The sequence below is a fragment of the Modicisalibacter coralii genome (assembly GCF_004117855.1).
GTDB lineage: Bacteria > Pseudomonadota > Gammaproteobacteria > Pseudomonadales > Halomonadaceae > Modicisalibacter > Modicisalibacter coralii.
Genome location: NZ_QWBW01000029.1, coordinates 1 through 55816 on the forward strand (window position 1 = coordinate 1; position 55816 = coordinate 55816).

At 68.3% G+C, this 55816-nt stretch carries 53 protein-coding genes (1 of these 53 cut by a window edge); 24 read left to right on the forward strand and 29 right to left on the reverse strand.

Annotation, left to right across the window (positions count from 1 at the left end):
• From D0901_RS15385 to D0901_RS15425, 9 genes are all read left to right on the forward strand, one after another.
• Positions 1-262: transposase domain-containing protein (locus tag D0901_RS15385; protein ID WP_162500866.1), on the forward strand; the 262-nt coding region annotated here is incomplete at its 5' end.
• Between the two features lie 73 nt (positions 263-335).
• Complete coding sequence (locus D0901_RS15390) at positions 336-1616, forward strand: BCCT family transporter (protein ID WP_233440445.1); 1281 nt, start codon at positions 336-338, stop codon at positions 1614-1616.
• Between the two features lie 2 nt (positions 1617-1618).
• On the forward strand, positions 1619-3643 hold the full coding sequence (locus D0901_RS15395) for a CocE/NonD family hydrolase (protein ID WP_129141195.1): 2025 nt from the start codon (positions 1619-1621) through the stop codon (positions 3641-3643).
• A gap of 109 nt (positions 3644-3752) precedes the next feature.
• Complete coding sequence (locus D0901_RS15400) at positions 3753-4658, forward strand: LysR substrate-binding domain-containing protein (protein ID WP_129141196.1); 906 nt, start codon at positions 3753-3755, stop codon at positions 4656-4658.
• Between the two features lie 117 nt (positions 4659-4775).
• A complete protein-coding gene (locus tag D0901_RS15405; RefSeq protein ID WP_129141197.1) occupies positions 4776-6113 on the forward strand; it encodes a deoxyguanosinetriphosphate triphosphohydrolase in 1338 nt (445 codons plus the stop codon).
• 193 nt (positions 6114-6306) lie between these two features.
• A complete protein-coding gene (locus D0901_RS15410) occupies positions 6307-7464 on the forward strand; it encodes a permease (protein WP_129141198.1) in 1158 nt (385 codons plus the stop codon).
• Positions 7461-8243: a ribonuclease T2 family protein gene (locus tag D0901_RS15415; protein ID WP_129141199.1), complete on the forward strand. Its 783-nt coding sequence runs from the start codon at positions 7461-7463 to the stop codon at positions 8241-8243. The genes D0901_RS15410 and D0901_RS15415 overlap by 4 nt, the downstream gene beginning before the upstream one ends.
• A gap of 64 nt (positions 8244-8307) precedes the next feature.
• Positions 8308-9936: a sodium:solute symporter family protein gene (locus D0901_RS15420; RefSeq protein WP_129141200.1), complete on the forward strand. Its 1629-nt coding sequence runs from the start codon at positions 8308-8310 to the stop codon at positions 9934-9936.
• Positions 9929-10423 carry a hypothetical protein gene (locus D0901_RS15425; protein WP_129141201.1) on the forward strand — a complete coding sequence of 165 codons (495 nt, stop codon included), beginning with the start codon at positions 9929-9931 and terminating at the stop codon, positions 10421-10423. Before D0901_RS15420 ends, D0901_RS15425 begins: the two co-directional genes overlap by 8 nt.
• Here the strand turns inward: D0901_RS15425 and D0901_RS15430 are convergent.
• Together D0901_RS15430 and D0901_RS15435 are read right to left on the reverse strand one after the other, a co-directional pair.
• The gene (locus tag D0901_RS15430) at positions 10420-11331 is read right to left on the reverse strand and encodes a nuclease-related domain-containing protein (RefSeq protein WP_129141202.1); all 912 of its coding nucleotides are present in this window, start codon (positions 11329-11331) and stop codon (positions 10420-10422) included. The genes D0901_RS15425 and D0901_RS15430 overlap by 4 nt on opposite strands.
• 98 nt (positions 11332-11429) lie before the next feature.
• Complete coding sequence (locus D0901_RS15435) at positions 11430-12491, reverse strand: sensor domain-containing diguanylate cyclase (RefSeq protein WP_129141203.1); 1062 nt, start codon at positions 12489-12491, stop codon at positions 11430-11432.
• Between the two features lie 86 nt (positions 12492-12577).
• On the opposite strand from D0901_RS15435, the gene D0901_RS15440 reads away from it, so the two are divergent.
• Complete coding sequence (locus tag D0901_RS15440; RefSeq protein ID WP_129141204.1) at positions 12578-13462, forward strand: NAD-dependent protein deacetylase; 885 nt, start codon at positions 12578-12580, stop codon at positions 13460-13462.
• A 91-nt stretch (positions 13463-13553) separates the two neighbouring features.
• Positions 13554-14213 (forward strand): hypothetical protein, encoded by a 660-nt coding sequence (locus tag D0901_RS15445; RefSeq protein WP_129141205.1) that lies wholly within the window; start codon positions 13554-13556, stop codon positions 14211-14213.
• Positions 14214-14300: 87 nt separating this feature from the next.
• Here the strand turns inward: D0901_RS15445 and D0901_RS15450 are convergent, their stop codons facing one another.
• The 14 genes from D0901_RS15450 to D0901_RS15515 all read right to left on the reverse strand — a co-directional run bounded on the left by D0901_RS15450 (position 14301) and on the right by D0901_RS15515 (position 28924).
• A complete protein-coding gene (locus D0901_RS15450; protein ID WP_129141206.1) occupies positions 14301-15293 on the reverse strand; it encodes an aldo/keto reductase in 993 nt (330 codons plus the stop codon).
• A 104-nt stretch (positions 15294-15397) separates the two neighbouring features.
• Positions 15398-15826 carry a YbaY family lipoprotein gene (locus D0901_RS15455; RefSeq protein WP_129141207.1) on the reverse strand — a complete coding sequence of 143 codons (429 nt, stop codon included), beginning with the start codon at positions 15824-15826 and terminating at the stop codon, positions 15398-15400.
• Positions 15827-15873: 47 nt separating this feature from the next.
• Positions 15874-16248: a translation initiation factor Sui1 gene (locus D0901_RS15460; protein WP_129141208.1), complete on the reverse strand. Its 375-nt coding sequence runs from the start codon at positions 16246-16248 to the stop codon at positions 15874-15876.
• A 91-nt stretch (positions 16249-16339) separates the two neighbouring features.
• A complete protein-coding gene (locus D0901_RS15465; RefSeq protein WP_129141209.1) occupies positions 16340-17029 on the reverse strand; it encodes an HAD family hydrolase in 690 nt (229 codons plus the stop codon).
• Between the two features lie 240 nt (positions 17030-17269).
• Positions 17270-18577 (reverse strand): TRAP transporter large permease, encoded by a 1308-nt coding sequence (locus D0901_RS15470; RefSeq protein WP_129141210.1) that lies wholly within the window; start codon positions 18575-18577, stop codon positions 17270-17272.
• Positions 18574-19158, reverse strand: coding sequence for a TRAP transporter small permease (locus D0901_RS15475; RefSeq protein ID WP_129141211.1), 585 nt, complete (start codon positions 19156-19158; stop codon positions 18574-18576). The genes D0901_RS15470 and D0901_RS15475 overlap by 4 nt, the downstream gene beginning before the upstream one ends.
• Positions 19159-19213: 55 nt before the next feature.
• Complete coding sequence (locus D0901_RS15480; protein WP_129141212.1) at positions 19214-20230, reverse strand: TRAP transporter substrate-binding protein; 1017 nt, start codon at positions 20228-20230, stop codon at positions 19214-19216.
• 40 nt (positions 20231-20270) lie between these two features.
• Complete coding sequence (locus tag D0901_RS15485) at positions 20271-21353, reverse strand: LacI family DNA-binding transcriptional regulator (RefSeq protein ID WP_129141213.1); 1083 nt, start codon at positions 21351-21353, stop codon at positions 20271-20273.
• 162 nt (positions 21354-21515) lie between these two features.
• Positions 21516-22670: a GGDEF domain-containing protein gene (locus D0901_RS15490; protein WP_162500885.1), complete on the reverse strand. Its 1155-nt coding sequence runs from the start codon at positions 22668-22670 to the stop codon at positions 21516-21518.
• A 172-nt stretch (positions 22671-22842) separates the two neighbouring features.
• Positions 22843-23829, reverse strand: coding sequence for a 2-hydroxyacid dehydrogenase (locus D0901_RS15495; RefSeq protein ID WP_129141215.1), 987 nt, complete (start codon positions 23827-23829; stop codon positions 22843-22845).
• 33 nt (positions 23830-23862) lie between these two features.
• A complete protein-coding gene (locus D0901_RS15500) occupies positions 23863-24831 on the reverse strand; it encodes a sugar kinase (RefSeq protein ID WP_129141216.1) in 969 nt (322 codons plus the stop codon).
• Positions 24828-25913, reverse strand: a complete 1086-nt coding sequence (locus D0901_RS15505; RefSeq protein WP_129141217.1) for a LacI family DNA-binding transcriptional regulator — start codon at positions 25911-25913, stop codon at positions 24828-24830. The genes D0901_RS15500 and D0901_RS15505 overlap by 4 nt, the downstream gene beginning before the upstream one ends.
• A gap of 514 nt (positions 25914-26427) precedes the next feature.
• Positions 26428-27483, reverse strand: coding sequence for an aldo/keto reductase (locus D0901_RS15510; protein ID WP_129141218.1), 1056 nt, complete (start codon positions 27481-27483; stop codon positions 26428-26430).
• A gap of 61 nt (positions 27484-27544) precedes the next feature.
• Complete coding sequence (locus D0901_RS15515) at positions 27545-28924, reverse strand: NAD-dependent succinate-semialdehyde dehydrogenase (protein ID WP_162500886.1); 1380 nt, start codon at positions 28922-28924, stop codon at positions 27545-27547.
• 164 nt (positions 28925-29088) lie between these two features.
• Between D0901_RS15515 and D0901_RS15520 the strand changes: the two genes are divergently transcribed.
• Complete coding sequence (locus tag D0901_RS15520) at positions 29089-30177, forward strand: right-handed parallel beta-helix repeat-containing protein (protein ID WP_203234883.1); 1089 nt, start codon at positions 29089-29091, stop codon at positions 30175-30177.
• An 8-nt stretch (positions 30178-30185) separates the two neighbouring features.
• On the opposite strand, the gene D0901_RS15525 is transcribed toward D0901_RS15520, so the two are convergent.
• Positions 30186-30560 carry a hypothetical protein gene (locus D0901_RS15525; protein ID WP_129141220.1) on the reverse strand — a complete coding sequence of 125 codons (375 nt, stop codon included), beginning with the start codon at positions 30558-30560 and terminating at the stop codon, positions 30186-30188.
• A gap of 245 nt (positions 30561-30805) precedes the next feature.
• Between D0901_RS15525 and D0901_RS15530 the strand changes: the two genes are divergently transcribed.
• Positions 30806-31105 carry a DUF4235 domain-containing protein gene (locus tag D0901_RS15530; RefSeq protein WP_129141221.1) on the forward strand — a complete coding sequence of 100 codons (300 nt, stop codon included), beginning with the start codon at positions 30806-30808 and terminating at the stop codon, positions 31103-31105.
• Positions 31106-31160: 55 nt separating this feature from the next.
• Here D0901_RS15530 and D0901_RS15535 read toward each other — a convergent pair whose 3' ends face one another.
• Entirely contained in the window at positions 31161-32540 is a 1380-nt protein-coding gene (locus D0901_RS15535) for an SLC13 family permease (RefSeq protein ID WP_129141222.1), read from the reverse strand.
• A 232-nt stretch (positions 32541-32772) separates the two neighbouring features.
• Between D0901_RS15535 and D0901_RS15540 the strand changes: the two genes are divergently transcribed.
• Positions 32773-34191 carry an FAD-binding oxidoreductase gene (locus tag D0901_RS15540; protein ID WP_129141223.1) on the forward strand — a complete coding sequence of 473 codons (1419 nt, stop codon included), beginning with the start codon at positions 32773-32775 and terminating at the stop codon, positions 34189-34191.
• Positions 34192-34238: 47 nt separating this feature from the next.
• On the opposite strand, the gene D0901_RS15545 is transcribed toward D0901_RS15540, so the two are convergent.
• Positions 34239-35711, reverse strand: a complete 1473-nt coding sequence (locus D0901_RS15545) for an alanine/glycine:cation symporter family protein (RefSeq protein ID WP_129141224.1) — start codon at positions 35709-35711, stop codon at positions 34239-34241.
• A 160-nt stretch (positions 35712-35871) separates the two neighbouring features.
• Here D0901_RS15545 and D0901_RS15550 point away from each other — a divergent pair, with 160 nt between their 5' ends.
• Positions 35872-36690 carry a helix-turn-helix transcriptional regulator gene (locus tag D0901_RS15550; protein WP_129141225.1) on the forward strand — a complete coding sequence of 273 codons (819 nt, stop codon included), beginning with the start codon at positions 35872-35874 and terminating at the stop codon, positions 36688-36690.
• A gap of 37 nt (positions 36691-36727) precedes the next feature.
• On the opposite strand, the gene D0901_RS15555 is transcribed toward D0901_RS15550, so the two are convergent.
• The 6 genes from D0901_RS15555 to D0901_RS15580 all read right to left on the reverse strand — a co-directional run bounded on the left by D0901_RS15555 (position 36728) and on the right by D0901_RS15580 (position 42741).
• The gene (locus D0901_RS15555; protein ID WP_129141226.1) at positions 36728-37621 is read right to left on the reverse strand and encodes a DMT family transporter; all 894 of its coding nucleotides are present in this window, start codon (positions 37619-37621) and stop codon (positions 36728-36730) included.
• Between the two features lie 70 nt (positions 37622-37691).
• Entirely contained in the window at positions 37692-37994 is a 303-nt protein-coding gene (locus D0901_RS15560; protein WP_129141227.1) for a hypothetical protein, read from the reverse strand.
• Positions 37995-38107: 113 nt separating this feature from the next.
• Complete coding sequence (gene fba, locus D0901_RS15565; protein WP_129141228.1) at positions 38108-39172, reverse strand: class II fructose-bisphosphate aldolase; 1065 nt, start codon at positions 39170-39172, stop codon at positions 38108-38110.
• A gap of 77 nt (positions 39173-39249) precedes the next feature.
• Positions 39250-40413: a phosphoglycerate kinase gene (locus D0901_RS15570; protein ID WP_129141229.1), complete on the reverse strand. Its 1164-nt coding sequence runs from the start codon at positions 40411-40413 to the stop codon at positions 39250-39252.
• Positions 40414-40510: 97 nt separating this feature from the next.
• The gene (locus D0901_RS15575; RefSeq protein ID WP_129141230.1) at positions 40511-41533 is read right to left on the reverse strand and encodes a type I glyceraldehyde-3-phosphate dehydrogenase; all 1023 of its coding nucleotides are present in this window, start codon (positions 41531-41533) and stop codon (positions 40511-40513) included.
• A gap of 230 nt (positions 41534-41763) precedes the next feature.
• Positions 41764-42741, reverse strand: a complete 978-nt coding sequence (locus D0901_RS15580; RefSeq protein ID WP_129141231.1) for an MDR family oxidoreductase — start codon at positions 42739-42741, stop codon at positions 41764-41766.
• A gap of 178 nt (positions 42742-42919) precedes the next feature.
• Between D0901_RS15580 and D0901_RS15585 the strand changes: the two genes are divergently transcribed.
• From D0901_RS15585 to D0901_RS15605, 5 genes are all read left to right on the forward strand, one after another.
• On the forward strand, positions 42920-43288 hold the full coding sequence (locus D0901_RS15585; RefSeq protein WP_129141232.1) for a diacylglycerol kinase: 369 nt from the start codon (positions 42920-42922) through the stop codon (positions 43286-43288).
• A gap of 250 nt (positions 43289-43538) precedes the next feature.
• Positions 43539-44195 (forward strand): adenylate kinase, encoded by a 657-nt coding sequence (gene adk / locus D0901_RS15590; RefSeq protein WP_129141233.1) that lies wholly within the window; start codon positions 43539-43541, stop codon positions 44193-44195.
• Positions 44196-44332: 137 nt separating this feature from the next.
• Positions 44333-45028: a tRNA (adenosine(37)-N6)-threonylcarbamoyltransferase complex dimerization subunit type 1 TsaB gene (gene tsaB, locus D0901_RS15595; protein ID WP_129141234.1), complete on the forward strand. Its 696-nt coding sequence runs from the start codon at positions 44333-44335 to the stop codon at positions 45026-45028.
• A gap of 227 nt (positions 45029-45255) precedes the next feature.
• Positions 45256-46071, forward strand: coding sequence for an undecaprenyl-diphosphate phosphatase (locus D0901_RS15600; protein ID WP_129141235.1), 816 nt, complete (start codon positions 45256-45258; stop codon positions 46069-46071).
• 2 nt (positions 46072-46073) lie between these two features.
• The gene (locus tag D0901_RS15605; RefSeq protein WP_233440446.1) at positions 46074-46829 is read left to right on the forward strand and encodes a class I SAM-dependent methyltransferase; all 756 of its coding nucleotides are present in this window, start codon (positions 46074-46076) and stop codon (positions 46827-46829) included.
• Here the strand turns inward: D0901_RS15605 and plsB are convergent.
• A complete protein-coding gene (plsB, locus tag D0901_RS15610) occupies positions 46826-49324 on the reverse strand; it encodes a glycerol-3-phosphate 1-O-acyltransferase PlsB (RefSeq protein ID WP_129141237.1) in 2499 nt (832 codons plus the stop codon). The two genes, D0901_RS15605 and plsB, sit on opposite strands and share 4 nt — an antisense overlap.
• A gap of 108 nt (positions 49325-49432) precedes the next feature.
• On the opposite strand from plsB, the gene D0901_RS15615 reads away from it, so the two are divergent.
• On the forward strand, positions 49433-50554 hold the full coding sequence (locus tag D0901_RS15615) for a phospholipase D-like domain-containing protein (RefSeq protein ID WP_129141238.1): 1122 nt from the start codon (positions 49433-49435) through the stop codon (positions 50552-50554).
• A 170-nt stretch (positions 50555-50724) separates the two neighbouring features.
• Here the strand turns inward: D0901_RS15615 and D0901_RS15620 are convergent, their stop codons facing one another.
• On the reverse strand, positions 50725-51375 hold the full coding sequence (locus D0901_RS15620) for a YecA/YgfB family protein (protein ID WP_129141239.1): 651 nt from the start codon (positions 51373-51375) through the stop codon (positions 50725-50727).
• A 70-nt stretch (positions 51376-51445) separates the two neighbouring features.
• Here D0901_RS15620 and D0901_RS15625 point away from each other — a divergent pair, with 70 nt between their 5' ends.
• From D0901_RS15625 to D0901_RS15635, 3 genes are all read left to right on the forward strand, one after another.
• Positions 51446-51994, forward strand: coding sequence for a SprT family zinc-dependent metalloprotease (locus D0901_RS15625; protein ID WP_129141240.1), 549 nt, complete (start codon positions 51446-51448; stop codon positions 51992-51994).
• Positions 51995-52175: 181 nt separating this feature from the next.
• Entirely contained in the window at positions 52176-54125 is a 1950-nt protein-coding gene (gene acs / locus D0901_RS15630; RefSeq protein WP_129141241.1) for an acetate--CoA ligase, read from the forward strand.
• Positions 54126-54409: 284 nt separating this feature from the next.
• On the forward strand, positions 54410-55072 hold the full coding sequence (locus D0901_RS15635; RefSeq protein WP_129141242.1) for a LuxR C-terminal-related transcriptional regulator: 663 nt from the start codon (positions 54410-54412) through the stop codon (positions 55070-55072).
• Positions 55073-55175: 103 nt separating this feature from the next.
• Here the strand turns inward: D0901_RS15635 and mntR are convergent, their stop codons facing one another.
• Entirely contained in the window at positions 55176-55586 is a 411-nt protein-coding gene (gene mntR / locus D0901_RS15640; protein ID WP_129141243.1) for a manganese-binding transcriptional regulator MntR, read from the reverse strand.
• Between the two features lie 10 nt (positions 55587-55596).
• A protein-coding gene (locus D0901_RS15645) for an Nramp family divalent metal transporter (protein ID WP_129141244.1) crosses the window boundary here: on the reverse strand, positions 55597-55816 show its final stretch. The gene runs 1061 nt beyond the window's last position; 220 of the gene's 1281 nt are visible here — the last part of the coding sequence; the start codon falls outside the window, past its right edge; it ends in the stop codon at positions 55597-55599.

The window sequence follows — 55816 nt, forward strand, 5'->3', positions numbered from 1 at the left end:
GGTGATCCCGCTGGACAACAACCCGGCGGAGAACGCCATCCGCCCCTTCGTGGTGGGCCGCAAGAACTGGCTGTTCAGCCACACACCGAGCGGGGCCCAGGCCAGCGCGGCAATCTACAGCCTGATCGAGACGGCCAAGGTCAACGGTCTCTCGCCCTACGAGTACCTGCAGTTCGTGTTCGAGACGCTGCCGACCCTCGGCGACGAGGACGACCCCGACGTACTGCTTCCCTGGCAGTGGAAGGACACCCTACCGGCCTGAGTCAGGCCGGTACAGATGGGGTTGTTGGATCGCTTACCTGTTCTGGACCACCGCCGAGCCGCTCTATCACTACATGGGTCCGCCCGAGTCGCTGGGCATCGAGGCCGGCTCCAGCGATGCCATGCTGTTCGCCATGTCGACCATGTTCCTGCACTGGTCGTTCACGCCCTACGCCATCTATGCGGTGCCGGCGCTGATCTTTGCCCTGGCGTTCTACAACCGGCGGCTGCGCTTTTCCATCTCGAGCATGCTCGAGCCGCTGTTCGGGCCGCGGATACGCCGCTTCGGCGGACTGATCGACGCCGTGGCGCTGTATGCGCTGGTCGCCGGCATGGCCTCGACGCTGGGCACCGGCGCGCTGACCCTGGCCGGCGGCGTCGGTCAGTACCTGGGCGGCGAGACCAATCCACTGCGCCTGGGCGTGATCGTGGCGATCGTCGTGGTGACCTTCGTGATCTCGGCGGCCAGCGGGCTGAAGAAGGGGATCGCCCGGCTGTCGTCGCTGAATGCCTGGCTGTTGCTGGCACTGGGCCTGTTCATGTTCGTGGTCGGCCCGACGGTGTTCATGCTCAAGCTGGGCGTCGAGTCGTTCGGGGTCTATCTGGACAACTTCTTCACCAGGAGCCTGTTCACCGGCGCCGCCGGCGACGACCAGTGGCCCTACTGGTGGTCGATCTTCTACTGGGCGATCTGGTTCGCCTGGGCGCCGGTATCGGCGCTGTTTCTGGGCAAGATCTCACGCGGCTACACGGTGCGCGAGTTCCTGCGCGTCAACCTGCTGTATCCGGCATTGTTCGCCAGTGTGTGGATCACCATCTTCTCCAGCGCCGCGCTCTACTTCCAGGCGCATGCCGGCGTCGACCTGCACGCCATCCTCACCGACAAGGGCGTGGAAAACGTGCTCTACGAGCTGTTCCGCCAGTTGCCGCTGTCGGGGCTGTGGATCCCGCTGCTGCTGTTCATCGCCTACATCTCCTACGTCACCGCCGCGGACTCCAACACCGATGCCATCGGCAACCTGTGCACCCGGGGGCTGACCGCCGACTCGGATCTCAATGCCGGCCTGCCGATGAAGGTCATCTGGGGATCGGTCGTCGGTGTAGTGTCCTGGGTGATGGTGAGTTTCGTCGGCATCGACGGGGTCAAGATGCTCTCCAACCTGGGCGGCTTGCCGGCGATGCTGATCATCCTGCTGGCGAGCAGCTCGCTGTGGATCTGGCTGAAGCACCCCGAGCAATTGCGGATCCCCGCCAGGAGCGCGGCTCGCGCCGATGTGTCGGACGCCGGTGCGCCGGGCGCCGTTGCGCCGGGCGACGCCAGCTCCTCTTACGTTCCCGCCGTCGACAAGGACTGACGATGACGATCAAGCACGACTTCCCGCACGCGATCCGCGAGATCGAGCACCTCGAGATCCCGCTGGCCGACGGTACCCGGCTGGCGGCGCGCATCTGGCTGCCGGAAGACGCCGAGACACGGCCGGTACCGGCGATCCTCGAGTACCTGCCGTATCGCAAGCGCGACGGCACGGCGGTACGCGACGAACTCACGCACCCCTACTTCGCCGGCCACGGCTATGCCGGCGTGCGCGTCGACATGCGCGGCAACGGCGAATCCGACGGGCTGATGGAAGACGAGTACGCGGTGCAGGAACAGCGCGACGCGCTGGAGGTGATCGACTGGATCGCCGCGCAGCCCTGGTGCGACGGCACGCTGGGGATGATGGGCATCTCCTGGGGCGGCTTCAACAGCCTGCAGCTCGCCGCCCTGCGTCCCGGCCCGCTCAAGGCGATCATCACGCTGTGTTCCACCGACGACCGTTACGCCGACGACATCCACTACAAGGGCGGTAACATGCTGCTCGAGAACCTCGGCTGGGCGGCGACCATGCTGAGCTTCTCCGCGGCGGTGCCGGACCCCGCGCTGGTGGGTGAGCGCTGGCGCGAGATGTGGCAGCACCGGCTCGACAACATGCCGCTGCTGGCCGAGACCTGGATGAGGCACCAGCACCGCGATGCCTACTGGCGTCACGGCTCGATCGGCGAAAACTATGGGGATATCGAGGCCGCCGTCTACATGATCAGCGGCTGGGCGGATTCCTACATCGACACCATCCCGCGGATGATGGAGCACCTCCAGTGCCCCCGGAAGGCGCTGATCGGGCCCTGGATGCACAAGTACCCGCACTTCGCGATTCCCGAGCCGGCCATCGGCTTCCTGCAGGAAGCGCTGCGCTGGTGGGACTACTGGCTCAAGGGCGTCGACACCGGGATCATGGACGAGCCGTCGTGCACCTTCTACCTGCAGGACGGCGTGCCGCCGGCGCCCAAGTATCTCGAGCGCCCGGGTCGCTGGCTGCGCACCCACGGCTGGCCGGCCCCGCAAGACGAGGTCGAGACCACCCGGCTGTATCTCGGCGACCATGGCCTCGCGGCCGACGCGCGCTTGAGCCGCGACCGGGCGATCGCCTCGCCGCTGACCGCCGGGTCGCTGCAGGGCGAGTACATCCCGCTGTGGTTCGGCGCCGACTTTCCGCCCGATCAGCGGCGCGACGACGGCCTGTCGCTGACCTTCGATTCCGCGCCCTACGACGACGGGCTCGACATCCTCGGTCAGCCGAGTGTCGCCGTGAATATCGCCAGCACCGAGGCCTGCGGCCAGCTCCACGTGCGCTTGTGCGACGTGGCCCCCAGCGGCGAGAGCGCCTTGATCACCTACGGCACGCTCAACCTCAACCTGCGCGACGATCCCGGCACGATCACCCCGCCGGTGCCGGGCGAACCGATGGCGGTGCGTCTGGCGCTGGACATGATCGGCTATCGCCTGCCCGCCGGTCACCGGCTGCGCGTCGCGCTCTCCAGCGCCAGCTTCCCGCTGGTCTGGTCGCCGCGCAAGCGCGCCGACCTGACTCTCAAGGCCGGCACGCCGTCGCTGGATCTGCCGCTGGCGAAGGCGCCGTTCATCCCGATGCCGTTCGAGCCACCGGAGAGCGCGCGGCCCTGCCGTCAGGAGACGCTGCGTCCCGGCGCGCCGAAGCGCACCATCAGCGAGGACGTCGGCAGCGGCGAGGTGACCGTCATCGTCGAGGACGACATGGGCGACGTGCGCTTTCTCGATCATGGCCTGCGCGTCGAGCAAAAGGCCCGGGAGGTCTATACCAGTCACCCCCACGACGCCACGCGCACCCGTGCCGACATCGAGTGGGTCTATCGCGCCAGTCGCGCCGAGGGCGAGGGGCGCTTCGCGGTCGAGGTGGTCAGCCGCTATCGGTTGCGCTGCGACGAAGCCACCTTCTATCTGGAGGCCGAGCAGATCGCCCACGAGGGCGAGACCCTGGTGAGCCGGCGGACGTGGCAGCGCGAGATTCCGCGCACGGCGATCTAGGCCGGTGGGCGGCGGGGGCGACCGGCCGGGGGACACGAACCGTGGAACGGCATCGGTCGCCGGGCATGATAGGCTGCGGGATCAGGATGTCCCGGGGCCGAATGCCGCCATGTCGAGTCACGATGCGCTACCGCCGCTGGCCTGCCTGCGTGCCTTCGAGGTCGCCGGCCGGCACTTGAGCTTCACCCAGGCCGGGGCCGAGCTGAATCTGACTCAGAGCGCCGTCAGTCGTCAGATCAAGCGGCTCGAGGCCGATCTCGGCCGACCGCTGTTCGAGCGCGGTCACGACGGCCTGCGCCTGACCCCCGCCGGGGAGCAGTACTATCGCGTGGTCCGGCAACTGCTGCGCGATCTGGGTGACGTTTCGGCGCGCCTGCGCCGGCGTGGCGGCGAGCGCCAGTTGACGCTCGCCGCCAGCCCGACCATCGCCTCGCTCTGGCTGGCCCGGCGCCTGCCCGACTTCCAGCGTGCCTATCCCGATATCGCCCTGCGCATCCTCACGGTCGAGGACCCGCATCGCCTGGACCTGGCCGAGTTCGATCTCGGGCTCTATTACCATGTGCCCGGCGAGGTGGAACCGGACGGACTCACGGCCGAACCGATATTCGTCGACGAGGACGTGATCGCGGTGTGCAGCCCGCTGTACCGTCAGCATCATGGCGAGGTGCGCGATGCCGAGGATCTGCTCGACCGCCACACCCTGCTGGTGGTCGAGGACCACTACCACGACTGGCTGACCTGGGAGGCCTGGTTCGCCGGTGTCGGGCTCTCCTGGCGGCGACCCGAACGCACCTTGCGCGCCAACAGTTATCAACTGCTGATGAACGCCACGCTGGCGGGGCAGGGCGTGACTCTGGGCTGGTCGCGACTGCTGGAGCGCGACCTGGCCGGGGGCGAGCTGATCCGGGCCCTGCCGCAGGCCCTGCCCAGCCGGGGGCGTCTGGCCCTGCTGTCGCCCCAGCACCGCCACCGCACCGAGGCGATGCAGACCTTTCGGCGCTGGCTGCTGGGCTGAGTGTTCGCGATGCCGCTGCCGGCGGCCCGGTCGCAACGACACGGACCGCCATGGCGGATGAATTGACGTAGAATGCGACAATGTCCGCCACCGATGCCTGCCGACCAAGGATTCCTCATGACGTCGATGAACTGGGACCGCCTGCTCGACCCACAGCGCCTCAACGACAAGCCGCGCGGCTCGCGTGACGAGGTCGGTCGCAGCCCGTTCCACAAGGACCACGACCGCATCGTCTTCGCCGGCTCGTTCCGGCGCCTGGGGCGCAAGACCCAGGTTCATCCGCTCACCGACAACGACCATATCCATACCCGCCTGACCCATTCGCTGGAGGTCGGCTGCGTGGGCCGCTCGCTGGGCATGAGCGTCGGCGAGAAGCTGCGCGAGCGGCTGCCGGCCTGGATCACCCCGGCCGATCTGGGGGTGATCGTCCAGGCGGCCTGTCTGGGCCACGACATCGGCAATCCGCCGTTCGGCCACGCCGGCGAGTACGCCATCCGCGACTGGTTCAAGCGTGCCGAGTCCGACGGCAGCGGCCTGCTCGACGGCCTCACCGACACCCAGCGTGCCGATCTGTTGACCTACGAGGGCAACGCCCAGGGTTTTCGTATCGTCACCCAGATCGAATACAACCAGTTTCGCGGTGGCATGCGCCTGACCGCGGCGACGCTGGGCACCATGCTCAAGTACCCCTGGACGGTGGAGCACGGCGGCCGGGCCGGCAAGTTCGGCAGCTACCAGTCCGAACGCGAACGGCTCGCCGAGGTCGCCGGACGCCTGGGGCTCAAGCCGCGCGACGACTGGGCCTGGTGCCGCCACCCGCTGGCCTATCTGGTCGAGGCCGCCGACGATATCTGCTATGCACTGCTCGATCTCGAGGACGGTCTGGAGATGGGCATCCTGCGCTTTCCTGAGGTCGCCGAGGTGCTCACCCAGATCGCCGGCGGCGAACCGCCCGAGTATGCGCGCATGGAGCAGGCCGGCGTCTCCCAGCGCCGGCGTATCGCGGCGCTGCGCGGGGCGGCCATGGAGCGCGCGGTGATCGATGTCGGCGAGGTGTTCGTCCAGCAAGAGACCGCATTGCTCAACGGCGGGCTCACCGAGGACCTGCTCGAACTCTGTCATCCCGACCTCGACTGGGGCGTCAAGGCGGCCAAGCAGCTCGCCCGCGAGCGGATCTTCCAGAACGAGCGCAAGGCCAAGCTGGAGATCGGCGCCTACACCACCCTGGGCATCCTGCTCGAGGCCTTCATCGGCGCGGCCCACGAACTGCACCACCACGGCCGCTCGACCTTCAAGCACCAGCGCGTGCTGGCGCTGATCGGCGAGAACACGCCCAAACCCAACTGGTCGCTCTACGACAGCTACCGGCGCATGCTCGACTTCATCGGCGGCATGACCGACCACTACGCGGTCGATCTGGCCCAGGAGATGGGCGGCCGGCTCAAGGGCGAGTAAGGCGGCGCCCTTGCTGGCGCCTGGCGTGCCGGCCGCGAGCCCGTGCGCTTCGGTCTGCTGTCGTCGTGACCTGTCAAGTGGCGCCAGCAGACCCGCCCAAGTGGCGGTCACCGCCTGGAGCTGTGTGTCGCACAAGGGTTTATGCTGACGGGTTGCGAGAACGGTTTTCGAGGATCGATCGAAAGGAGGCGATATGATCGGTGAACTGGTGACCTCCTGGACCGGCATGGTCTGGGAAATATTCTGGGGGCTGGCACTGGGCTTTCTGCTCTCGGGGGTGATCCGTGCCTGGGTGCCGGCCGAGCTGGTCGGCGACAAGCTGGGGCGGACCTCGCCGCGGTCGCTGTCGCTGGCCACCGGCGTGGGCGCGCTGTCGTCGAGCTGTTCCTACGCCGCGGCGAGCATGGCGCGCACCCTGATCATGAAGGGCGCGGCCTGGGCCAATGCCATGGCCTTCATGGTCGCCAGTACCAACCTGGTCTTCGAGATCCTGATCGTGTTGTTCTCGCTGCTGGGCATGGCCTTCGTGCTGGGCGAGTTGGTCGGCGGGCTGATCTTCATCGTGGTGATGGCGGTGCTGGTGCGCCTGCTGGTGCCCAGCGCGGTGATCGACGCGGCCCGCGAGAACGCCGGCCACGACAGCGGCGGTGGCGGGCACGAGCATCACCACGATCATGGTGGTCACGACCACGACCACGACCACGACCACGACCACGACCACGACCATCATTCGGGGCATTCGGGCCATGGCGAGAGCGCCATGCTCGCCAAGTTGCGCACCGCCGCGTCGCACTTCCACATGGACGTGACCATGGTCGGCAAGGACATCCTGATCGGCGTGACCGTGGCGGCGATTCTCTCGGTGATCGTGCCCGACGAGGCCTGGCGGGCGATCTTCCTCACCGAGGGCGACAACCCCGGCTTCGGCGTGTTGCTGTGGAACGCCGTCGCCGGCAGCATCATCGCCGTGCTGGCCTTCGTCTGCTCGGTGGGCAACATCGTGCTCGCCGCGGTGCTGTGGAAGGGCGGGATCTCCTTCGGCGGGGTGATCGCCTTCATTCTCTCCGATCTGATCACCCTGCCGATGCTGTCGGTCTACCGGCGTTACTACGGCTGGAAGGCGGCGGCCTGGATGGCGCTGATCTTCTTTCTGGGCGCGATCGTCACCGCGTTGTGCCTGGACTACGGCTTCGCCGCGCTGGGCTGGCTGCCCGAGGGCGAGCGTCAGGTCAGCCTGGGCCGCGACGTCTTCGGCTGGAACTACGTGACGCTGCTCAACCTGGTGCTGCTGCCGGTGGCGGTGGCGGCGTTCTTCTGGGGCCGTCGGCAGGGCGGCGGGCACTGCCATTGATCGATCTGTTTCGTCGGGCGCTGGTCGCCGGGCTGTGTGGCGTCGCGCTGCTTTTCGCGGTCGCGGCGCCGGCGACGGCGCTCGACACCCCGGCGCGCTTCGATCACTACACCCTGGCGTTGACCTGGCATGCCGGGTTCTGCGAGACCCGCCGCTCACCGCCGCGGGAGTGCCGCGAACCGCGCCTGCGCGAGGCGGCCGATACGGGCTTCGTCCTGCACGGCCTGTGGCCGTCGCGGCCCGAGCGGGCCGCCGAGGCCGGCGTGAGCCGTCGGCAATGGCGGTCCGAGGGGTGCTTTCGCGACTCGCCCCGGCCCGACGGCGGCTTCTGTCGCGCGCATGCGCCCTTCGACCTGCCGCCGCCGCTCGATCGGCGGCTCGATGTCGCGATGCCCGGGCGGACGAGCTGTCTCGATCGCTACGAGTACGCCAAGCATGCGGCTTGCCTGGGCATCGCTCCCGATGACTACTTCGCCACCGCCGTCGCCTTGACGGCGGCGGTCAATGCCTCGGCCTTCACCGATTTCGTGGTCCTCCATCGGGGCGGTGATGTGGCCCGCAATGCGTTGATCGCGGCCTTCGAGGCCGCCTTCGGCAAAGGCAACGGTCGCGCCCTGCAACTGGTCTGTGGCGGCCGCGGCAACCGGCGGCTGACCGAGGTGCGTATCGGCATCGACGCCGCGGCGCTGGACGCCTTCCCCGCGGCGTCGAGCCTGGTGGCGTTGCGCCGGGGTCGCTGTGCCGAGCGGGTGCGCATCGCCCGCTTCGCGGCCGAGTAAACCGGCAATTCGGGGAAACCCTGCTAATTTAGAGACAATGGTGTCTGTAAACGGGGACAGGGTCGTGAGCGAATTCACCTGGTTGGATAGTGCGGTGCTGGTGGTCTACATCCTGGCCATCGCCTTCATCGGTGCGCGCTTCGGGCGCAACCAGCACGATACCCGGGATTATTTCCTCGGCGGGCGCAAGATCCCCGGCTGGGCGATCGGCCTGTCGGTGATGGCCACCCAGGCCAGTGCCATCACCTTCATCGGTGCGCCGGGGTGGGGCTTCGAGGGCGGTCTCGAGCGGCTGGTCACCTTCATCAACGTGCCGCTGGCCATGGCGGTGCTGATCCTGCTGCTGGTGCCTGTCTTCCACCGCGCCGGCATCTACAGCATCTACGAACTGCTCGAAAGGCGCTTCGGCCCGGTGACCCGTAGCCTGAGCGCGGCCTTGTTCCTGATCGCCCGGGGCCTGGCCACCGGGGTGGTGCTGTATGCGCCGGCGCTGGTGCTGTCGGTGGTGACCGGCTGGAGCGTCAATCTGACCATCGTGGTGATGGCGCTGCTGGCGGTCAGCTACACGGTGCTGGGCGGCATCAGTGCGGTGATCTGGACCGACGTGATCCAGATGTTCGTGCTCTGGCTGGGGGCGATCGTCAGCATGGGGCTGATGGTCGCCAGCCTGCCGGGCGGCTGGGGCGACGTCTTCGCCTTCGGCGCCGCCCACGACATGTTCGATGCCATCGATCTGTCGTTCGATCCCACGGTGACCTATTCGCTGTGGGCGGGGCTGATCGGTGGGGTGTTCCTGCACATCGCCTATTTCGGCACCGACCAGAGCCAGATCCAGCGCGTGCTGACCAGCCCCTCCATCGCCGAGGGCCAGCGCTCGCTGCTGATCGGCGGCTACCTGCTGGTGCCGCAGATGCTGCTGTTCCTGTTCATCGGCGTGATGCTCGCCACCTACTACGACCAGCACGGCCTGACGGCCCCGGACAACTTGAACGAGCTGTTTCCGCGCTACGTGGTCAGTGCCTTCCCGCCGGGGCTCGCGGGGCTGGTGATCGCCGGCGTCTTCGCCGCGGCGATGTCGAGCCTCGATTCGGCGCTCAACTCGCTGTCCGCGGTGACCGTGCGTGATTTCTACGGCCGCTTCGTGCGCCCCGACGCCAGCGACCGGCACTACCTCAAGGCGTCGCGCTGGGCCACGGTGTTCTGGGGGCTCTATGCCACGCTGTTCGCCTTCTTCGCCGGCAACCTGGGGCCGGTCATCGAGGCCGTCAATCGCATCGGCTCGTGGTTCTACGGCGCCCTGCTGGGGGTCTTCCTGCTCGCCATCCTCAGTCATCGCAGCAATGCGCGGGGTGCGGTGGCCGGGCTGGTGGCCGGCATGGGCGCGGTCTGGTGGGTGTCGAGCAGCCTGTCGATCTCCTGGCTGTACAACAACGCCGTCGGCGTGGCGGTGTCGCTGGGCGTGGGCTATCTGGTGAGCCTCGCCACCCCGGCGCCGAGTCGTGAGCAACTGGCCGACGTGGTGATCGACGAGAGCGCACCGGACATGCAGGCGCTGCTCTCGAGGCGTGCCGCGGCGGCCCACGAGATCACCCCGGAAGCGCGCCTGACGCGGCGGCGGTGCTTCGGCCTGTTGCTCTGGTTCGTGCTGCTGGTGGCGGGCCTGGCGCTGTTGCAGGCGGTGGCGCATGGCTGAGCGGGCGCTGCCGTGGCGCTGTGACGCGCAGGCCGCCATGGCCCGACTGCGGCGCCTGGGCGCCGAGCGCTTCGAGGCAGCGCGGCTCGCCATGTGGGCGTTCACCGTGGCCCTGCCCGGGGCCGACCCCGTCTGGCTGCTGTGTCATCGGCGCCTCGAGCGGGGCCTGCTGTGGCCCGCCAGTCTGGCGACGTTGGCCGATGACGACGCTGACGAGCGCCTCGTGCTGGCGGCGGAAGCGCCGCCCGACCGGCAGCGGGTCGCGCGGCTGTGGTTCTGGGAGCGTCTGGCCCGGCGCGGGCTGTGGCGAGCCCGGTTGAGCGAGGCGTCGCCGCTGGCGGTATCGCTGCCGTTGTGGCTGGGCTACGCCGGCGAGCGCCGCGGCCGCCGCCAGCTGCTGGTGATCAGCGGGGTCTCGGGCGAGCCCCTGGCGGCGCTCAAGCCGGCGGTGCTGGCCGGCTTGCGAGAGGACGCTCAACGCGCCTAGATGGACGGCTTCTCCCGGCGGCGACCGTCGAGCAACGCGCCGCGCCGCTCCAGCGCGTGGGCGATGCGGTCGTGGCTGGCGTCGTCGAGCGCGCCGAGCTGCGTCTCGGCGAGGCGCTGCGCCAGGCCCTCGCCGCTGACCACCTCGAGGTCGTTCGGGGCATGTTCGACCGCGACCTGCCAGCCCGGAAGCACCAGCACGCCACGCACCGGCGCGTCGATGCCGTACTCGCGGGCAAGCCAGTGACGGACCCACACCGCGGCCTGGCGTGTCTTGTGCAGCGGCTGGCGCTCGCTCCAGCCGGGGAAGCGCAGGCGCTGGCTCTCCACCGTCACCTCGCGCTGGGGCGCCCCGGTGGCATCCAGCGGGTGGCTGCGCGCCCGGGTCTCGATCACGAACACGCCGTGGGGCGTGAGCACCACGTGATCGATGGTGAAGGTCTCGCTGGGGATGTCGTGGAAGACGAAGAAGGGGTGCTCTTCGGGGCGGATCAGCCGCTCGAGTTCCTGACCCACCGCCAGTTCGCAGGCCAGGCCCAGCTTGAGCCGGCGGATACGCTGGAAATCCCGGATCAGCAGGAAGCAGAACAGCAGCACCAGGGCCGAGCAGAGCAGGCCGTAGACCGCCCATTCCAGCCACAGTTGCTCGTCGGCGATGATCATCCGCCCCATGCCGTAGGTCAGTGGGGCGAGGATCACGATCGGCCCCAATGCGCCGTTGAGGAACAGGCTGGAGAAGGCGCGGTCGAGCCGGTCGCGCAGTGCCTGGCCGGGCTCGCGCAACGGCTGCGCGTCGAACGGCGAGCGCACCCGGGCGTCGTGCAGGCCGCGCAGCGCCGTGACGATCCCGGCGGTCGCGCCCAGCGGCGCCAGGAAGATCAGGGGGATCAGGTATTCCAGCCAGGCCATCTCAGCCATCCTTGCCGTGAAGGGGGACGAAACGCCCATTCTACGTCATGTCCGGCAAATGTCTGCGCCCGGCCATCGTCGGCCGCGCCTGCCGGCGTTCAGGTCGAGCGAGTGGTGTCGGTATAGGCGACCACGCAATTGCGTCCCTGGCGCCTGGCGTCGTGCAGCGCCAGTTCGGCCTGCTGCAGCCATTCGGCGTGGCTGGCCAGGGTCGCGTCGCGCTCGGCCAGGCCGATGCTGAAGGTACAGGGCAGCAGCGTCTCGCCCTGGGACTCGGGGAGCGGAAAGCGCTCGCGCAGGTCGTCGAGTCGCGTCAGCGCATCCTCGCGGGCCATGCCGGGCAACAGCAGGCCGAACTCCTCGCCGGCATAGCGGCCGATCAGCGCGTGCTCGCCGAGCGACTCGCGCAGGAAGGCGGCGGCGCGGCGCAGCGTGCGATCGCCCATGGCGTGGCCGAAGGTGTCGTTGATGCGCTTGAAGTGATCGAGATCGACCAGCGCCAGGGTCGCCGGCCGGCGCTCGTCGGCGAAGTGCGTCTCGACCAGGCGTTCCCAGTACTGGCGGTTGTAGAGGCCGGTGAGCCCGTCGGTACGGTCGAGGCGGGTCATGCGGCGTTGTTGCTCGACCAGCCGGCAGGCCTGGCGGTAGGTCATGTGGCCGAGCAGCAGCGGGTAGACGAGCAGCAGCGGCAGGCAGCCCAGCAGCACGGCGGGCGAGGGCACGAGTCGCCACTCGGGCGTGGGTGTCGCCAGCCAGCCAAGGGCGGCGCCGAGGCCCAGCGCGCCGAGTCCCATCGCCAGCAGGCGCAGGCCGCCCACGGCGATGTTACCGAGGTTGAGCAGGGCGATCAGCAGCAGGCAGGGCAGCAGGTCGAAGCCCAGTACCGCGCACCAGACGCCGGTGAACAGGCTGTCGAGCAGCAGGAAGCCCCGTTCGGCGCGATGCGGATTCTGGCTGCGCGCGGCGAGCAGGCGGGCAAGATGCGGCCAGATCAGGCCGTTGAGCGCCAGCAGGCCCCAAATCGGCCAGGCGGCCCGGGCTTCCCACAGGCCCGGTGCGATGCACACGAGCCCCAGGCCCAGACCGACGATACGCGGCAGGTAGAGGCGCCGGGCGAGCGCCAGGCGAGGATCCCTGGAGGCGGTCGCTGGATGAAGCATCGCGAATATCCGTTGTCGACGCGGGCGGTGTGTGAGACGTTTTCACTGTGACGAAAAATCCTGCCTCTCGCCAGCAAAAACTCCCCATGCCGAACGATACGCTCGCGCTTTCCCGGCCCGCTGCCCCGCCGTCGCCGTCCGCTGGGGGCACGCCCGATGCCACCACGCTGGCGGCCTTCATCGCGGCGCATCCGCGGCTGCTGGTGCTGACCGGCGCCGGGGTGAGCACGACCTGCGGCATTCCCGACTATCGCGACGCCAGCGGGGCCTGGAAGCGCTCGCCGCCGGTTCAGCATCAGGCGTTCATGACCAGCCCGGCGACCCGGCAGCGCTACTGGGCGCGCAGCCTGATCGGTTTCAAGGCCATCGAGCATGCCCGGCCCGGGCCTGCGCATCGCGCCCTGGCGGCGCTCGAGGCGCGCGGTCACGTCACCGCCCTGGTCACCCAGAACGTCGATGGTCTGCACCAGCGTGCCGGGTCGCGCCGGGTCATCGACCTGCACGGGCGTGCCGAGATCGTGCGCTGCATGAGCTGCGGGGCGACTCGCATGCGTTATGCCCTGCACGAGGAGCTGGCGGCCTGCAATCCTCAGTGGCAGTCGCTGGACGCCGCCGTGGGACCGGACGGCGATGCCGACCTCGATGGCCTGGATTTCTCGACCTTCCGCGTGCTGGACTGTTCGCGCTGCGGCGAGGGCATCTGGAAGCCCGACGTGGTGTTCTTCGGCGACAGCGTGCCCCGTGACCGGGTCGATGCCGCCTTCGACGCGCTCGACGCCGCCGATGCCCTGCTGGTGGTGGGCTCGTCGCTGATGGTCTATTCGGGCTTTCGTTTCGCCCGCCAGGCCGCGCGTGCCGGCAAACCGATCGCCTGCGTCAATCGCGGGCATACCCGCGCCGATGACCTCTACACCCTGAAGGTCGACGCGCCGGTGGACGACATACTGGCCGAGCTGCTCGCGCATCTGTGACATTTTTGTGAAAATATCCTCAAGCCTCGGCGTTGCCTGCCGTTATCTCCCCTGATCGACTTTCATTCCATGACAAAATCAGGGGATCCCCATGCTCACCCTTCGTCACTCGCTGTTCGCTGTCGCCCTGCTCGGCGTCTCGCTGCCCGCCGGGGCGGCCAACTGGTCGCTGGGCGCCGAGGCCGGTACCACCGGTTTCGGCGGCAGCCTTAGCTACCGCTTCAACGACAACCTCGCGCTCACCGGCAGTTACGGCGGTTTCAGCTACGACGGCATCGACCATGAGACCGACGATGCCGACTACGAGGGCGACGCCGATGTCGACGTCTACGGCCTGACCCTGGACTACTTCCCGTTCGCCGGGCGCTTCTTCGTGTCATTGGGCGCGGTGCGTCCGGACATCGCCGTGCAGGTGGTGGGGCGGCCCAAGGCGGGGGGCAGCTACGAGTTCAATGGCCGGACCTACACCGCGGCCGAGGTCGGTACCCTCGAGGGCAAGGCCAGCCTGGGCGACTCCGTGCAGCCCTATCTGGGCATCGGCTGGCGCGGCAGCCATGCCGCCGGCCTCGGCATGTTCGGCCGGCTCGGTGCCTTCCTGACCGACGCCGAGGTCGACCTGCACGCCACGGGGGCGGCGAGCGATCCGCGCCTGGCCGGCGACGTCCAGCGCGAGGAGGACGACCTTCAGGACGACCTCGACGACTACGGCTTCTACCCGGTCGCCGTGGTGGGGCTCGAGTACACCTTCTGAACCACAGGCCCGCAGGATTGCTCGAGGCGAAACACAAGGCGCCCGTGCCAATGGCACGGGCGCCTTTCATGGTGGTGTGAGTCAGGTTCAGCGGCTCGGCGGTGCCATGAACTCGGGGCCCACCGGGTCGGTGACATGCTCGTCGAGAATACGGTCGATCTCGGCCAGGTCGTCCCGGCTCAGCGTCCAGCCGTCGATGTCGTCGAGCGGGTCCATCTGATCGGGACGACGCCCGCCCCACAGGGCAATGCCGTTGGCGTGACTGTCGAGCAACCAGCGCACGGCGAGTTCGAGCACGCGCTTGTCATGGCGCGCGCGGGCCAGGTCGTCGAGCGCGGCGACCGCCGCGAGGTACTGGTCGAAGCGCGGCTGCTGGAACTTGGGATCGGACTGCCGCAGGTCGTCGCCCTGAAAGCGGGAGTCGCGGGACATCTTGCCGCTCAACAGGCCCCGGCACAGCGCGCCGTAGGTGAGCATGGCGAGATTCTCGCGCTCGGCGTAGGGGATGATGTCGTCCTCGGCCTCGCGTTCGAAGAGGTTGAGCGGCGGCTGCACGGTGTGCAGCGGCGCGATGTCGCGAAACGCCCGGCACTGCTCGGACGAGAAGTTGCTGACGCCGATGGCGCGGATCTTGCCCGCCTGGTGGAGCCGCTGCAGGGCGCCGGCGGTCTCTTCGATGGGCGTCTTGGGGTCCGGCCAGTGCACCTGATAGATATCGATGCGGTCGGTGCGCAGGCGCCGCAGCGAGTCCTCGACCTCCTGCTCGATGCGCCGTGCCGTGGCGTTGCGCACCACGCCCTCGATGCCGTCGCCCCATTCCAGTGCGACCTTGGTGGCGAGCACCACGTCGTCACGGCGCCCGCCGTCGGCGAGGGCCTTGCCGACGACCTCCTCGGCGTGGCCGAAGCCATAGGCCGGGGCGGTGTCGATCAGCGTGACGCCCTTGTCGAGAGCGGCGTGAATGGTGCGAACCGCCTGGTCGTCGTCGGTGCCGCCCCATTGCTTGCCGCCCATCGCCCAGGTGCCCAGGCCGATGCGCGTCGGGGTGAGGTCGGTGCCGGGAATGCGGAGGGTTTCCATACGTGTCTCCCTGTGACGGTTTTTCCCTGAACTCTCTGCAAGGCTGGCTCGATTTCCGGCGGTTTGGCAAGCGCCGCGCCCGCCTCGCATGGTTCTCGTGATAGTCAGGGCCGAGCGACGGGCGTTACCGGGACCTCGACGCGGCCCTGCGAGGCGGCATCGCCGGTGAGTACCGGAACCGGTTTGGGGGAGGTGTAGAGCAGCCGGCCATCGGTGCGGATCGCCGCCGTCAGCACATAGCGCCGGCCGCCCTCGATGGCGTTGTCGTCGTAGCGCAGCACCACCGGGATCGGTCCGCTGCCGAGTCGCGTGTAGGTGGCTTCGGCCACCGTGGCCGAGTTGGCATCGGCATCGCGCAGGGTGACCGTGAGTTCGGCATTGCGGGGCAGCTCCAGGGGCTTGTCGCTGACGATGCGCGCTTCGAGGTTGGCGAAATCGGGGGTCAGGGCACAGGCGCCCAGGGCAAGCAGCAGGATGGCGGCGACGAGCCACGAGCCGACAGGGCGAGCCAGTGAGCCGAACGAACGGGGCATGAGAATCTCCGTGAGCAATGGGGCGAGAAGCGTGAGAAGCGCTGCGGCTAGCCGCCGGCCAGCTTGACCCGATACCCCTGGGCCTCGAGTTCGGCCTTGAGCGCCTGGCGATGATCGCCCTGGATCTCGATCACCCCCTCCTTGACCGCGCCGCCGGTGCCGCAGCGCTTCTTGAGCGACTTGGCCAGGGTCTTCAGCTCGCCCTCGGCGAGCGGCACGCCGGTCACGGTGGTCACGCCCTTGCCCTTGCGGCCGCTGGTCTCGCGGCGGATGCGCACGATGCCGTCGAGCGCGGCGATGCGCTCGGCCTCCGCCTGGTCGGCGCAGCGGCAGTCGGCGATGGGCTGACGACACTCGGGGCAGGTCTCGCCGTGCTCGGTGGAGTAGACGAGACCGCGGAGCTGATCCTGAAGGGAGGCCATGCGGCGGCTCCTGTCGAGACGATGGATGAGCCCCGATGATAGCGCAGCCGTCAGGACGCGACGAGGCACCCTTGCGGCGCCCGGCGCGACATTACTTGGCCATCGCCATCGGCGCCTGGCGTGACTCGGCCAGGCGGGCGAGCACGCCCGGCAGCTCGTCCATGTCGTGAATCGCGATGGCCCCGCTCGGCGTGGCCTCGGCCTCGGGGAAGCGGTTGATGTGGACCACCTGCATGCCGGCACGCAGGCCGGCGGTCACGCCGACGGCGGCGTCGTCGATGACCACGCACTGTGACGGCGCAAAGCCCATGCCCCGGGCGGCGTGCTGGAACAGTCCGGGGTCGGGCTTCCAGCAGTTGAGGGTATAACCGCTGTAGAGGCGATCGTCGAAGTAGGGTCGCAGGCGGGTACTGTCGAGCGCGTTGCGAATCTTCTGTTCGGGGCCGTTGGACGCCACGCAGCGCGGGTGACGGCTCAGCGCCTCTAGGGTTTCGCGGACATGGGGAATCGGCTTGAGTTCGCGCGACATGCGCAGCGCCAGGGTCTTGCGCATCTCGGATTCCGCGGCGGCGCGGACCGTGTCGTCGAGCCTGCCGTGGCGGCGTTCCAGTTCGGCGACGATCGACATGAAGCGCACGCCCCGGAACTCCTCCATGTACTGTCGGGCGGCGAAGGGCAGGCCGACACGACTCAGGGCGTCGGCCATGACCTCGGCCAGTAGCGGTTCGCTGTCCACCAACGTGCCATCGCAGTCGAAAAGCAGGCAGAGTGGTTGCGGCATGATCTCGTGTCTCTTGCGGCCAGCCCCGGCGTGGGCTCTCTCTTCCCGTTATCGGCAGGGCCGGCGCGCGGTTGAGGATGAATGTGTCCACTTTTAGAACACTGTTTCCTAAACACTAGCGCATCTGTGACGATTTGTCGCCCGGGATTTCCGGGCGCGATGCGCCCTGACAATAGGACTTACGTCTCATGGTGCGCGACCGGGGCCGCCCAAATCAACGCCGGACCATCGTGAGCGACCTCACACGAAATCCGGGGTCAGCCAGCGTGGTATCGCCAGGACCAGGTCCGGATAGAGGATCAGCAGCACGATCACCGCCAGCATCACCGCCAAGTAGACCAGGGTGGTGCCCAGCGCCTTGAGCAGCGGGATGCCGCCGATCTTCGCCGAGATCATCAGGCACAGGCCGTAGGGTGGCGTGATCAGCCCCAGGCCCAGTGCCATGACGCCGACCACGCCGAACTGCACCGGGTGCACGCCGGCCTGCATCGCCAGCGGCTGGAAGATCGGCGCGAGGATCGCCATCGCCGGTAGCGAGTCCATGAAGGTGCCGATCAGCAGCATCACCGCGGCCATGATGAGCAGCAGCGTGGTGGGGTCGGTGATGTTGACGCCGGCCATCAGCTTGGGCGGGATCTGATAGAAACTGATCAGGTAACCGAAGATCGCCGCGCCGACCAGGCTGAACAGAGACAGCGAGCATAGCCGTACGGTGGCGGTCGAGGCCTCGAGCACGTGTCGCACGCTGAGCTCGCGGTAGACGCAGTACCCCAGCGCCATGGCATAGAGCACGGCGATTACCGCGGCCTCGGTGGGCGTGACCAGCCCCAGGGTGATGCCACCGATGATCACGATCGGGATGCCGGCGGCGAGCAGGCCGTCGCGGCCCGAGTGCAGCAGCTCGCGGGCGCTGGCGCGCCGGCGCACCGGCACGTCGTAGCGCCGTACGTAGATCAGATTGAGCAGCAGTTGAGCGACGCCGATCAGAATCCCGGGGAGGATGCCGCCCAGGAACAGCCCGGCGATCGAGGTGTTGGTCAGTGCGCCCCAGACGATCATGTTGATCGACGGCGGGATGATGATGCCCATCACCGAGGAGGCGGCGGTCACCGCCACCGCGAAGCGCACCGGGTAGCCCTCGCGCTTCATGGCCGGGATCAGCACCGTGCCGACCCCGGCGCTGTCGGCGGTGGAGGAGCCCGAGACGCCGGCGAACAGCATGCTCACCAGCACGTTGACATGAGCCAGGGCACCCTTGACGTGGCCCACCAGATGCATGCACAGGGCGATCAGACGGTCGGTGATGCGCGCCGCGTTCATCAGGTTGCCGGCGAGCAGGAACAGCGGCACGGCGAGCAGCACGAAGGAGTCCATGCCGTTGTACATGCGCTGGAACATCACCCAGACGGTCAGCCGCGGGTCGAGCAGGATCACGCCGAAGGCGGTGAGCACCAGCGACATGGCGATGGGCACCCCGGCGACGATCAACACCGCGAGCAGGGCGAACAGCAGCCAGGGCAGCAGGAAGACCCAGTCCATCGGCATCATGATGCGTCTCCTCGTTCGATCGCGGCGAGTTGGGCGTCGTCCGTGGCGGCGATCTCGTCCAGCTCGTTGGGAGTGTCGAGGGCGCGCTCCATGGCGTCGAGGCCGAAGAGCGCGGTGTGCAGCAGGCGTTCGAGGGCGTAGAGCGTGACGAACACTCCGCAGGCGGTGAAGACCGAATAGACATAGATCATCGGCAACTGCGAGGCGGTGGCGTGACGGCGCAGGCCGGAGAGCGCGAAGTCCTTGCCGTAGGCGATGAAGATCACCCCCACGGCGAGGCAGGCCAGGTCGCGGATCAGCCGTGTGGCGCGGTCGGCCCGGGTGCCCCGCGGAAACGCCTCGAGCACGAAGTGGTCGGCATGATAGACGCCGATCGCGGTGCCCAGCATGACCATCCACTGGAAGGCGAAGCGGCTGAATTCCTCGGTCCAGTACAGGCGCGGCAGCAGCGGCAGGTTGCGGCTGACGATCTGGTAGACGATCAGCGCGATGAAGCCCATCAACAGCGCCAGCAGCACCCAGTGAAGCAGACGTTCCAGAGCACGATTGAGTCGGGACAGTCCGGTCAGCAGGAAAGTCATGGCGTCGTCCTCGAGATGGCGGAGGAACGGGGCGTTGGCACGCCCCGGATGCGGATCAGGACTTGCCGACGTTGACGATCTTGTCGTGCAGCTCGGTCAGGCCCATCTCGTCGATGACCTCGTCGAGCGGCTCGGCGACGATCTCCTTCATGCGCTCGCGATCCATCGGGTAGAGCGTGGCGCCCTCCTCCTGCAGGGTCTGGAGCGCCTCGGCATCTTGCTCGAGCTGGACGTCGCGGGCGTAGCTCGCGGCTTCCTGGGCCGCCGCCATCACCGCCCGGCGCTGGTCGTCGTCGAGTCGATCCCAGGTCATCTGCGACAGGGTCAGCAGGCGCACGGTGATGTCGTGCTCGGACAGCCCGATGTTCGGCGCGACCTCATGAAAGCCCATGCGCTCGATCCATTCGGCCTCGTTGAGCAGGCCGTCGATGGCGCCCAGTTGCAGGCCGGTGTAGATCTCCTTCCAGGCCATCACCGTGGGCTCGGTGCCCAGCGCCTTCCAGGCGGCGAGCAGCGGCTTGGTGGGGTTGGTGCGCAGCTTCATGCCCTCGAGGTCGTCGAGGCTCTCGAGCGGCCGGGTGCTGACGATCTGGCGCTTGCCGCCGCCGAAGAAGGCCAGCACCTTGACGCCGGTCTCGTCCTCGATCCGGTCGGCGATCTCGCGACCCACCGGGCCGTCGAGCACCGCCTGCCAGTGCTCGACATCGCGATACATGAAGGGGATCGAGAAGACGTTGGCGGTATGCGAGAAGTCGGTGATCAGGCCGGGATTGATGATCGACAGGTCCAGCGCGCCGGCCATCTGCTGTTCGAACATCTCGGTCTCGTGGCCGAGCACCGAGTTGCCCAGAATGGTCACGCCGATGTCGCCGTCGCTCTTCTCGGCGACGAGCTCCTTGAACTTCTCGGCGCCCAGTTGATAGGCGGTGTTCTCGGTACCGCCGTGGCCGAAGCGCAGGTCGATGGCCTGGGCGGCGCTCGACAGGCCCAGGGCCAGTGCGAGGGTGGTCCCGGCGAGCAGGCCTCGGGCCAGCCTGGTGGCGCTTTTTGGATCGATCCATTCGTGAGTCATGTCGGGGTACCTCTTGTTGTTGCCTGCAGCCAGCGGCAGATCAGGGGGTTAGCGAGCGGGCGTGATACGGCGCGGGGTGGCGCGTCTCGGCGCCACAGGATTCGCGCACGCGGAGCTGGGGCGTGAGCACGACTTGCTCCCGCGCCCCGTCGGGGTCGGCGATGCGGCGCAGGGCCAGCCGGGCGGCCTCCTCGCCGATCGCGAAGGGATGGGTGGCGACGCTGGTCAGTGCCGGGTCGCTGAGTGCGGCTTCCTCGACATCGTCGGTGCCGATCACCGCACAGTCGACGCCGGGAGCGAGCCCCAGGCGCTTGAGACCCAGCATGGCGCCGAAGGCCATCAGGTCGTTGTGGCAGATCACCGCGCTGGGCGGCTGGGGCTCGGCCATCAGCGCCTGGATCGCGGCGAAGCCGGCACGCCGTGTGAGCCCGGTGCGCAGACAGCGGGTCCGTGTCAGGCCGTGATCGGCCATGGCGGCGAAGTAGCCCTGCCAGCGGGCCCGGGTCGCCGAATGCTCGGCCTCGCCGCCGATGAAGGCGATCCGGGTGTGCCCCATCTCGGCGAGATGGTCCACCGCCAGGCGCACGCCCTGTTCGAAGTCGGTACCGGCGTAGTCGAACGGCGGCTCGCCGATGTGACGCAGGACCTGCACGCAGGGCATGTTCCAGCGTTGCAGGGTGTCGATCAGGCCGGGATCGGTGCCCTCGGCCGGGCAGAGCAGCAGGCCGTCGACGCGGTGTTCGCGCATGCGTTCGAGAAAGCGCTGCTGACGGGTCGACGAATCCTCGCTGTTGGCCAGGAAGGACACGTAGTTCTCGCGGTTCAGCGCGGCGTCGATACCGGCGACCATGGCGCCAAAAAAAGGATTGGCGATATCGTAGACCACCAACCCGAGGGTCTGGGTACGGCTGCTGCGCAGTGCCGCCGCGCCCCGGTTGTAGACATAGCCCAGCGTCTTGATCGAGGCGCGTACCCGTTCGCGGGTGCGTTCGGCGACCAGCGGGCTCTCGCGCAGCACCAGCGAGACCGTCGAACGCGACACGCCGGCATGCGCGGCGATGTCCTGCAGCGTGACGCTGCCCTGACGGGGCGGTGAGGTCGAGTGGCGGGGCTGCCGGGTCATGGAGAAATCGGGTCCTGATGTTTTTGGATTGATCCAAATCGTAGAAGAGGCCGGTGCGCTCACCAATTACCCTTTAGTGGCAGAGCCACCCGGGACTCGGGGCGGCGACAACGATCGCGTCAATCGGGGGGCGGGCAAGGCACGGTGCTCGACACCGCCGGGTCATGCGCGGGCGACGCGATTGCGGCCGCGGCGCTTGGCGGCATAGACGGCCTGGTCGGCGTCATGGATCAGGACATCGATATCCGGTGGTACCTCGCTGCGGGGGTCGTACCCGGCCACGCCGATGCTGATGGTCAGGTCGAGAGCGGGAACGCCGCCGTCCGGAACGAAAAGCGGCGTGGCCGCCACGCCCTGGCGAATGCGCTCGGCGATGCGTTCGGCCTGTACCGGGGCGGTGTCGGGCAACAGCACCAGAAACTCCTCGCCACCGTAGCGGGCGATCAGGTCGCCTTCACGGGCCTGGCGGCGCAACTGTTCGGCCAAGTGATCGATGGCGATATCGCCGATGCGATGGCCGTAGGTATCGTTGATCGTCTTGAAATGGTCGATGTCGATGAACAGCAGGCTCGCCGGGCGCTGCTGGCGGCGCTGATGGGCCAGCAGACGCATGCCTTCGCCGAGGAAGTGACGGCGGTTGGCCAGGTGGGTCATGCCGTCGGTCAACGCCTGTTGCTCGATCTGGCACCGGTAGCGGTAGAGGTTCCAGTAGAGGTATTCGCAGAACAGGCGCAATGCCACCACCGGGGGGAAACTGATCAGCATGTAGGCCAGGTAGATCCCATGGTCGAGATCGGCCGATATGCCGAGCAGAGGGGCGATCAACGGGAAGACGGTGATGGCCGTCAGGACCAGGATCGACAGGCGCAGCGACTGCACGAGCAGCAGGAACGGCACGAAGATGAAGAAGTAGAGAAAGCCGCCGATGCCATAGGCATTGCCGCCATCGAGTCGCGCCAGGATAGTGATGAAGCCGGCCTCGACCAGTAGCGGCACCGCGATGGTGGCCAGACGTGCCGGCCAGCCATGGGCGCGATGTCTGATGATCAGGGCCCATACCAACACTGCGGCACCCAGCAGCAAGCGCAGGCCGATCACCTGTGGCGCATGGGTGGCGTCGATGGCATGGTCCCAGAGGCTGCTGAACAGCACGAACGCCGCCGTGATCACCAGCGCCCGGACGGTGAAGTGGGTGAAGTCCTCGGCCTTGGCGGCGCGATACTCGGACGTATGCTGGGCCTGAAGGAACTCGGCCCATCGTCCGGCGTGAGCGCCATACCCCTTTCCCGGCTTGGCGTCGCCTCGTCGTCTGCTCATGGCAGGCCCTGCGTATGGGTGCGTGAAAGCGTTGACCGCTTTTCTTGGTCTTATCGTGCTGCTGGCTTCCAACATACGAAAAACCCGCCGGGCGCGATAGCGTTCGACGGGTTTTTTTGCGGGCCTGTCGGCTGGAACGCAGCGAAATGCCCGGCGGCCCTCGGACGGACGTTCACCCCTGACGGCTGGTCCAGGCTTCGTCGTTGACCAGGCTGATCGGACGTTCGCCGGACAGTGCCCGGAGGATGTTGTCGACCGCGCGCTGCGCCATGGCGTCGCGGGTTTCCACGGTCGCCGAGCCGATGTGCGGCAGTGCGACCACGTTGGCCATGCGCGGCAGCGGCGAGTCGGCCGGCAGCGGTTCCTTCGCGAAGACGTCCAGCCCCGCGGCGCGGATCTCGCCGGTCTCGAGGGCGTCGATCAGGGCCGGCTCGTCGACCACCTGGCCGCGGGCGATGTTGACGAAGATCGCGCTCGACTTCATGCGGGCGAACTGCTCGGCGCCGAACAGGTGAGTGGTCTCGGCGGTCAGCGGGACGGTGACGCAGACGAAATCGGCCTCGGCGAGCAGTTCGTCGAACTCGCGGCGCTGCGCCCCCAGTTCGCGCTCCAGGTCCGGCTTGGGCGAGGCATTGGAATACAGCACCTTCATGCCGAAACCCAGCGCGCCGCGGCGGGCCACCGCGGCGCCGATGCGCCCGAAGCCGACCATGCCCAGCGTCTTGCCGTGGACGTCGCTGCCGAACTGCGCCGGGCCGACGCTCTCCGTCCAGTCGCCGCGCTTGACGAAATCGGCCAGTTCCACGACGCGTCGGGCGCTGGCCATGATCAGCGAAAAGCCGGTGTCGGCGGTGGTCTCGGTGAGCACGTCGGGCGTGTTGCAGAGCAGGATGTCGCGGCGGGTCAGCTCGTCGACCGGGTAGTTGTCGACGCCCACCGAGATGCTGGCGATGGCTTCCAGGTTCGGTGCGTCGTCGAGCAGCTCGGGGGTGATGCGCAGGCTGGCGCCGATCAGGCCGTGGGCCTCGCGCAGGGCTTCGCGGAAGGCCGGGTCGTCGGCCGAGTCGAGCTCGGGGAAGTAGTCGACGTGGAAATGCTCGCTGAGCTGTTCCAGGTGATGCTGCCCGAGGCGGCGAAAGGCGGTGATGCGTTTTTGCATGCTCGCTCCGTTGGCGTTGGGGGTGAAGGGGGATCAGCTCGACGGTGGCAGGTCGGCCTCGAGCGTGGCGAGTCGCGTGCGATGGGGCAGCCCCTCCATGTCGCCGCGCACCTGGACCGCCTGGGCGCCGATCAGGTTGCCGCGACGCACCGCGGCGCGCGGCGAGAGGCCGTCGAGCAGGGCGCTGACCACGCCCACCGCGAAGCCGTCGCCGGCGCCCACGGTGTCGACGACCTCGGCGACCGGAAAGCCTGCCACCGTGAAGGCCTCGTCGTGGCTGCGGTAATAGCCGCCCTCGGGCCCCAGCTTGATGATCACCGCCCTGGCGCCGCGGTCGAGGTAGAAACCGGCGATGTCGTGGGCGCTCTCGAGGCCGGTCAGCCGGCGCCCCTCGGCGAGGCCGGGCAGGACCCAGTCGGCGCGGCCCGCCAGATCGTTGAGCGTGGCGCACATCTCGGCGTCGCTCTTCCACAGGCTGGGCCGCAGGTTGGGGTCGAACGAGATGTCGGCGCCGGCCGCGCGGGCCTGATCGAGCATGTGAAAGGAGAGTTCACGCGCCGTGGCGGACAGCGCCGGCGGGATGCCGGTGGCGTGCAGGTGGCGAGCGGCGGCAAAGTCCACCCCATGGGCGTCCGCGGGCGAGAGGAAGCTGGCGGCGCTGCCGCGGCGCACGTACTCGACGTGGGGGTCGGAGCCGTCCTCGACACGGGCCTTGAAGACCAGCCCGGTGGCGTGGTCGGGGTCGCGCGTCAGGTGGCGGCAATCCAGCCCTTCGGCTTCCAGGGTCCGGCGGATATAGGTACCGAAGTTGTCATCGCCGACCCGGCTCAACCAGCCGACGTGAAAGCCCAGCCGCGCGAGGCCGATGGCGACATTGGTATCGGCGCCGGCGATGCCGCGCTGGAAGCGGTCGGCATCGGCCAGTTCGCCCGGCGTCTCGGCGACGAACAGCGTCATCGCCTCGCCGAAGGTGAGAATCTCGGGAACGGTCGAACGAGTCATGCAAGGTCTCCTGGGTCGGGGCGCGTCGGTTCATGGCGGTTATTGGGTGGCAAGACACCACCCTGGCGCTGCGTGGAGCCGCGCTGGATCAGCCGGCCCATGTAGTCGGTGCGCCGCGGCGGCGTGGTGGCGGTATCGGCATCGAGTCGCCGCATCAGGCTGGCCACCGCGGCCCGGCCGATGGCCTCGGTGGGCTGGGCCAGGGTGGTGATGCCGGGGCCGGCCAGCGCACACCAGTCCAGCTCGTCGATGCCCAGCAGGCCGACCTCGCCGAGGGTGACGTCCAGTTCGCGCAGGGCGTGGGCCACCGCCAGGGTGACGTTGCCGTTGGCGCAGAGCAGGGCGTTGGCGTCGTCCGGCGCCTCGGCGAGCCAGTCGGCCAGTACTCGTGCCAGGCTCGGGTCCTGGGGCGGCATGGCGAGCTCGATGACGTCGCCGGTGAAGCCGCCGGCGGCGAGGCGTTGCCGGAAGCGCTCTCGGCGACGCTGGCGCGAGCTCGCCGCCTCGGGCGGTTCGCCGAGATAGAGCAGTCGCGTGTAGCCCTGGGCGAGCAAATGGTCGAGTGCGGTATCCACGGCACGGCCGTTGTCGAGCCCCACCACGTCGGCCTCGAAATCGGCCAGCGTCCGGTCGAGCAGCACCACCGGGGTGCCCTGGCCGGCGAGCGTGCGCAGCTCGGCGCTGGGGCGGCCGGCGGCGTTGACCACCAGCCCCTCGACGCGATAGGCGGCCAGCAGCGCCAGATGCTCGCGCTCCTGGGCGGGATCGTTGTCGGTGTTGCAGACCAGCAGCGAGAAGCCCTGCTCGCGGCAGGCCTGCTCGACGCCGTGCAGGACATCGACGGTGAACGGGTTGCGGATGTCGGCGACGACCATGCCCAGCAGACGCGAGCGTCCGCCCTTGAGCCCTCGCGCCATCTGGTTGGGGCGATATCCCAGGCGGGTGATCGAGGCGGCAATGCGGCGTTGCAGTGTCGCCGACAGGCGATGGCGTTCGCCGCCCAGGTAGCGCGACACGCTGGTCTTGGAGACGCCGGCGTCGCGGGCGACCTCGAGGATGGTGGAACGGCTGGTGGCTGGCATGAGGCATCGCCTGGTCGGTGCATGGCCCGTCACGGGCAGTCGCTGGGCTCATCGCTGGATGGAACCGTTCCCATCGTAGGCAAGGACTGCAGGACGAGCAATGCGTCGTAGGTGGAAGGCGGTGGTTTTTCTGGCGGGACCGATCGGGTGATTCAGGAAGGAGTGCAGAACGAGCAATGCGTCGTAGGTGGAAGGCGGTGGTTTTTCTGGCGGGACCGATCGGGTGATTCAGCAAGGAGTGCAGGACGAGCAATGCGTCGTAGGTGGAAGGCGGTGGTTTTTCTGGCGGGACCGACCGGGTGATTCAGCAAGGAGTGCAGAACGAGCAATGCGTCGTAGGTGGAAGGCGGTGGTTTTTCTGGCGGGACCGATCGGGTGATTCAGGAAGGAGTGCAGAACGAGCAATGCGTCGTAGGTGGAAGGCGGTGGTTTTTCTGGCGGGATCGATCGGGTGATTCAGGTAGGCATGGCAGAAGGACAGCCGGCGCAGCCGATGCTGCGCCGGTCAGGCCGATCAGTCGTCGAAGTGGTTGTCGTGGAGCACCCGGTCGGCGGGACCGAAGCGGTTGGCCGCGGTGTTGTGCTGGTGCCAGTAAGGGTAGAGCAGCGCCGGGCGGCTGACCCGCTCGATGGCGGCGATCTCGTCGGGCTTGAGGCTGAGCTCGGCGCCGGCGAGGTTGTCCTTGAGCTGGTCCTCCTTGCGGGCACCGATCACCGCGGTGGTCACCCCGGGGCGGGTCAATGTCCAGGCCAGCGCCACCTGGGCGGCGGAGACGCCATGGCCGTCGCCGATCTCGACCAGGGTCTCGATCAGGTCGAAGAGGCGTTCCTCGTCGTGGATCGGTGGCTCGGTCCAGCCCTGGCTGAAGCGGGTGCCGTCCGGATTCTGCTGGCCGCGCCGGTACTTGCCGGAGAGCAGGCCGCCGGCCAGCGGGCTCCAGACCATGGTGCCCAGCCCCTGGTCGGCGGCGGCGGGCATCAGCTCGAACTCGGCATCGCGGGCCTGGGCGGTGTAGTGGATCTGCTGGCAGACCGGCTTGACGAGGTTGTGGCGTTCGCAGATCTTGAGCGCCTTCATGACGTGCCAGGCCGACCAGTTGGAGACGCCGTAGTAGCGGATCTTGCCGTCGCGGACCAACTGGTCCATGGTCGACAGCGTTTCCTCCAGCGGCGTCAGGCCGTCCCACTGGTGCATCAGGTAGAGATCGAGCCGATCGGTCTGCAGCCGCTTCAGGCTGGCCTCGCACTCGCGCAGGATGTGATAGCGCGACAGGCCGTCGTCGTTGGGGCCGTCGCCCATCGGGAAGCGCACCTTGCTGGCGATCAGCAGGGCGTCGCGCTTGTCCTTGATCGCCTCGCCGAGAATCTCCTCCGAACGCCCCTCGGAGTACATGTTGGCGGTGTCGAAGAAGTTGACGCCGCGCTCGATGGCCATGTCGATCTGGCGGCGGGCGTCGCCGAGACCGGTATCGCCGACGCTGGCCATCTTGCCGACGCCGCCGAAGGTCATGGTGCCCAGCGTCAGCGGTGAAACGCGCAGGCCGGATTGGCCGAGGTTGCGGTATTCCATGGTGACTCCTGGTAGCTGACGAAGACGGCCCCGCGTCGGCGGGGCCGTACATGAAGCGGGATCACTCAGCGACGAACACGGTGCGCACGTTGAGGAACTCGCCGAAGCCGTACTCGCTCTGCTCGCGGCCGTAGCCACTGAGCTTGACGCCGCCGAAGGGCAGCTCGGCGAACGGCGTGGTGGGGCGGTTGACGAAGCTCATGCCGACATCGAGGCGCCGGGCGACCTGTTCGGCGCGCTTGACGTCCTGGCCGACCACGGTGCCACCCAGGCCGTAGGGGCTGCGGTTGGCCAGTTCGATGGCATGCTCGGCGTTGTCGGCGGTGATCACCGAGGCCACCGGGCCGAACAGCTCCTCGTCGAAGGCCGGATTGCCCGGGGCGACGTTGGTTAGCACGGTAGGCGCGTACCAGGCGCCGGGCCGGTCGAGGATCTGGCCGCCGGTCTCGATCTGGGCGCCGTTCTGTACCGCGCGCTTGACCTGATCGTGGAGGTCGTCGCGCAGGTCCTTGCGCGACATCGGACCGATGTCGGTGTCCTCGTCGAGGGGGTTGCCGATGCGCAGTTTCTGGACCTGATCGACCAGGCGCTCGGTGAAGCGCTCGACCATCGACTCGACGACGATCAGCCGCTTGGAGGCCGCGCAGCTCTGGCCGGTGTTGTCGAAGCGGCCTTCGATGGCTATCTCCACCGCCTTGTCGACGTCGGCATCGTCGAGCACGATCAGCGGATCGATACCGCCGAGTTCGAGCACGCTGGGCTTGACCAGTTCGCCGGCCTGCTTGGCGACGGCACGACCGGCTTCCTCGCTGCCGGTGAGCGTGACCCCGCAGACGATTGGGTCGCGCAGGATGCCCTCGATCTCGCTGGAGGAGACCGGCAGCCAGGTGAAGGTGCCCTCGTCGAAGCCGGCGTCGTGGAACAGCTGGGTGATCAGCTTGGCACTGCCGGGAACGTTGGAGGCGTGCTTGAGCAGGCAGGCGTTGCCGCCGGCGAGGTTGGGCGCCGCGAAACGCACCACCTGATAGAGCGGGTAGTTCCAGGGCATGATGCCCAGCACCGCGCCCATCGGATCGCGCACCACCTCGGCCTTCTGGGCGCCGGGGATCTGCTTGGGCTTGGGCGCCATGAACTCTTCGGCGTGATCGGCGTAGAAGCGCACGATCGCCGCCGAGATCCGTGTTTCGGCGATCACGCCGCCGAACTTCTTGCCCATCTCGCGGCAGATCACTTCCCCGATGTCGGCCTGACGCTCTTCGATCAGGTCGGCGACGGCGTGCAGTTTCTTGGCGCGCTCGGCGACGGTCAGGCGGCGCAGTTCGTCGTAGCCGCGGCGCGTGGCGTCGAGCTTGTCGCGAATGCCCTGGGCATCGAGCATCGCGTGCTCGCCGATGACTTCGTCGGTGGCGGGGTTGACCGCGGTCAGCGTTTGACGGCTCATCGATTCCTCCTTGGCGATGTTGCTGGGGCGTCCTTTCACGCGTCTCAGTGTAGGACAGTGATGATGAACGCAAGCCGCTTCAAGGGGGTACGGCGATGGCGACGAGCGCGCGTTTGCGGCAAAGTACGGCGACACCGCGATCATTCGGCGACAGGGAGATCCCGATGCAAGTGTGGAAAGTGAGGAACCCCGTGGTGAGCGTGATGGCCGGGCTGGCCCTGCTCTGGCTGGGTGCCGGGGCGGCGTCGGCCGCTCCCGGCAGCGACTGCGATCGGCTGGTGCGGCCGGGCGAGAATCTGCGTCTCGTCGTCGACGGCCTGCCCGACAACGGCAAGCATCAGACGGTGTGTCTCGGCGAGGGCACGTTCGTCCTCCAGGACATGCTCACGCTGGGGCGCGACAACCTGACCCTGCGCGGTCAGGGGCGCGAGGCCACGGTGCTGCAGTTGGCCGATGGCACGTCCAGCCCGGTACTGGTCCTGGGTGATGCCCGCCACCAGGTGCCGCAGCGGCCGATTCGTCAGGTCACGGTGACCGATCTGGCGATTCGTGGCGGGGGGGCCGGCGGCAGCGAGTTCCGTCCCGATCTGCCCTATCTCAGCAACAGCGGCCTGGTGGTGCGGCGTGGCGAGCAGATCACCCTGCGCAATCTGGACGTGCGGCACTGCCGCAGCGCCTGCCTGCTCACCGAGCACCACAGCCGGGACGTGACGATCGCCGACAATTACGTCAGCGATGCCCAGTGGGACGGCATTTCACTCAATCGCGCCGGGCCCACGACGATCGTCGGCAATACCATCGAGCACAACGTCGCGGCGGGGATCACCGTCGAATACCTCCAGGACAGCGAGGTGCGCGACAACGTCATCACCGACAACGGCACGCACGGGATCTACCTGGCGGATGCCGAGCACAATACCTTCAGCAACAACGCGATCAGCGACAATCGCCAGGCCGGGGTGTTCCTGACCTGCTCGATTCGCGAGCGCGACCCGGTGCAGTGCTGGGACGACAGCTTCAGCCGTGACAACGTCTTTCACCATAACCGCTTCGTGAACAACCGCTTCGGCTATCAGGTCGCGGTGGACGATGCGGCGAATTGCCTGAACCGTGAATCGCCGCCCAACATCTCGCGCGGCGACACCTTCCGCGACAGCCCCAACCACGAGCCATCCTGGGAGCGTTACGGGCGGTGCATCGCCTACGACGGCAGTCGTGTCCTCGACAACGCGAAACAGGCAGCGTCACCCTGATCGTCGGTTCAACCGCGGCGAGAGTTCCGGCGCGACGAGAGGCGGCGCGAGTTGGCGGTAGTACGGCGGTGCAGGGGCGTCAGGGTGCGATGGCCGGTCTCCCACCACGGCGAGAACCGCCCGCTGGCCATGTTCAGCATGGCCTTCTGCCACTCGGCGGCGACCTCCAGGCTGGCATCGAGCTTCTCGGTGACCATGCGCTGGTTCTCGCGCATCATCGAGCGACTGGTGGGCGACTTGGTGTACCAGAGGTTGTGGCGCATGGCGATCGTCGTCAGCGACGTCGTCCACAGTTCGTAGGCCATCAGGCCGACCTTCCAGGCCTCGAGGGCCGCGGTCGGCGTCATCGGAAGCAGCGGGGGCAGTGCGGGAGTTTGACGCATGTTCGTTTACCGTGCTGATCTGAAAGTCGGCGGTCGCTTTGCGAAGCGACCGCGCCCATTGGATAGTGGCATTCTACGCCGAATGTTGCGGCGCAGCATAGTCCGGCGTCATGTCAGTCGCGTGGCGTCGCGTTTCCGGCCCCTGACGCCGGGCTGGGCTAGTCTGAATCCAGCACGGCGCGTCACGCGCGGGATGCCGTTCGGCCCCGGCGAGGGTCGATCATCACGGAAGAAGAGGAGGCAGCATGAGGGAAACCACACTCTGGTCGCTGATCAGTGCCGGTGCCGCGATCGCCAGCGGCATCGCGGTGCGCAACGGTGCGCGCAAGGCTTATGAACGCAAGGTCGGCAAGCCACCGATCGACCCCTACGATCGTGATGTCCGCTGGCGCGATGCCCTGGTATGGGGCGCGGCCTCCGGGGTGATGGTCGGCGTGGCCCGCGTGGTGGGGCGGCGCGCCGGCAGCGAGGCGATGCATCGCGCCCGGCGGCGCCGCGAGCGTCGTCAGCGCCGGCTCGATTATGACCGGCGCCCGCTGGGCTGACGGTCGTTCGATGCGCAGCCCGGCGGCGGGAGGGGTGAAAACGCCGGGCTAGGCGTCAGATCCAGCCCAGCCACTGCCACCACAGGTAGTCCAGCGGCCACTGGATCAGCACGCTGAGCACCGCCATGATCAGCAGCACCCGCATCGAGTCGCGCAGGCGCAGCCCGGCGCTCAGCAGGCCCACCACCAGCGGTGGTGCCTGATAGGGCAGTATCACCGTCGAGAAGCCCACCACCTGGGTCATGGTCACCGCTTCCGGAGACCAGCCGGTGATCGAGGCGATCTGCGGCGCCAGGGGCGTGAGGATGGCGGGGATGCCGGGCAGGGTGACCACGGTGCCGAGTGCCATCGACAGGGCGCTCAGCAGGCCGAAGGTGGCGGCGTCGCCGGCCCCGCCCAGCGGCAGGGCATCGAGCAGATAGTGGGCGAGGCGATCGCCCAGGCCGCTACGGTTGGCCAGGGCGCCGAGGCTGACGATCCCGGCGACGTAGAACAGCGACTCGACGTTGAGCGACTTGAGCGGCTTGTCCGTCATCAGGCCGCTACCGGGAAACAGGCAGACCAGTGCCGCCAGCATGCCGATCCAGGCCGGCGAGATGCCGTGCCAGGCATCGCTGACCCACAAGGCCACCGCCAGACACAGCACCAGGGCGAGCCGCCGCTGTGGCGCACTGAGTGACGCGCTGCCGGCAAGATCGCCGGGCTGCGGGTCGCGGTCGGGGTAGAGCTTGAGCATCACCCCGAACAGGGTCAGCGCCTTGATGATGCCGAGCACCGGGAAGTGCAGCAGCAGATAGGCGCTGTAGGTGGGCGGCTCACCGAGCACCGCTTCGGCCGCGCCCATCAGCACGTTGTTGGGCACGTTGGCCGGCAGGATCGCGTAGGTGGGCAGCACGGTGCTCAGCATGCCGCCGAGGATCAGCCCGGTGTGCCCCGCACGTCCCTTCGCGTAGCCGAGGTGGTCGGCCAGGGTGACCAGCAGCGGCGCCAGCAGCACGATGCGCCCCATCGCCGAGGGCATGACGAAGGCCATCGCCACCCCCAAGGCGATCACCCCGGCCATAGCGCCGCGATAGGAACCGGTCAGCCAGGCGCCCACACGGCTGGCGACGTTCTCGCCGAGGCCGGTGTACTGAATCGCCGCGCCGATCACCAGACCGGCGAACACCAGCCAGGTCGCCGCCGAGGCAAAACCGGCGAACACCGTGTCCGGCGGCGCCACGTCGGCCACGGTGCACAGGGTGAAGAACACCAGCGCGGTCAGCCACTGGGGCAGCCAGCCGGTCGCCCACAGGGCGATCGACAGCACGACGACGCTGGCCGCCCGGGCCACCGTGGGGGCGCCGGGTGCCAGCAGCAGGAAGGCGCCCACGGCGACGATGCCGGTCAGGCAGACGAGGTGACGGCGCGACGAGCGCAGCGCAGCGGCGGACATGGCGGCTCCGGTGGCGGGGACGGGTCGCAGAGTTTAGCAGGCGAACCGGTAGCGCTCACCCGGGGCGGCGCGACCGTCCTGATCGGCGAGTTCATCGCAGTGAACCGAGACACGAAGCGTCGCCAGCGGCGCTCGGCGATTGTCCATCACGGCCCGCGTTTGGGTATGCTAAGGAACGACCGATAGCCTGCTCATCGTCGCCACGACACCGAGGCACTCACGAGGTTTCGCCATGACTCACGCCACCGTTTCTCCCTCACCTTCCCTGCCACCGCGGCCCTCAAAGGCCGCGCTCGAGGCGCTGATCGACGAGCTCGCGCCGCGACTCGGCGAGCGGATCACCACCGCCCGCGGCGTCCGCGATCAGCATGGTCATGACGAATCCTGGCATCACCCGGGTGCGCCGGATGCGGTCTGTTTCCCTCACTCCACCGAAGAGGTGGCCGCGGTGGTCACCGCCTGCGCCCGCCACCGGGTACCGGTGATTCCCTACGGGGTCGGCACCTCGATCGAAGGCCAGGTGATCGCCGAGCACGGCGGGCTGTGCATCGATCTCTCGGCGATGAATGCGATTCTCGCCGTGCGCCCCGAAGACATGGATGCCACCGTCCAGCCCGGCGTGACCCGAACCCAGCTCAACACGCACCTGCGCGCCAGCGGCCTGTTCTTCTCCGTCGACCCCGGCGCGGATGCCAGCATGGGCGGCATGGCCTCGACCCGCGCCAGCGGCACCAACACCGTGCGCTACGGCACCATCCGCGAGAACGTGCTGGCGATGACGGTGGTGATGCCGGACGGGCGCATCGTCAAGACCGGCAGCCGGGCGCGCAAGTCCGCGGCCGGCTACGACCTGACCCATCTGATGATCGGCGCCGAAGGCACGCTCGGCATCATCACCGAGCTGACCGTCAGGCTGCACGGCCTGCCGGAGGCGGTCTCCAGCGCCACAGTGGCGTTCGAGGACGTCGCCGGGGCGGTCGATACCGTGATCGCCTCGATCCAGTACGGCATCCCCATGGCACGCATCGAACTGATGGACGCGCTCGCCATGCGGGCGGTCAACCGCTTCTCGCACCTCGACTACGCCGAGAAACCGACCCTGTTCCTCGAATTCCACGGGACCCATGCCGGCGTGAAGGAGCAGGCGGAGAACATGGCCGCGTTGTGCCAGGAGTTCGGCGGCAGCGATTTCGTCTGGGCGACCAAAGAGGAGGAGCGCAGTGCGCTATGGCAGGCACGCCACGACGCGGCCTATGCGGCCAAGGCGCTGCGCCCGGGGGCGGAGTTCCTGGCCACCGATATCTGCGTGCCGATCTCCGAGCTTGCCGCCTGTATCGAAGCGACCCAGGCCGATGTCGCCGAGAGTGGCTTGATCGCGCCGCTGCTCGGCCATGTCGGTGACGGCAACTTTCATCTGGTCGTCGCGGTGGATCGCGAGAGTCCCGAAGAACTCGAGACGCTGGCGGCCTTCAACCGGCGTCTGATCGAACGCGCGCTCGCCGCCGGCGGCACCTGCACCGGCGAACATGGCATCGGCAGCGGCAAGCGCGCTTACATGGAGGCCGAGCATGGCGAGGGCTGGGCGGTGATGCGCAGTCTCAAGGCGGCACTCGATCCGTTGGGCATCATGAATCCCGGCAAGCTGGTGTAGCGTGCGGTGAAAGGGCCCCGCGCAGGCAGGGCCGTGATCGAGGGAGCTCAGTCGCGGGCGGTGGTCGGGGTATTGCCCAGGGTGCGGTGGGCGCGTTCGAGATCTTCCGGCTCCAGCTCCCACGCCTGCGGGTCCAGATCCAGTTCCGGGTGGTCCTTGGCGTTGAAGATCGGGCGTTCGATGCCCTGGCGCTGCTGGTCGTCGAAATCGCGCAGGATGCGCAGGCCCGGCTTGAACAGCAGGATCAGCGCGACCAGGTTGGCGACCGCCAGCAGACCCATGGTGACGTCGGCGAAGCCGAAGACCGTGCCCAGATCGGTGGTCGCGCCCCAGCACACCAGCAGCACGATGGCCACGCGGAAGGCGTTGAACAGGGTCTGGTTGTCGCGGCTGAAGTAGTTGAGGCTGTTCTCGCCCAGATAGTAGTTGTAGAGGATGGTGCTGAAGGCGAACAGCAGCAGCGCCAGGCTGACGAAGGTGCGCCCCCACTCGCCGACATGGTCGGCCATCGATGCCTGGGTCAGCGCAATGCCCGCCACGTCGCTGGCCGAGGCCGGGTCGTAGACGCCGCTGAGCAGGATCATGAACGCGGTGGCCGAGCAGATGACGACGGTGTCGATGAACACCGAGAACGCCTGCACGATGCCCTGGTTGGCCGGGTGCGGCACATAGGCCACGGCGGCCACGTTGGGGGCGCTGCCCAGGCCGGCTTCGTTGGAGAACAGGCCGCGTTTGACGCCCATCATGATCGCCGCGCCGATGCCGCCGCCGATCGCCGGTTCGAGGCCGAAGGCGCTCTTCACGATCAGCACGATCACGTCGGGGATCTTCTCGATGTTGAGGCCCAGCACCAGCAGCGCGATCAGCAGGTAGCCGCCGGCCATGAACGGCACCAGCACCTCGGAGATGCGCGCGATGCGCTTGATGCCGCCGAAGATGATCAGGCCCACGAGCATGGCCAGGCCCAGGCCGCTGTAGAGCACCGGCACGCCGAAGGCGTCGCCGAACGAGGTCGCCACGGCGTAGGACTGCAGCGCGGTGAAGGCGAAACCGAAGGTCGCCAGCAGCAGCACCGAATAGACCAGCGCCAGCCAGTGCCAGCGCCGCCCCAGCCCGCGCGAGATGTAGTAGGCCGGGCCGCCGCGGTAGGTGCCGTCGGCCTCGGCTTCCTTGTAGGTCTGGGCCAGGGTGCACTCCAGAAAGCTGGTGGCCATGCCCATCAGGCCAACCACCCACATCCAGAACACCGCCCCCGGCCCGCCCAGGGTGATCGCCACCGCGACGCCGGCGATGTTGCCGCCGCCGACCCGCCCGGCCACCGACAGCACCAGCGCCTGGAAGGAGCTCAGATGGCCGTGCTTGTCGCGGCGAAAGGCCTGGCTGGCGCCGAGGATGCGAAACATCTGGCCGAAGTAGCGAAACTGCACGAAGCGCGAGGCGAGGGTGAAGCCGATGCCCACGGCGATCAGCAGCACCAGCAGGACCTTGCCCCACAGCAGGTCGTTGAGGAAATCCAGCATGCGTTGTCTCCACTCTTGTGTTGTTGTGGACCGTGTCGATGTGTCGGCCCGATTTAAGCACTCCACGAGCGGGCTGGAATTTGACGCCCCGTTGCAGCCTGGCGCATTCTCTTGCGCACTCTGTGCACCAGAGTGCACCAGTCTCCATTGAGCACTGCCCATGCATGACGATTTCGCGGCCAACCTGCGGCTGCTTTGCAGCTACTACCGCTCGATTGCCGAGGTGTGTCGGCGGCTCGAGATCAATCGCGCGCAGTTCAATCGCTACCTCAGCGGGCGCTATCGGCCCGCCGGCCATACCATGCGTCGGATATGCGACTTCTTCGGTGTCGAGGTCCACGAGATTCTGCTGCCCCACGCCGAGTTCCAGCCGCTGGTCCGCCTGCGCCCCGGCCTGCAGAGCCGGTCGGCACCCGAGCGGCCGGATGCCTCCCCGGGCATGCCGGCGGCGCTGCTGGAGGCGGGGCGCCAGGGGATGTCGCGCTATCTGGGCTGCTACCACGAGTACTATCTGGCGATGTCGCGGCCCGGACAGGTGCTGTGTACCCTGGTGTGCCTCGAGCGCCACGGCGACGATGTGGTCTATCAGCGCACCGAGCGCATGCCGACGGGCGGCGGGCGGGTCTTCCACAACCGCTACCGGGGCGTGGCCATGCTGCTGAGCGATCGTCTGTTCCTGGTCGACCACGAGTCGCTCAACGGCCACGAGATCACCCAGACGATCCTGTTTCCCAGCTTCAAGAGTCAGGTCTTCCGGCTCTCCGGTCTCAAGCTCGGGGTGGCGGACAGCAGCGAGCGCATGCCCTGCGGTGTGCGGGTGGTCTACGAGCGCCTCGGCGGGGCGCTCGGGGGGCGCCAGGCGCTGGCGGGATGCGGCCTCTATGCGCTGGACGATCCGCGCCTCGACCCGGCGGTGGTGGCGGCGATCCGCAACGACGTGGCGCCCGGCGAGTGGCAGTTTCGGGCACGCTACGTCTGATTCGTCGCGACGAGTGCGACCGTGACGTGCCGCCGGCTCAGTGGCGAGCGGGGCGCCGGACCGGCCACAGCTCCAGCATCGCCGCCATGATCACCAGCAGCCCGCCGATGCCTTCCCGCAGGCCCAGCGCTTCGCCGACGAACAGCGCCGCCGAGACCACTCCCACCAGCACCTCGCTCATCAGCAGAATGCCCAGGCGGGCGGGCTCCAGGCGCGACGTCGCCCACAGCAGCGCGGCCAGCGACAGCGCCCACCAGAGTGCCGCGGCGGCCAGCGTCCAGCTCGCCACGTCCGGCCAGGCCCCCGGCGCGGGCAGGGCCGGCCAGGGGGCGAGCAGCGGGGCGAGCACGGCGGCGGCGATCACCGCGCCGAGCACGAAGACGAAGTTGCTCTCGACCGGGCCGGGGCTGTCGCTGCGGGTGCGGATCAATGTCGACGACAGTGCCCACAACAGGCCCGAGGCGAGCCCCAGCCAGTCGCCGAGGCTGCGCGGCAGCGGCACGCCGCCATCGGCGCCCAGCACCAGCAGCAGCCCGCCGAGGCCTACGCCGATCGCCAGATAGCGCAGTCGGGGCGTCGGCCAGTGCAGCCAGAAACGGCCGATGAGCGTGCTCCATACCGGGGTCAAGTAGAACAGCAGAATGACGATCGCCACCCGGCCGTAGACCAGGCCGATCGAGTACATGACGAAGGCCGCGCCGCCCAGGGCGATGGCCATCAGGGTCAGCGGTCGTGTGGCGGCCAGACGTCGCCGCTGGCGCAGGGCGAACGGTGCGAGCAGCAGCGCCGCGGTCGTGACGATGATCAGCGAGCCCCAGGCGCCGGGCAGCGCCTCGGCCAGGCGCCGTACCGGTAGCCAATAGAGGCCCCACAGGGCGCCGGTAACGACGACGATCAGGCTGGCGAGTTGTCGTTGGCGAGGATCCATCATCGAGTCTTCCCTGACGACGGGGCGGGCGCGTGGTCCGCCGGTTCACGAATGGCACAGGGCATCCGGCGCGTCACGGGGCGAGACAATTGACCCGATAGCGGTTCGAGTCGCCGTCCAGCGCCAGGTGCTCGTTGACCTTGTTGAAGAAGAACGGCGTCTTGTCCCCCGAGTCCCGCCGGTAATGCCCGCAGATGCCGTAGCCGTTGTTGACCTCGCGCATGTCGGTCACCTCGACCTCGCTGCGGGTGTCGAGTCGCGTGGCGATGGCCTGCGCGATGCGCTCGTCGAGGTGGCTCTCGGTGAGGGCCTGACCGCCGAATATCAGGGCGGCGGCGAGCAGGATGGTGAGGGCGGGGATGGTCAGGTTGTGCATGAGGGCTCTCGATGACGCGGATATCGACGGCGCCCGCCGGGACCCGGCCGCGGCGGATCGTACCTGAGTGCCGCAGCGGCCGGGGGACCTGTGGCGGTTAGCAGGGGGTCGGCTCAGTTGACCCCAGGGTCGAGTTCGCCGCGCGCGTAGCGCTCGAACATCGCCTCCAGGCCGATCGGCTTGATCCGGCTGGCGTTGCCGGCGGTGCCGAAGGCCTCGAAGCGGTCGATGCACACGTCGCGCATGGCGGTGACGGTTTCCTTGAGGAACTTGCGCGGGTCGAATTCGGCCGGGTTGTGGGCCAGAAAGCGCCGCACGGCCCCGGTGGAGGCCAGGCGCAGGTCGGTATCGATGTTGACCTTGCGCACGCCGTGGCGGATGCCCTCGACGATCTCCGCGACCGGCACGCCGTAGGTCTCGGGGATGGCGCCGCCGAACTCGTTGATGATCGCCAGCCACTCCTGGGGCACCGAGCTGGAGCCGTGCATCACCAGGTGGGTGTTGGGGATGCGCTCGTGGATCTGGCGGATGCGCGCGATCGACAGGGTGTCGCCGGTGGGCGGCCGGGTGAACTTGTAGGCGCCGTGGCTGGTGCCGATGGCGATCGCCAGGGCGTCGACGTGAGTGGCCGCGACGAAGGCGGCGGCCTCTTCCGGGTCGGTGAGCAGTTGCTCACGGGAGAGCGTGCCCTCGGCGCCGATGCCGTCCTCCTCGCCGGCCTGGCCGGTTTCCAGGCTGCCCAGGCAGCCCAGCTCGCCCTCGACGGAGACGCCGCAGGCGTGGGCCATCGCCACGGTGCGCCGGGTGACGTCGACGTTGTAGGCGTAGTCGGTCGGCGTCTTGCCGTCCTCGCCCAGCGAGCCGTCCATCATCACCGAGGAAAAGCCCAACTGGATCGAGCGCTGGCACACCGCGGGGCTGGTGCCGTGGTCCTGGTGCATGACCACCGGAATGTGCGGGAACTCCTCGACCGCGGCCAGGATCAGGTGGCGCAGGAAGGGCGCCCCGGCGTACTTGCGGGCGCCGGCGGAGGCCTGCACGATCACCGGCGAATCGGTGCGGTCGGCGGCTTCCATGATGGCGCGCATCTGTTCCAGATTATTGACGTTGAAGGCCGGCACGCCGTAATCGTGTTCGGCGGCGTGGTCGAGGAGCTGGCGCAGGCTGATCAGGGCCATGGGCGGTGAATTTCCTTGCTGACGGTCGAAGGGCGGCCGTTGGGCCGCCCCGGAGATGGTGATGGTGAGGATTTGCGCTAGTCGGCCGCGGCCTCGAGCGCGGTCACCGCGGGCAGCGGCTTGCCCTCGACGTACTCGAGGAAGGCGCCGCCGCCAGTGGAGATGTACGAGACCTGGTCCTCGATGCCGTACTTGTCGATGGCCGCCAGGGTGTCACCGCCGCCGGCGATGGAGAAGCCGTTGCTCTCGGCGATCGCCTTGGACAGCGCTTCGGTGCCCATGCCGAACTGGTCGATCTCGAACACGCCGACGGGGCCGTTCCAGAGGATGGTGCCGGCGCTCTCGAGCAGGCCGCCGAAGCGCGAGGCGGTCTCCGGGCCGATGTCGAGGATCATCTCGTCGTCGCCCACCTGGTCGACCGGGCGGACCACGGCCTCGGCGGACTCCGAGAACTCGGTGGCGACCACCACGTCGGTGGGCAGGGGGATCTCGACCCTGGCCATCAGCGCCTTGGCCTGGTCGATCAGGTCGGCCTCGTGCAGCGACTTGCCGACGTTGTAACCGGCCGCGGCGATGAAGGTGTTGGCGATGCCGCCGCCGACGATCAGCTGGTCGCATTTCTCGGAGAGGGCGTTGAGCACCTCGAGCTTGGTCGAGACCTTGGAGCCGCCGACGATCGCCACCATGGGCCGAGCGGGCGTCGCCAGGGCCTTCTCCAGCGCCTCGAGCTCCTGGGCGAGCAGCGGGCCGGCACAGGCGGCCGGGGCGAAACGGGCCACGCCGTGGGTCGAGGCCTGGGCGCGGTGGGCGGTGCCGAAGGCGTCCATGACGTAGACGTCGCACAGGCTGGCGTAGGCCCGCGACAGCGCTTCGTCGTCCTTCTTCTCGCCGCTGTTGAAGCGCACGTTCTCGAGCAGCACCACTTCGCCGTCGGCGATGTCGAACGGGCCGTCCAGGTAGTCGGTGACCAGGCGCACCGGCTGGCCGAGCAACTGGCCGAGGTGGGCGGCCACCGGGGCCAGCGAGAACTCCTCGGCGGGCTCGCCCTCGGTGGGGCGACCCAGGTGGCTCATCAGCATCACCTTGGCGCCGGCGTCGCGGGCGGCCTTGATGGTCGGCAGGCAGGCGCGGATGCGCGCGTCCGAGGTGACGCTGCCCTGCTTGACCGGCACGTTGAGGTCTTCACGGATCAGCACTCGCTTGCCGGCGAGAGCGAGGTCGGTCATCTTGCGCACGTTCATGTGGCGAGTCCCCTTTACTTGGTCATTCCCGAACTGGGTGAATCTGGAACGTTCAGCGTCCGCCGAGCGTGGCGCGGCCGGCGAACGGGCACGGCGTTCAGCGCCGCGCGTCGAATTCGGCCAGGCGCGCGGCGACGTCGAGCATGCGATTGGCGAAGCCCCATTCGTTGTCGAACCAGCTGAGCATCTTGATCAGGTGGCCACCGGCGACCCGGGTCTGGGTGGCGTCCACGATACCCGAGCGCGGATCGTGGTTGAAGTCGACCGAGGCCATGGGCTCCTCAGTGTAGCCGAGCCGACCGGCCAGGCGCGTGCGGCTGGCCTCGGCGAGCAGGGCGTTGACCTCGGCGGCCCGGGTGGCATGGCGCACCGAGATCGCCATGTCCATCGCCGAGACGTTGATCGTCGGCACCCGCACGTGCAGGCATTCGAAACGCCCGGCGAGATGCGGCATCAGCCGCTCGATGCCGCGCGCCAGCCCGGTATCCACCGGAATGATCGACTGCATCGCCGAGCGGGTCAGGCGCAGGTCGGACTTGTGATAGGCGTCGATCACCGGCTGGTCGTTCATCGCCGAGTGGATGGTGGTGGTGACGCCGTGCTCGATGCCCAGTGCCTCGTCGAGCACGGTGAGAATCGGGATCAGGCAGTTGGTGGTGCAGGAGGCGGCCGAGACGATGCGCATCGACGGGTCGAGGGCGGCCTCGTTGATGCCGCCGACCACGGTCAGGTCGACGTCGGACTCGGCGGGCTGCGAGAACAGCAGGCGCCGCGCGCCTGCGGCGAGGTGGCGTTCGGCGGTGGCGCGGTCCTTGAAGCTGCCCGAACACTCCAGCACCAGGTCGATGCCGAGTTCCGACCAGGGCAGGTCGGCGGGCTCGGGCTCGCACAGCAGGGCGATCGGCCGGCCATCGACCACCAGTCGCTCGCCGGCGGTCTCGACGCGGCCGGGAAAGCGGCCGTGGGTGGTGTCGTAACGTGTCAGGTAGGCGACCGTCGCCAGGTCCGAGAGCTCGTTGATCGCCACCACCTCGAGGTCGAGTTCGGGCCGTTCGACGAGCGCGCGCAATACGCACTGGCCGATGCGGCCGTAACCGTTGATGGCGATGCGGTGGGGCATGGGCAGGCTCGACGGCAACCGTTGGGGCGTGACGAAGGCAGAGATTCTAGCGCAAAGCGTGCAACGCCCCAACTGCCGTTCGTGGGTGGGGGCGATGCGAGGCAGGCCTGCCGGAGGCGCCTTGAACCCTTCCCTGGGCGCTACCTGCGCCATCCCTGGCGCAGGATCTCCTTCGGCCTGCCTCGACGCCGTGCCCTCGGAGGGAAAAAGGCAGGACGCTTCCAGGCGGCTCAGTCGATGTGCGGGTCGACCAGCAGCCGCCCATGAATGTCGGCGTTGATCATCGCCTCGGCGCGCTCGGCGATCAGCTCCATGCCGATCTCCTCGACGTGCATGGACTCGCGCATCGCCGCCGGCAGCTCGGCGATGCGCTGCCACACCTCGCGGCGCTTGGCGAGCGGGGTTCGGGCGCTCTCGACGCCCAGCAGCGAGACGCCGCGGAGGATGAACGGCATCACCGAGGTGGGCAGATCGCTGCCGCCGGCCAGGCCGACCGCGGCGACCCGGCCGTGCTCTTCCATCTGGGCGATCACGTTGGCCAGGGGGTTGTCGCCGACGGTGTCGATGGCGCCCGCCCAGCGGGCCTTCTCGAGCGGGCGCGGCTCGCCCTTGAACTCGACGCGGTCGAGCACCTCGGTGGCGCCGAGTTCCTTGAGCCACTGATCCTGGTCGGGCTTGCCGGTGACCGCGTACACCTCGTAGTGGTAATGGGCGAGCATCTGTACCGCCCAACTGCCCACGCCGCCGGTGGCGCCGGTGACCAGCACGCGCGCGCCGCGCTCCAGGCCGGCTTCCTCGAGGCGCAGGATGGCGAGCATGGCGGACAGCCCGGCGGTGCCGAAGAGCATCGCCTCGCGGGTGGTCAGGTCCTCGGGGCAGGGCACCAGCCAGTCGGCATCGACGCGCATGCGCTCGGCGAAACCGCCCCAGTAGCGCTCGCCGACGCCCCAGCCGGTGAGAATCACCCTGTCGCCCGGCGTGTAGCGGTCGCTCTCGCTGTCGCGCACCGTGCCGGCGAAGTCGATGCCCGGCACGAAGGGGTATTCGCGGACGATCTTGCCCTTGCCGGTGACCGCCAGGGCGTCCTTGTAGTTGAGGTCCGAATAGTCGATGTCGACGGTCACGGCGCGCTCGGGCAGGCGCTCGTCGTCGATGGTCTCGACCCGGGCGCGAGGATCTTCGTCCTTGAGCATCAGCACGCGGGGCATGGGTCCCTCCAGCAGGTAATCAGGTCGGTCGCGATCACCCCAGACTAGTCCGCCCGCCGTGGTCGGGCAATCGTGGGAGTCTTGCCTGCCCCCGGGCCTCTGCTACCATCGGCCCCTTGATTCGACCGGCCCGCCATCGTCTGCGCGGCGCGGGCGGCGTAGGCGACGAGGCAGCGGCATGAAACCGAGCGAGACCGGCTGGCGACACCTGATCCATTCGACCCGATATTCCCTCAAGGGCTTCAAGGCGGCCTTCCGCCACGAGTCGGCGTTCCGCCAGGAATTGCTGCTGTGCGTGCTGCTGGTGCCGCTGGCCTGGTGGATCGCCCGTACGCCGGTGGAATGGCTGCTGCTGGTGGGCAGCTGTGTCCTGGTACTGGTGGTGGAGCTGCTCAACAGCGCCGTCGAGACCGTGGTCGATCGCATCGGCCCCGAGCATCACGTGCTCTCGGGCCGCGCCAAGGACATCGGCTCGGCGGCGGTGATGCTGTCGCTGATCATGGCCGGGCTGACCTGGGGCGTGATGATCTGGCAGCGTCTGGCCTGACGCGCCCGGTGGGGCCGCGTTGACGGGCCGGCTGGGCAAGCGCCGCGGCGACTTCTACGCTTCCTTTACAGTGGGCCCGTAGCCGGGATGCGACATCATGACGCGTATCACCGTTCGTCGGCTTGTCTGGCCCCGGCGCCCCCGGTATCGTCTCTGATCTTTCGAATCGTCACGGACGGCGCCGCCTCCGACACCCACGACTGCAACGTCAATAACAATTGACTCGCCACAGCTTCAAGGAGCAGCACAGATGCGTTTGATCCTCTTGGGCGCCCCCGGTGCCGGCAAGGGCACGCAGGCCCAGTTCATCTGCGAACGGTACGGCATTCCGCAGATTTCCACCGGCGACATGCTGCGTGCCGCCGTCAAGGAAGGCAGTGACCTGGGCCTCAAGGTCAAGGAGATCATGACCAGTGGCGGCCTGGTGTCCGACGACATCATCATCGCCCTGGTCAAGGAGCGCATCAGCCAGCCCGACTGCGCCAACGGCTTCCTGTTCGACGGTTTCCCGCGCACCATTCCGCAGGCCGATGCCATGAAGGACGCCGGCGTCAAGCTCGACCACGTCCTCGAGATCGCCGTCGACGACGAGGAGATCGTCAAGCGTCTGGCCGGCCGCCGCGTGCATCCCGACTCCGGTCGCGTCTATCACGTCGAATACAACCCGCCCCGGGAAGAGGGCAAGGACGACGTCACCGGCGAGGCGCTGATCCAGCGTGACGACGATCGCGAGACCACCGTGCGCAACCGGCTGTCGGTCTACCACGAGCAGACCGAGCCGCTGGTCGACTACTACCGCCAGTGGGCCGAGCAGGATCCCGTCAATGCTCCCGCCTACCATCGCGTCGAGGGGATCGGCACGGTCGACGATATCCGCAACCAGGTGGTCAAGGCCCTGGAAGGCTGAACCCAGGTCCGCGAGCCCGACCCGCAGCCCGGCGCCTGTCGCCGGGCTGTTGCGTTGGGTGGCGGCGTCGGGCGCGGCTTTTGCCGGGGCCGCCCCGATCGTATAATGCCCGCGCCATTCACGACGCTGCGAATCCCATGTCGACACTGCTGGCCCTGGATGCCTCCTCGACCGCCTGTTCCTGTGCCCTGTGGCGCGACGGCGAGGTGCTGTCGCGCTTCGCCCTGGCCCCGCGCGAACACACCCGCCGCCTGATGCCGATGATCGACGAGGTGCTCGCCGAGGCCGGGCTCGCCATCGCCGATCTCGACGCGCTGGCCTATGGCCGCGGGCCCGGCTCGTTCACCGGCCTGCGCATCGCCGCCGGGGTCGCCCAGGGGCTGGCCTTCGGTCTCGACCGCCCGCTGATCGGCGTGTCGACCCTCGAGGCGCTGGCGCTGGCCGCCCACCGCGAGCTACATGTGCGTTACGTGATCGCCGCGCTCGATGCGCGGATGAACGAGATCTACGTCGCCGCCTACCATTGCCGGGACGGCGCGGTGACGCCGCTGCTCGACGAGGCGGTGCTGCCACCCGAACGCCTGGCCTTGCCCGAGACGCTTCGCGACGCCGACTGGTGCGGCGTGGGTTCCGGCTGGACGCTGTGGGAGGCGATGCCGGTGTGGGTCAAGGATGCGCTCAGCCAGCGTCTGCCCGACGCCCAGCCGAGTGCCGAGGCGATGGTGCGCCTCGCCGCCGATGCCCTGGCGCGCGGGGAGGGGCAGGCCCCCCACGAGGCCGTGCCGGTCTATCTGCGCAATCAGGTCGCCTGGAAGAAGCCCGCGTCGTCCTGAACGCCAGCCCGGGCGCGTCCTGCGACGCACTCCGTTCCCGTCATGGCGGCCGCTCCGGCCGCTTGGGAAGCGCTGAATAAATCGGCGAGCGGTGTCAAGCACGAGGCGTACGGCGCACAGGAACCGGAGCCTATGGGGTATAGGTGAGGATTCCGCGCACCGCACAACGACGTGATTGGCCCGCGCAGCCATTTATGTAGTGTTTCCCTTGTACAAGGAAGACTCCGATGGATTGGTTTCAACTGGTCTCGCTGTCGCTGATTCAGGGGCTCACCGAATTTCTGCCGATCTCCTCCTCGGCGCATCTGATCCTGCCCTCGCAGGTGCTCGGCTGGCCCGACCAGGGGCTGGCCTTCGACGTCTCCGTGCACGTCGGCACGCTGCTGGCGGTGTTGCTGGCCTTTCGCCACGAGGTGGTGGCGATTCTGGGTGGCTGGTTCGGCCAGTTCGCCGGGGCGGGCTCGCTGGTCTCGCGCCAGACCCCGGAGAGCCGGCTGGGCTGGATGGTGATCCTGGCCACCCTCCCCGCGGTGATCGCCGGCGGCCTGTTCAGTGATCTGATCGAGACCACGCTGCGCTCGTCGCTGGTGATCGCCCTGGCGACGCTGCTGTTCGGCCTGCTGCTGTGGTGGGCGGACGCCCGCGGCAGCCGTAGCCGCGACCTGGCGAGTCTGACCTTCCGTGCGGCGCTGATCGTCGGGCTGTTCCAGGTGCTGGCGCTGATTCCCGGCACGTCGCGCTCGGGGATCACCATCACCGCGGCGCTGCTGCTGGGCTTCGACCGTCAGAGTTCGGCGCGTTTCTCGTTTCTGCTGTCGATTCCGCTGATCGTCGCCGCGGGGGCGCTCAAGGGCCTCGAGCTGGCCGAGACCGGCAGTGACGCCGCGATCCACGACGTGCTGATCGGCGCCGGGCTGTCGTTCGTCGCCGCCCTGGTGTGCATCAAGCTGTTCCTGGCGGCGCTGGATCGCATCGGCATGTGGCCGTTCGTCGTCTACCGTCTGGTGCTGGGCGTCGTGCTGCTCGGGCTATGGGCGGCGTGACGATGCCGGTGGCGGTGGGCGAGGGGCTGCGCGAGCTCGCCGAGCGGCTGGGCTTGCGCTGGTCGGCGACGCCCCCCGCCACGGGGCTGGCGCTGGTCGAAACGCCCGACGGTCTGGCGATCGCTGGCGATCCGCAACGTTACGGCAAGCCGTTGCTGGCGGACTTCGTCGCCGGCAAGGCGGGCCACCGGCGGCGCTTCGGCGGCGGGCGCGGCCAGTTGGTGGCCCGGGCCTGCGGGCTGGTCAAGGGGGTCACGCCGCATGTCGTCGACGCCACCGCCGGGCTGGGGCGCGATGCCTTCGTGCTCGCCACGCTGGGCGCCGAGGTGCTGATGCTCGAGCGGGTGACGGCGATCGCCGCGCTGCTCGAGGACGCCCTGCTTCGCTCCGGTCGTGACGCCGAGGTGGCGCCGATCGCCGCGCGCCTGCGGCTGCGTCGCGCGGATGCCGCCGAGGCCCTGGCGGCGACGGTCGCGGCGGCCGACTTTCCCGCCCAGGTGATCCATCTCGACCCGATGTTCCCGCATCGTGACAAGTCGGCGCTGGTCAAGAAGGAGATGCGCGTGTTCCGCGAGCTGGCCGGCGACGACGACGATGCCCCGAGGCTGCTCGAGGCGGCGCTCGACGTCGCCACCCACCGCGTGGCGGTCAAGCGCCCGCGCAAGGCCCCGCCGATCGACGGACCGCGTCCGGCCCACAGCCTCGAGGCCAAGACCAGTCGCTACGATCTGTACGTGCATCGCTCCCTGCGCGGTTAGTCCGTTGCCTGTTGTGCCGCGGCGCGGCTCGGTGCCTCGTCATCGCCCGCCGCCGGCCCGGCGGGGCGGGCGATCTGCAGCAGGCGGTGGCGCAGTTCCGGGTCGAACAGGCTGCGGCTGCGCTTGAGGGCCTCGCCGAGCAGGTCGTCGAAGGCCAGCCGGCCGTCGCTTTCCCAGACCCAGCCTTCGGCTTCCAGGCTGTCGAGCAGCGAGCTGAACAGGCGCCGGTCGAAGAATTCCGGGGCGTTGAGCCCCGAGAGCAGGGTCAGGCGTTCGGCGAGCTGGCGGCTGCGCTCCTCGAGGGCGTCGCGGGTCAGGCTCGCGCTGGGCTGGCGCAAGAGCGCGGCCAGCAGCAGGTAGCCGCGCTCCAGGGTGGGCTGGACCAGACGGCCCAGCAATTGCAGTTGCTGGTTGGCGAGGCTGTGCCCCGGCGGGCGCTGCCAGCCCTGCGCGGTGCGCTCGAGCAGACCGTGATCGACCAGGGTCGCCAGCGTGGCCTGCAGGGCCTGGCGAAAGTCCGCGCCCGGCAGGCGAACGTACTGCTCCTGGGCGATCAGCGGCCAGGCCGGGGCGAGGCGCTGATCCAGGGTATCCAGGTCATTCTGGGCGTTGTTGCGAAAGGCGAAGGCGACCAGCGCGGGCAGCGCGAACAGGTGCTGGACGTTGTTGCGATACCAGGTGAGCAGGGTGGCGCGTTCGCCGTCGGTGAGCACCAGCTCGCCCAGCCCCTGCGACCGGCGCTCGACGAAGCCCAGCCATTGCGCTTCGGCCAGCCACTCCCGCGGCGTGCCCTCGGGCAGGCTCACCCGGCTGCCGCCCGGCTGGCTGCGCTGCAACGCCACCAGCAACGTCATCTGGTGCTCGAGCAGGTCGGCCTCGATGGCCCGGTGCGGCGTCGCCAGCAGCACCAGGGCGGTGAGGTTGACCGGGTTCAGCGCCGCGGCGGCGTTGATCCGCTGGCCCAGCTCGCGACCCAGCAACGGCACCGTACGGCTCAGCCAGGCGGGGCGTGTCTCGTGGCGGCTGTCGCGCCAGTGCGGCGCGGCGGCGTCGAGGAAGTCGTCGAGCTCGAGGGGCTCGCCGACGTTGACCTGGACCCGGCCGAAGGGCTGGCGCAACTGGCCGAGCACCCGGAACAGGTCCAGCGGCGACTCCTTCTTCTTGCGCCCGCCGCGCAGCTCGCGCAGGTAGCTGGCGCTTTCCAGCACCTTCTCGTAGCCGATGTAGACCGGCACGAAGGCCACGCCGCGCTGGGTGCCGCGCAGGTAGGAGCGCAGGGTCATCGCCAGCATGCCGGGACGCGGCGCCAGCAGGCGGCCGCTGCGCGAGCGCCCGCCCTCGATGAAGTACTCCACCGGATGGCCGCGCGCCAGCAGACGGTGCAGGTATTCGTTGAAGACCGCCCCGTAGAGCCGGTTGTCCTTGAAGCTGCGACGCAGGAAGAAGGCCCCGCCGCGGCGCAGCAGCGCGCCGACCACCGGCATGTCGAGATTGCGTCCGGCGGCGATGTGCGGTGGCATCAGCCCCTCGCGGTAGAGCACGTAGGAGAGCAGCAGGTAGTCGATATGGCTGCGATGGCAGGGCACATAGACCAGGGTGTGGTCGCCGGCCAGGCGCTTGACCTGTTCCAGCCCGTTGATCCGCACCCCGGCATAGAGCCGGTTCCACAGCCGGTGCAGCAACTGATCGAGGAAGCGCAGCACCGGATAGCTGGTATTGGAGGCGATCTCGCGGGCGTAGCGACGTGCGCGGCGCTCGACCCGCGCATGCGACAGCCCCTGGGCGGTGGCCGTCTCGTCGATCACCCGCTGGATCTCGCGATCGGCGATCAGCCCCGCGATCAGCGTGCGTCGATGCGACAGATCGGGCCCCAGCACCCGCGTGCGCACGCGCCGGAAGTGCACACGCAGGACCCGCGAGACCTTGCGCCGGGTCAGCGCGGCGGGGCGTTCGTCGAGCAGCTCGCGCAGCGATAGCGGCTCGCCCCAGTAGAGTTCGACGTTGCGTGCGTTGACCAGCATCGACAGTGCCCGGCGCAAGCGACCGGTAAGCTGCCAGCTGTCGGCGGCGAGCAGCTTCCAGAAGCCGAAGGTCTTGCCCGGGGCGCGGCCCCAGAACACGCTGACCGGCACCAACTGGATGTCGGCGTCGGGATGCTCGGCCAGGGCGTCGATCAGTTCGCCGAACGGGGCGTCCGGTGAACGGCGACGCCACAGCCGTCGCTTGTGACTGGGTAGCGCCAGGCAGCCGCGTCGGGTCACGTTGCCCACCCGCCAGCGTGCCTCGGGGGCGGGCAGGCCGTGGCGGCGGCAGACGATTTCCAGCAGCAGGCGGTCGGACAGCGCCGGGTGCGGCAGCACGTAGAGAGTGGGGCGTGTGGGGTCGAGCCCCAGTCGCTCGGGGGCGGGCTCGATCAGGCGCAACTCGACCCAGGCGGTCAGGAGACGGCGCAGCACGACGCGTAGCGGGTGGAGCAGCGAGTTGAGTAATGCCATCCGGGTGCCGATCCGATAAGTGTTGGGGCAGTATAGTGATTTTGCGTCGTCGCGGCGTGGTGCTGTCGGGCGCTGTGAGCATGACGACCGTTGATACGGGGAGAGACGATGCGTGGAGTCTGGCGGGATGGCAACCGCTTTGCGTTATTGCCGGAGAGCCGTTGCTTTCTGCCGGCGATGACCGAGGCCATCGCCGGGGCGCGGCAGTCGATCGTGCTCGAACTCTATCTGATGGAGTCGGGGACGCTGGCCTCGCAGTTGATCGATGCGCTGGGCGCCGCGGCGGCACGCGGCGTCCAGGTGCTGGTGCTGCTCGACGGTTACGGCTCGATGAAGCTCGCCGCGGCGGATCGCCGGCGACTGGTCGATGCCGGGGTGGCGCTGCGTGTGTTCAACCCGCTGGTCTGGTATCGGCTGGGCAAGAACTTCACCCGTGACCATCGCAAGCTGCTGATCATCGATGGCCGGGTGGCGTTCACCGGGGGCTTCGGCGCCAGCGACGAGTTCCTCGATACCTGGTTCGACGTCGCGGTGCGCATCGAGGGGCCGGTGGTCGCCGACTGGGTACGCCTGTTCTCGCGCCTCTGGGATTCGCCGCTGACCCGCGGCGAGGGCGACCCGCGGCTGGTCCAGCGCCTGGGGCTGGATGTCGCCGCGCTCGACGATTACCAGGGCATGCGCGGGCGGGTGGTCTGGGGGCAGGGCTATCGCTATCAGGCGATTCGCCTGTCACTGCACCAGCAGCTCCGCCAGGCCCAGCGGCGGATCTGGTTCTGCACGCCCTACTTCGTGCCCACCCTGAGCCTGCGCCGGCGACTGGCCCGTGCCGCCCGGCGCGGGATCGACGTGCGTCTGCTGCTGCCCGGCGAGGCCCACGATCATCCCGGCATCCGCTATGCCGGTCAGCGCTTCTACGGGCGCTTGCTGCGCGCGGGGGTGCGCATCTTCGAGTTCCAGCCGCGCTTCATCCATGCCAAGTTCTCGCTGGCCGACGATTGGGCGACGGTCGGCTCGTGCAACTTCGACCACTGGAGCCTGCAATGGAACCTGGAGGCCAATCAGGAAGTGCACGACGCGCGTTTCGCCAAGGAGATCGCGGCGCTGTTCGAGCGCAACTTCGCCCAGAGCGTGGAGATCCTGCCCGAGGACTGGGCACGCCGCTCGCGCTGGCAACGGCTGCGCGAGTGGCTGTACGGCACGCTGGACGCCTGGGTCACTCGACTGCGTTGAACCGGGCTTCGCCCGGGAGCGGGAAGCACGCCCGCTTCGCGGGCCGAAGCATGAAGCTGGAAGCGTCTCCTGGACCCCGCTGTGCCGGGCTCATGCTGTCTTCCAGCTTCCAGCTTCCAGCTTCCAGCTTCCAGCTTCCAGCTTCCAGCTTCCAGCTTCCAGCTTTCAGCTTACGGCTTACTGTTGCGCTTGCCGCGCCCGGCCGGCGACTTGCCGCGCGGCTTGGGCTTGGGCGTCTCCGGCGGCACGCGGTAGTGCAGGTAGAGATCGAGGACCAGTTCCGGCAGTTGCGTCACCAGGCGTTCGGCGTCCGCCGGGCGGCGAATGAACTCGGCCATGTCGGGCTCGTCGTCGAACAGCCCCGACAACGCCATGAACGGCAGCAGCAGGGTCGCGGCGGCTTCCTCGTCCTGTTCGAACCAGGCGCTCTCGTCGAGGAACACGCCTTCCATGAAGCCGGCGCACCAGTCGCCGATCGGCGTCTCCTCGGGGGCCAGGCCGTCGAGGGTCAGTTCGAAGGGCAACTCCGGCAACTGGCCCTGCTCGAGCGCGGCGATGGCATTGCCGCGCAACCGCTCGAGCAGGCCGAGCACGGCGTCGCGCTCGGCATCGTCGGCGAAGGCCGGTTCGCCGTGGAAGAGCTCGCCGACCCAGACGCTCGCCGGAACCTCGCGCGGGGCCACCGCCAGGGCAACGAGAAAGCCGTGGGCGCCGATCAGGTCGAGGGCGTCCTCGCCGGCGCGACCGGAGTCGAGAAAGTCGTCGAGGCGGTCGAGTTCCTCGTCATCGAGCAGGGGCTGGGGCGGGAGCGCTTCGGGCATCGGCGTCGTATCCTCTGGCAAGACGGACGCGCTGGACGCGCGCCGGGTTCGTCGGCATTCTAGCATTCCCATGCAAGCGCCGACTCTCCCCACCCCGGATACCGACTGGCTCGCCGCGCTCTCCCGCGAGGCGTTGCACGACGCCGCCCGTGCGCGCTGCGCGGCGGCCTGGCGCCTGGCCTGCGAGGTCTTCCCCGAACTGCCGCAGCCGGCGGTGTGGCTCGATCTGCGCGGCAAGTGCGCCGGCCAGGCCCACTTCGGCCGCGGCGGGCTGCGTCTCAACCCGGTGCTGCTGGCCGAGAATCGCCTGGCCTTCTTCGTCGAGGTGATCCCCCACGAGATGGCTCACTGGCTGGTCCATCATCTCGAGGGCGGCGAGCGGGTGCGCCCCCACGGGCACGAGTGGCGCAGCGTGATGCGTCGTCTCTACGGGCTCGAGCCGAGCGCCACCCACCGTTTCGATACCCGCCGGGCCAGCCCGGCCCCGCATCGCTATCGCTGCGCGTGTCGCGATCATCATTTCAGTCAGCGACGGCACGCCCGGGCGGTCGGCGGTCAGCGGTATTATTGTCGACACTGTCGACAACAGCTGCGGCATACGGATTCGGCGACCTCTTGATGTAATCGTAAGTCAATGAAATATCTGTAAAAAATCTTCCTACCAAGGTCTAATTGGGACCTTGCCCCGCTGTGGGTATATGCTGGTTGGAGATTCAGCGTGAATTTCGGGTCGGTATCGACCGTTCGACGGAGCGCCGGGACCGAACTTCGACAATCGATCTTTCCAGGACGGGGGCGATATGACCGAACAGCAGAAGGTCCATCCGGTCAGCGAGACGATGGCGGCCAATGCATGGGCCGACAAGGACACCTATCTGTCGATGTACCAGCAGTCCGTCGACGACCCGGAAGGCTTCTGGGCCGAGCAGGCCAAGCGCCTCGACTGGAGCCGGGCGCCGACCAGGATCAAGCACACCTCCTTCGACCCCCACAACGTGGATATCCGCTGGTTCGAGGACGGCGAACTCAACGCCTGTCACAACTGCGTGGATCGGCATCTCGAGAGCCGCGGCGACCAGCCGGCGATCATCTGGGAGGGGGACGAGCCCGGCGACAGCAAGACCTACACCTTCCGCGACCTGCATGCCCGCACCAGCCAGCTCGCCAATGCCTTCAAGGCGCTCGGCGTCGGCAAGGGCGACACCGTCACCCTCTACATGCCGATGATTCCCGAGGCGGCGATGGCGATGCTCGCCTGCGCCCGCATCGGCGCCATCCACTCGGTGGTGTTCGGCGGCTTCTCGCCGGACGCGCTGGCCCAGCGCGTGGTCGATGCCCAGTCGAAGCTGGTGATCACCGCCGATGAATCGGTGCGCGGCGGCAAGCGCGTCCCGCTCAAGGACAACGTCGACGCCGCCCTGACCCGCGACGGCACCGATGTCGTCGACAACGTGCTGGTGGTCCAGCGCACCGGCGGCGACATCGAGTGGCACGACGGTCGCGACGTCTGGTTCCACGAGGTCGTCGACAAGCAGTCCAGTGACTGCCCGGTCGAGCCCATGAACGCCGAGGATGCACTGTTCATCCTCTACACCTCGGGGTCCACCGGCAAGCCCAAGGGGCTCAAGCACACCACCGGCGGTTACCTGCTGCATGCCTCGCTGACCCATCAGTACGTCTTCGACTACCACGACGGCGAGGTCTACTGGTGCGCCGCCGATGTCGGCTGGATCACCGGCCACAGCTACATCGTCTATGGCCCGCTGGCCAACGGCGCGACCACGCTGATGTTCGAGGGCGTGCCCAGCTATCCCACCTCCGGGCGCATGGGCGAGGTGATCGACAAGCACGGGGTGTCGATCCTGTATACCTCGCCCACCGCGATCCGCGCGCTGATGGCTCACGGCGAGAACGTCATGGACTCCAGCAAGCGGGACAGCCTGCGCGTGCTGGGCTCGGTGGGCGAGCCGATCAACCCCGAGGCCTGGGAGTGGTTCTATCGGGTGATCGGCAACTCGAAGTGCCCGATCGTCGATACCTGGTGGCAGACCGAGACGGGCGGCATCATGATCGCGCCGCTCCCCGGCGCCATCGACCTCAAGCCGGGGTCGGCGACGCGGCCGTTCTTCGGCGTGCAGCCGGCGCTGGTCGACAGCGAGGGCAACATTCTCGAGGGCGCCACCAACGGCAACCTGGTGATCCTGGATTCCTGGCCGGGCCAGGCGCGTACCATCTGGAAGAACCACGAGCGCTTCGTCGACACCTACTTCTCCGCCTACAAGGGGATGTACTTCACCGGCGACGGCTGCCGCCGCGACGAGGACGGCTACTACTGGATCACCGGACGCGTCGACGACGTGATCAACGTCTCCGGCCATCGCATGGGTACCGCCGAGATCGAGTCGTCGCTGGTCGCCCACCAGGCGGTGGCCGAGGCCGCGGTGGTCGGCTATCCCCACGACATCAAGGGTCAGGGGATCTACATCTACGTCACCCTGGGCGACGAGTACGAGCCCAGCGACGAACTCAAGAAGGAGCTCACCCAGTGGGTGCGCAAGGACATCGGGCCGATCGCCTCGCCGGACGTGATCCAGTGGGCGCCGAGCCTGCCCAAGACCCGGTCGGGCAAGATCATGCGCCGCATCCTGCGCAAGATCGCCGCCAACGAGACCGACGGGCTGGGCGATACCAGCACCCTGGCCGACCCGAGCGTGGTCGAGGATCTGATCGCCAACCGCGCCAATCGCTGACGTCTGTCTCGCCGGTGCCGCCGCAGCGCCGGTCACGCCCCATGGTCGAGGCGTGACCCGGCGGAAAGCACGCCACTTCAGACGGTGGCATTCGGCCTTTCATGCCGGCCTTTCGGGGCCGGTTTTTTCATGGGTCCGCCGAGTATCGACGGGGCGCTTGACGGCGCTTGGGAATCGGGCGGGGCATGGGGTAACATGCCAGACACGAGAGGCGACAAGCCTGGCGTCGTCGGGGGTTCCCCGAGGCGCGGCGGCTCGCTGCAGGAGGATCCGGAGGAGACTCAATGGCTTTTGCCCAGAAATTCATCGTCGCCGATGATCACCCGCTGTTTCGAGCAGCCTTGACCCAGGCGCTGCGTCAGGTCGCACCGCAGGCCGAAATCGTCGAGTCCGACACCATGGATGCCACGACCGAGGTGGTAACCCGCCATCCCGATGCCGATCTGATCCTGCTCGATCTGCACATGCCCGGGGCGCACGGTTTCTCGGGACTGATCCAGTTGCGCGGTCAGACGCCGGAGATCCCGGTGGCGGTGATCTCCGGCAGCGACGAACCGCACGTGGTACGCCGCGCCATCGACTACGGGGCGTCGGGGTTCATTCCCAAGTCGGCGTCGCTGACGGTGATCGCCGAGGCGGTCGGCGAGATTCTCGACGGCGAGATCTGGCTACCCGAGGAGATCGCCGAAGCGATCGGCGAGTCCGACGAGGAGGATGCCCGGTTCGCCGAGGCGATCGCGTCGCTGACGCCCCAGCAGTTCCGGGTGCTCAACATGCTCACCGAGGGGCTGCTCAACAAGCAGATCGCCTTCGAGCTCAATGTCAGCGAGGCGACCATCAAGGCGCACGTCACGGCGATCCTGCGCAAGCTCGGGGTGCATTCGCGGACCCAGGCGGTGATCGCTGCCCAGAAGCTCGAGGTGGAGCCGCCCAAGGTGGAGTCCTGAGCCCGACGCGAGTCGACTCGTCCGGCATCGACGAAAAAGCCGCCCCGCACGCTGTGCGGGGCGGCTTTTTTTCGGGTGTCGCGTCAGTGACGTTGTGTGTGCTTCAAGAGTGCTCGAGGAAGCGGCGCATCGCGGCGACGGTCTCGTCGCTGCAGTGGTGTTCGATGCCTTCCGAGTCGGCACGGGCGATGTCCTCGGGGACGCCCAGCTTGCGCAGCGTGTCGAGGACCACGACGTGGCGGTTGGCGACGCGTTCGGCCAGCGATTCGCCGAGCTCGGTGAGGAAGATGCCCCGGTAGGGACGGGCGATGACCAGGCCGTCGCGCTTGAGTCGCGCGACCATCTTGGAGACCGCCGCGGTGCTCACGCCGAAGCATTCGGCCAGGTCGCTGGCACGTGCCTCGCCGTGTCGATTGTGGAGATGAGCGATCTCCTCGACATAGTCCTCGACCAGTTCGGTCTGGTGATCCTGCCGGACGCGCTTGAAGAATTCGTGTTTGGGCAGAGAGTTCATTCGAGGCCTGTCAGTTACCCGTGAGGGTGAAAAATAACACGTAGCCGTTCAGGGCAATGATCAGGGCACAGATGAGGCCGCCGATCCCGGTGACGATTCTGGTGTTGACCAGATTGCCCATGATCCGGCGATTGGCCGTAAAGAATAGCAGAGGCACCAGGGCAAAGGGGATACCGAAGCTCAGGATCACCTGGCTGGCGACCAGTGCTTTCTGCTCGGAGATGCCCAGC

What these genes read in the sequence shown, in the direction of transcription:
- D0901_RS15585 (WP_129141232.1), top strand. Translation starts at nt 42,920, where the DNA reads ATGAAACCGAGCGAGACCGGCTGGCGACACCTGATCCATTCGACCCGA.
- D0901_RS15525 (WP_129141220.1), bottom strand. Translation starts at nt 30,560, where the DNA reads ATGCGTCAAACTCCCGCACTGCCCCCGCTGCTTCCGATGACGCCGACC.
- D0901_RS15620 (WP_129141239.1), bottom strand. Translation starts at nt 51,375, where the DNA reads ATGCCCGAAGCGCTCCCGCCCCAGCCCCTGCTCGATGACGAGGAACTC.
- D0901_RS15635 (WP_129141242.1), top strand. Translation starts at nt 54,410, where the DNA reads ATGGCTTTTGCCCAGAAATTCATCGTCGCCGATGATCACCCGCTGTTT.
- D0901_RS15470 (WP_129141210.1), bottom strand. Translation starts at nt 18,577, where the DNA reads ATGATGCCGATGGACTGGGTCTTCCTGCTGCCCTGGCTGCTGTTCGCC.
- D0901_RS15425 (WP_129141201.1), top strand. Translation starts at nt 9,929, where the DNA reads ATGGCTGAGCGGGCGCTGCCGTGGCGCTGTGACGCGCAGGCCGCCATG.
- D0901_RS15460 (WP_129141208.1), bottom strand. Translation starts at nt 16,248, where the DNA reads ATGGCCTCCCTTCAGGATCAGCTCCGCGGTCTCGTCTACTCCACCGAG.
- D0901_RS15505 (WP_129141217.1), bottom strand. Translation starts at nt 25,913, where the DNA reads ATGCCAGCCACCAGCCGTTCCACCATCCTCGAGGTCGCCCGCGACGCC.
- fba (WP_129141228.1), bottom strand. Translation starts at nt 39,172, where the DNA reads ATGGCCCTGATCAGCCTGCGCCAGCTCCTCGACCACGCCGCCGAACAC.
- mntR (WP_129141243.1), bottom strand. Translation starts at nt 55,586, where the DNA reads ATGAACTCTCTGCCCAAACACGAATTCTTCAAGCGCGTCCGGCAGGAT.
- D0901_RS15465 (WP_129141209.1), bottom strand. Translation starts at nt 17,029, where the DNA reads ATGCCGCAACCACTCTGCCTGCTTTTCGACTGCGATGGCACGTTGGTG.
- D0901_RS15600 (WP_129141235.1), top strand. Translation starts at nt 45,256, where the DNA reads ATGGATTGGTTTCAACTGGTCTCGCTGTCGCTGATTCAGGGGCTCACC.
- D0901_RS15535 (WP_129141222.1), bottom strand. Translation starts at nt 32,540, where the DNA reads ATGTCCGCCGCTGCGCTGCGCTCGTCGCGCCGTCACCTCGTCTGCCTG.
- tsaB (WP_129141234.1), top strand. Translation starts at nt 44,333, where the DNA reads ATGTCGACACTGCTGGCCCTGGATGCCTCCTCGACCGCCTGTTCCTGT.
- D0901_RS15540 (WP_129141223.1), top strand. Translation starts at nt 32,773, where the DNA reads ATGACTCACGCCACCGTTTCTCCCTCACCTTCCCTGCCACCGCGGCCC.
- D0901_RS15605 (WP_233440446.1), top strand. Translation starts at nt 46,074, where the DNA reads ATGCCGGTGGCGGTGGGCGAGGGGCTGCGCGAGCTCGCCGAGCGGCTG.
- D0901_RS15530 (WP_129141221.1), top strand. Translation starts at nt 30,806, where the DNA reads ATGAGGGAAACCACACTCTGGTCGCTGATCAGTGCCGGTGCCGCGATC.
- D0901_RS15545 (WP_129141224.1), bottom strand. Translation starts at nt 35,711, where the DNA reads ATGCTGGATTTCCTCAACGACCTGCTGTGGGGCAAGGTCCTGCTGGTG.
- D0901_RS15580 (WP_129141231.1), bottom strand. Translation starts at nt 42,741, where the DNA reads ATGCCCCGCGTGCTGATGCTCAAGGACGAAGATCCTCGCGCCCGGGTC.
- D0901_RS15495 (WP_129141215.1), bottom strand. Translation starts at nt 23,829, where the DNA reads ATGCAAAAACGCATCACCGCCTTTCGCCGCCTCGGGCAGCATCACCTG.
- D0901_RS15615 (WP_129141238.1), top strand. Translation starts at nt 49,433, where the DNA reads ATGCGTGGAGTCTGGCGGGATGGCAACCGCTTTGCGTTATTGCCGGAG.
- acs (WP_129141241.1), top strand. Translation starts at nt 52,176, where the DNA reads ATGACCGAACAGCAGAAGGTCCATCCGGTCAGCGAGACGATGGCGGCC.
- D0901_RS15515 (WP_162500886.1), bottom strand. Translation starts at nt 28,924, where the DNA reads ATGAGCCGTCAAACGCTGACCGCGGTCAACCCCGCCACCGACGAAGTC.
- D0901_RS15395 (WP_129141195.1), top strand. Translation starts at nt 1,619, where the DNA reads ATGACGATCAAGCACGACTTCCCGCACGCGATCCGCGAGATCGAGCAC.
- D0901_RS15520 (WP_203234883.1), top strand. Translation starts at nt 29,089, where the DNA reads ATGCAAGTGTGGAAAGTGAGGAACCCCGTGGTGAGCGTGATGGCCGGG.
- D0901_RS15405 (WP_129141197.1), top strand. Translation starts at nt 4,776, where the DNA reads ATGACGTCGATGAACTGGGACCGCCTGCTCGACCCACAGCGCCTCAAC.
- D0901_RS15570 (WP_129141229.1), bottom strand. Translation starts at nt 40,413, where the DNA reads ATGAACGTGCGCAAGATGACCGACCTCGCTCTCGCCGGCAAGCGAGTG.
- D0901_RS15450 (WP_129141206.1), bottom strand. Translation starts at nt 15,293, where the DNA reads ATGGAAACCCTCCGCATTCCCGGCACCGACCTCACCCCGACGCGCATC.
- D0901_RS15410 (WP_129141198.1), top strand. Translation starts at nt 6,307, where the DNA reads ATGATCGGTGAACTGGTGACCTCCTGGACCGGCATGGTCTGGGAAATA.
- D0901_RS15390 (WP_233440445.1), top strand. Translation starts at nt 336, where the DNA reads ATGGGTCCGCCCGAGTCGCTGGGCATCGAGGCCGGCTCCAGCGATGCC.
- D0901_RS15550 (WP_129141225.1), top strand. Translation starts at nt 35,872, where the DNA reads ATGCATGACGATTTCGCGGCCAACCTGCGGCTGCTTTGCAGCTACTAC.
- D0901_RS15500 (WP_129141216.1), bottom strand. Translation starts at nt 24,831, where the DNA reads ATGACTCGTTCGACCGTTCCCGAGATTCTCACCTTCGGCGAGGCGATG.
- D0901_RS15435 (WP_129141203.1), bottom strand. Translation starts at nt 12,491, where the DNA reads ATGCTTCATCCAGCGACCGCCTCCAGGGATCCTCGCCTGGCGCTCGCC.
- D0901_RS15445 (WP_129141205.1), top strand. Translation starts at nt 13,554, where the DNA reads ATGCTCACCCTTCGTCACTCGCTGTTCGCTGTCGCCCTGCTCGGCGTC.
- D0901_RS15510 (WP_129141218.1), bottom strand. Translation starts at nt 27,483, where the DNA reads ATGGAATACCGCAACCTCGGCCAATCCGGCCTGCGCGTTTCACCGCTG.
- D0901_RS15455 (WP_129141207.1), bottom strand. Translation starts at nt 15,826, where the DNA reads ATGCCCCGTTCGTTCGGCTCACTGGCTCGCCCTGTCGGCTCGTGGCTC.
- D0901_RS15560 (WP_129141227.1), bottom strand. Translation starts at nt 37,994, where the DNA reads ATGCACAACCTGACCATCCCCGCCCTCACCATCCTGCTCGCCGCCGCC.
- D0901_RS15575 (WP_129141230.1), bottom strand. Translation starts at nt 41,533, where the DNA reads ATGCCCCACCGCATCGCCATCAACGGTTACGGCCGCATCGGCCAGTGC.
- D0901_RS15430 (WP_129141202.1), bottom strand. Translation starts at nt 11,331, where the DNA reads ATGGCCTGGCTGGAATACCTGATCCCCCTGATCTTCCTGGCGCCGCTG.
- D0901_RS15475 (WP_129141211.1), bottom strand. Translation starts at nt 19,158, where the DNA reads ATGACTTTCCTGCTGACCGGACTGTCCCGACTCAATCGTGCTCTGGAA.
- D0901_RS15400 (WP_129141196.1), top strand. Translation starts at nt 3,753, where the DNA reads ATGTCGAGTCACGATGCGCTACCGCCGCTGGCCTGCCTGCGTGCCTTC.
- D0901_RS15625 (WP_129141240.1), top strand. Translation starts at nt 51,446, where the DNA reads ATGCAAGCGCCGACTCTCCCCACCCCGGATACCGACTGGCTCGCCGCG.
- D0901_RS15480 (WP_129141212.1), bottom strand. Translation starts at nt 20,230, where the DNA reads ATGACTCACGAATGGATCGATCCAAAAAGCGCCACCAGGCTGGCCCGA.
- plsB (WP_129141237.1), bottom strand. Translation starts at nt 49,324, where the DNA reads ATGGCATTACTCAACTCGCTGCTCCACCCGCTACGCGTCGTGCTGCGC.
- D0901_RS15555 (WP_129141226.1), bottom strand. Translation starts at nt 37,621, where the DNA reads ATGATGGATCCTCGCCAACGACAACTCGCCAGCCTGATCGTCGTCGTT.
- adk (WP_129141233.1), top strand. Translation starts at nt 43,539, where the DNA reads ATGCGTTTGATCCTCTTGGGCGCCCCCGGTGCCGGCAAGGGCACGCAG.
- D0901_RS15485 (WP_129141213.1), bottom strand. Translation starts at nt 21,353, where the DNA reads ATGACCCGGCAGCCCCGCCACTCGACCTCACCGCCCCGTCAGGGCAGC.
- D0901_RS15440 (WP_129141204.1), top strand. Translation starts at nt 12,578, where the DNA reads ATGCCGAACGATACGCTCGCGCTTTCCCGGCCCGCTGCCCCGCCGTCG.
- D0901_RS15490 (WP_162500885.1), bottom strand. Translation starts at nt 22,670, where the DNA reads ATGAGCAGACGACGAGGCGACGCCAAGCCGGGAAAGGGGTATGGCGCT.